Consider the following 57,671-nt stretch of genomic DNA (forward strand, 5'->3'; position numbering starts at 1 on the left):
CGCCCGGGGGGTATAGCTCAGCTGGGAGAGCGCTTGCATGGCATGCAAGAGGTCAGCGGTTCGATCCCGCTTACCTCCACCAACAGCGCAGAGGTCGGTAGTCAAGCAGTTCCATGGTCCCCATCGTCTAGAGGCCTAGGACATCACCCTTTCACGGTGAGTGCAGGGGTTCGAATCCCCTTGGGGACGCCAGTGTTATCTGGTTACAAGTAATTCGACAGATAAAGCCGCCTTGAGCGGTTTTTTTGTTTTTGTCGAATGCAATTGCATTGCCGCGTAAATCGGATGAGTGGAATGCCCGCCTCATCCGACCCGTTCAGGTGCGCTGCCTAATTAACTTATCGATTGCCGATAATCCTGTGTTTATTAGCAATCAGGAATTCGGCCAAGCCGCAGGCTTTTTCCCCCGTCAGCTTTTCAAAATCGTCATTCGCCGCATCCATTGCGCCTTGCGATATCGCCCGGTCGATATGCGTTACTATATTTGCCATCTGTGCCGGCTGGCCTGCATCGAGCAGGCGTTGCCGCATCTCTTCCGGTGTCAGCGCCACATAAGCGATGCTGGTGCCCAATATCTGATTCGCGGTCCGCACGATTTCCTCGGCGCCTATGGCGACCGGCGCCGTGATATTCAGCACGCGCCCGCCATGCCCGCCCTGATGCAAGGCCGCCACTGCCGCCCGCGCGCAGTCGGCCTGTGTGACATAGGCGATCTTGCCGTCGCCGGCGGCAGATGTCCACACACCGCTGGCAATGGCTTTTGGCAAGGTCGTCAAAAAACTATCCATGTAAAAACCGTTGCGCAAACTGGTGTAAGCAAGCCCGCCCGCGTGCAGCGCGGCTTCGGTCTGGGCATGGTCGTTGGCGACGGCGCCGAGGCCGGGCCGGTCGGCATTCAGCAGCGAGGTGTAGACGATGTGCCGCACTCCGGCCTGGCGCATCGCATCGATCGCTTGCCGTTGTTGCTGGATGCGCCGTTCGCCGATGTAGCAACCGGTGCTGATCAGCAACGTTCGTTGCGCGCCAGAAAAGGCGCCGGGCAGCGAGGCCGGGTTGTCGAAATCGGCGTAACGGGTGTCGACGCCGAGTTGTGCGAGTTCCAGCAAGCGTTGCCGGTCGCGGCTGGTAGCGGCAAGCGGGCCGTGCGGCTGGCTCAGCAGTTGAGCCATGGCCAAGCGGCCCAGGCGGCCGGACGCGCCGGTGATTAATACAGTTGGTGTGGACATGACAATTCTTCCATTGCAATAGAAAAGGTTGCCGCAGCGATGCCGCGGCGGTGTTGCCTTGGCGAAATGGGGCAGGAAGATCGTACCTGGCGGCGATGATGTTTTATTTTTGCAACTTAAGTTTTATTTTGGCAACCCGTTCCTGCTTTAAGAGATTTCGGTGCTACACTCAATCCCGGCCCAAACCAGTCGCCAAAACGTTCAACCTTCATTTTGTACCGGGAAGGTGCTTGCTGAACCGGTTGAGCATGATTGATCCCTATCCCCCGGATTACATCGTTGTCCTGACGCCCCTATTCGCCGTCATTTATTCCTATCAACGCAGGTTGCGGACGGGCTGCGTCGGCATGCATGCGCCTGGCTGTTTTTTTATCGTGAATCTGCAGCGCTGTATTTTGAAAAATAAATAATGCAATTGGGGATTAAATGAATACGTCAACTATGAAAATCGGGACGAGACTCGGCCTCGGCTTCGGCATCGTGGTGCTTTTACTGGTGATGGTGGCGGCGATTTCGACCGCTTATATCAAGCGTATGAATAGCGCCACCGAGGCGATATTGAACGACCGCTACGTCAAGGTCATGACGGCCAAGTCGATACAGCAGCAAGTCGATTCGCAAGCGCGGTACTTGCGTAACGCCGTCATTGGCGGAAACGACGCTGCGGAGGTGGCTGCCGCGCTGGCGCAAGTCGAGGATTCGGTCAAGAAAAATAATGAACTCATGGCGCAGCTCAAGGCCATGATCAACACCGCCAAGGGGCAGGAATTATTTGGCGTCATGGCGGACGGCAGGGAAGCTTATGGCCAGGCCCGTGGCAGGGTGGTCAAGCTGATTCAGGACGGCAAGATTGAACAGGCCGGCCACTTCTTGCTCAAGGACTTGCTGCCGTCGCAGGCCGCTTTTTTTGGCGCGCTCAATGCCATGGTGAGTTTTCAGCACGGCGTGATGAAAACGGATGGCGATCAAGCCCTCGGCGACGGTGCTTTTGCCGTGACGATGACGTTGGCCTTGTCGGCCGCCGCGGCGCTTGCCGCGATCCTCATCGCTTATTTGATGACGCGCTCGATCACGGTGCCGATTGGCCAGGCCGTCAAGGTGGCGCAGACGGTCGCGTCCGGTGATTTGAGCAGTAATATCGATGTCCAGGCGAAAGATGAGACGGGCCAGCTCTTGTCGGCATTAAAAGAGATGAATGGGAAGTTGAAGCATATCGTGGGCCAGGTGCGCAATGGCACCGACGAAATCGCGACCGCCACCGGCCAGATCGCCAGCGGTAATCTCGACCTTTCATCGCGCACCGAACAGCAAGCAAGTTCTCTTGAAGAAACCGCCTCGGCGATGGAAGAGTTGACATCGACGGTGAAGCAAAATGGCGACAATGCACGGCAGGCGAATCAGTTGGCGATATCCGCTTCCAGTGTCGCCGTCGAGGGCGGGCAACTGGTGTCGCAAGTCGTCGAGACGATGGGCGCCATCAATGTGTCGGCCAATAAAATCGTCGACATTATTGGCGTGATCGACGGGATTGCTTTTCAAACCAATATCCTGGCGTTGAACGCGGCGGTGGAAGCGGCCAGGGCGGGAGAGCAGGGGCGCGGCTTTGCGGTGGTCGCCACCGAAGTGCGCAATCTGGCCCATCGTTCGGCCGGTGCCGCCAAAGAAGTCAAGACATTGATTAACAACTCGCTGGACAGCGTCAATGCGGGCAGCAGGCTGGTGGATCAGACCGGCGCCACGATGGAAAAAATCGTCGCCAGCGTGCAGCGGGTCACGGATATCATGGCGGAAATCAGCGCCGCCAGCCGGGAGCAAGAGGCGGGTATCGAACAGATCAATATCGCGATTACCGAGATGGACGCCGTCACGCAGCAAAATGCGGCGCTGGTGGAAGAAGCCGCGGCCGCGGCCGAGTCGCTGCAGGGCCAGGCGGGCAGTCTTTCCCAGATGGTCAGCATCTTCAAGCTTGACGGCGGCAGTCGGGCATTGGCGGTGCGCCCAGAGGGGCTGCGCCATACTGAAAAAACGCTGCCGCAGGGAGAGACAGGTTGATTTTGCGTGTATCTTCATGTTAGAATTCGCGCACGCTTTTTTGAGGGAATAAAAAACTCTCGAATCAGAGTCCGCTGAGCAGCAAAAAAACAGCACAGGTCCCCATCGTCTAGAGGCCTAGGACATCACCCTTTCACGGTGAGTACAGGGGTTCGAATCCCCTTGGGGACGCCACGCGGGATGCTGCTGCGATGGCAAGTGGCAAAAAAGTAGTGCACAGGTCAGGATGCGCAGTTCGGCATTCAGGACAGATTTCTGTCCCCATCGTCTAGAGGCCTAGGACATCACCCTTTCACGGTGAGTACAGGGGTTCGAATCCCCTTGGGGACGCCAGTTCGGCTTCGTTGAAAGCCTGTAAAAAAGCCGCCTCGAGCGGCTTTTTTGTGTTTGGCAGAATTGTTTATGGTACTTTCCCGTCATTCCCCCTCACCCATCATTCCAGTGCAACATGACCGTCCATCAAGACCGCGCAAGCTCCCTCGCCATCTTTTGCAAAGTAGTCGATAACTATGGCGACATCGGCATTTGCTGGCGCCTGGCAAGACAATTGCAGCAGGAGCATGGCATCGCCGTGACGCTGTGGGTCGACGATCTGGCCAGTTTCCGGCGCATTTGCCCGGACGTGGCGCCCGATGCCGACGTGCAGCAAGTGGCCGGTATCACGGTGCGCCACTGGGCCAGCCAGGATGGTCTGTTTGCGGCGGACGATGTCGCCGATATCGTCATCGAATTTTTCGCCTGCGATATCCCGCCCGGCTATATCGCGGCGATGGCGCAATGCGAGCCGCGCCCGGTGTGGCTGAACCTGGAAGGCTTGACGGCGGAAGAGTGGGTCGAGGGTTGCCACGCCTTGTCGTCGCCGCATCCGCGTTTGCCGCTGACCAAGTACTTTTTCTTCCCCGGCTTTACCAGTAAAACCGGCGGCTTGCTGCGCGAAGCGCCGCTCGAAGCGCAGCGCTTGTTGTTTCAAGCGGACCCGGCGGCCATGGCGGCTTTCCTTGCGCAATTCGGCGTGAGCCAGGCGGAAATGGCGTCAACCAAGGTATCGCTGTTTTGTTATCCGCACGCGCCGGTGCCGGCCTTGTTCGAGGTCTGGCAAAACGGCGCCCGGCCGATGACTTGCCTGGTGCCGGAAGGGGTCGCGACCGATGCGGTGCAGGAGTTTCTCGGGGGCGAAGCCAAGGCTGGCGCGGCGGCCAGCCGCGGCGCGCTGACGGTGCGCGTGATGCCGTTTGTCGCGCAGCCCGATTACGACAAGCTGTTATGGGCTTGCGACTTGAATTTTGTGCGCGGCGAGGATTCCTTCGTGCGTGCGCAATGGGCCGGCAAGCCCTTCATCTGGCATATCTATCCGCAAGATGAAAACCTGCACCATGTGAAATTGCGCGCGTTCTTGCAGCGTTATGCGGCCGACCTTGCCAGCCTCGGCGACGTGTCCTTGCGCTGGAATGGCGCGACCGATGAAACGCAGCAGGGGCAGGCCGGCTGGCCCGTGCTGTGGCCGGCATTGCTGGCCGCGATGCCGCAAATGCGCCGCCGCTCTGCTGACTGGCAGCGGCAAATGTTGGATAATGGTGATCTGACAAGCAACCTGCTACAGTTCGCCCGCGCGCTTTGATAGGCGGGGCAAGAAAAATCAGGTAAAATGCGCGGTTAATCCTAACGTATTTTTAATTCGATCAAACTTAAGCTTTTGGCTCCTGGAGCCGAGCGACAGATGATTTTTACGCAACCCACTTTTTACGTACACTCCCTATGAAACCCGCAAAAGAAATTCGTGTTGGCAACATCATTATGGTCGACAGCAAGCCTATGATCGTGTTGCGTTCTGATGTCAACGGTTCGAGCCGCACGGGCTTCACATACAAATGGAAGATGAAAAATCTTCTGACCAACAGCCCGCAGGAAAACGTGTTCCGCGGCGACGACAAGTTCGACGTGGTTGTCCTGGACAAAAAGCCAGTGACCTACTCGTATTTCGCCGATCCATTGTTCGTGTTCATGGACGCTGAATACAACCAGTACGAAATCGAAGAAGAAAACTTGGGCGATGCACTGCATTACCTGAAAGACGGCATGGAATGCGAAGCTGTTTTCTACGACGGCAAGGCGATCTCGGTTGAATTGCCAACCACCATTGCTCGTAAAGTGTTTTACTCGGAGCCTGCAGTCAAGGGCAACACTTCCGGTAACGTCTTGAAAGAAGCCCAGATCGAGAACGCGGTTGACGCGCATCGCCACACCGTTCAAGTTCCGCTGTTCGTCAGCCAGGACGACGTGATCGAGATCGACACCCGTACCAATGAATACAAACGCGTAGTCCGCAACTAAGACTGCTCGCTACGGTTTTGTCAGGGCACTGACGGACACGTAAACTAAAAAGCGCGACAGGTTCTGCCTGCCGCGCTTTTTTTTATTTAAAAGCATGATCAAGGTGATATTTTTCACGCTGGCGCTGCTATGCTACAAGATCTTGAAGACGGAGTGCGTCGCATGTCGATAGTCGCGGCGCATGGCCTTATTGATATGTAACTTCACCATGATCCATCGTTTATGTTACTGACACTCTTGCTGAGCGCGGCACTTGCCTCCGGCGCCTCTGCCGCCGCCGCGGAGGCTGCGCCATTTCCATTCGACCCGGCGCAGCTTGCCGGCAGCTGGATCGACAGCGTCAGCACCAGTCCCGCCTGCGAAGTCGACCGGGCGCGCTTCCGCATGCAGCTGTCCGACGATAACAAGCAATTGACGATGTTTTCCGACCGTACCTGGAACACCGCGCTGGGCGTGACCAACCGTTTCTCGGCTACGGTGGTCGCGGCGACCCGGAATACGCTGACCATCCGCTATCACAATGAAGCGCGCCGTACCAAGGATGGCAAGCTGGCAGAATGGGAATTGGCGATCGTGGCGCCGGGCGTGTTCCGCTGGCGCGAAGCCGACTGGATGCAAGGGAAGGTCAACAGCGTAGTCGGCATCCGTTGCGCGCCCTGAGTACGGCACGCCCATGAATCCATAGTCATTCTGGTATCCTGAGCCAGGTCGACATTCAGACTCATCAGGAGAACTCATGCAATTTCAAGCCAAACTGCTTGTCATCGTGTCTGCTTGTGCGCTGTCGTTTGCGGCATTGCCGGCCTTTGCCAAAAAGTCGCCGATCGAGCAGGCGCTGGTGTGCAAGGACCAGACAGATTGTCCGTACTTTCCCGTGGTCTACAAAGGCGACCGGGCGTTCAAGACCGCATTCCTGACCGAATTGAAGAAATCCGGCATCAAGGCGCCGCACTGGGTGCCGAACGGCGTGTCGTCGCCGGTGGTTCCGGTGGTGTTCGACGGCGTCACCCGCTTGCTGACCAGCGTGTGCCAACCGCATAACTGCGGCGAGCATCGCTTCGTCATGCTGTATGACGCGCAAAACAAGAGCATCAGCGGCCTGTACATCCACGGTGCGGAAAATGGGGTTCCCGTCAAAACCTACTTCGGCAATCCCAGCATCGCCGAGCAGGAAATCCTCAACAAAGACTGATTGCCGCGATGCCGGGCCAGCCTTCAACGACGGGCTGGCCAAAGTCTTGCCATATGCTTGATGGGATCTTGTGATCTTGTCGGGGACGGCGATCCATGCTCAGCGCCATTCGCTCAGATAGTCTTGCGGCGTCTTGCCCAGCAGGCGGCGGAACATCGCCGTAAAGGCGCTCGGGCTGGCATAGCCGAGCGCGCGGCCGATCTCGCCGACGCTGTCGCCGCGCGCCAGGCGGCAAAACGCGTCGGCCAGGTGCACTTGCTGTACCCATTGCCGGTAATGCAGGCCGGTTTCCTTGGGAAACAGCCGGATCAGCGTGCGCGCGCTGGCGCCGGCGTCCTCGGCCCATTCCTCGATGCTGCGCCGGCTGCCCGGCGCCGCCATGATGGCCGAACAGACCGCCACCAGGCGGCGGTCGCGCGGCCATGGGATCGCGATCGGCACGGTTTGCGCCGCGGCCAGTTCCGACAGGATCAGCATCGCCAGGTGTTCGCCACGGCCCGGCACCGGATATTCCGCCGGTTCGGCCACCAGCGCCAGGATCAGCTCGCGCAGCAGCGAGCTGACCTCGATCACCTTGCAGCCGCTGCCGAAGGAGGCGGCCGAGGCGGCGTCGATATACAGCGTGCGCATGCTGACCTTGCTCAGCATCACTTGCCCATGCTCGACGCCCGGCGCGATCAGCAAGGCGCGGCGCGGCGGCAAGATCCATACGCCCAGCTCGGTATTGACGCGCATCACGCCTTCTACCGCATACAGCAATTGCGCGCGTTCGTGGGTGTGCGGCGCGGTATGGTGCAGATAGTCGTATTCCCTGGGCATGGCGACCACCGCGCGCGGGATGCGCTGGTAATAGTGGGCGTCGGTGCTGCGTTCGTTTGTATCCATGCCGATCTCAGGATAAATTTGTCACTTGGGCGACGATAATTGGAAGATACATCCGGAGTGACGATAGTACACTGATTGCTGCCGAGCATGTGACTCGGCTTTTGATACTTCCGGACCAGACCATGACCACCACCACTTCCATTCCGCTCGGTAACGCCGCGCCGGCCAGCCGGCAATCCGGCGCCGTCATGCAAATGCTGGGCGCCGTCGCCTTCGTGCATTTGCTGAACGACTTGATCCAGGCCATGCTGCCATCGATTTACCCGATGCTGAAAGCCGGGTTTGCGCTCAGCTTTACCCAGGTCGGCTTGATTACGCTGACGTTCCAGTGCACCGCATCGCTGCTGCAACCGTGGATCGGCCTGTACACCGACCGCCGTCCCTTGCCATTCCTGCTGCCGGTCGGCATGTGTTTTACGCTGATCGGCGTGCTGATGCTGGCCATGGTCGGCAGCTTCCCGACGCTGCTGATCGCCGTCGGCCTGATCGGCGTCGGTTCGTCGACCTTCCATCCGGAAGCGTCGCGCGTGGCGCGCATGGCGTCCGGCGGGCGCTACGGTTTTGCGCAATCGTTGTTCCAGGTCGGCGGCAACGTCGGCTCGGCGCTGGGACCATTGCTGGCGGCCGCCGTCATCATCGGTCGCGGCCAGGGCAATATCGCCTGGTTCGCCTTGCTGGCGCTGCTGGCGATCGCCGTGCTGTTCGGCGTCAGCCGCTGGTACAGCAATCACCTGGCCAACTTCAAGCCGAAGGCGGGCGGCCACGGCGGCCCGAATTTGTCGCGCAACAAGGTGATGGGCGCGCTGGGCGTGCTGGCCTTGCTGGTGTTTTCGAAATACATCTACATGGCCAGCCTGAGCAGCTACTACACGTTTTACCTGATCGATAAATTCGCCTTGTCAGTCGGCTCGGCGCAAATGTATCTGTTCCTGTTCCTGGCCGCGGTCGCCGCCGGCACCTTCATGGGCGGTCCGATCGGCGACCGGGTCGGCCGCAAGCGGGTGATCTGGATCTCGATCCTCGGCGCCGCGCCATTCACCTTGCTGCTGCCGTACGTGAACCTGTTCTGGACCGGCGTGCTGACGGTGATCATCGGCTTCGTCATTTCATCGGCGTTCTCGGCCATCGTGGTATTTGCCCAGGAACTGGTGCCGGGCAAGGTCGGCATGATTGCCGGCATCTTCTTCGGCCTGATGTTCGGCGTCAGCGGCATCGGCGCGGCGGCCATGGGCCACCTGGCCGACGTGGCCGGCATCGGCTATGTGTACAAGCTGTGTTCCTTCCTGCCGTTGCTGGGCATCCTGACGGTGCTGCTGCCGCATATCGAGCAGCCGAAGAAGGGTTGACGCCGCTTGTTGGCGATGTGATCGTGGGCATGAAGCTGCCGCCATTCTCCCGGTCTTTTGCGCCGTGTCGGCGAGCGATGCCTCGGGAGTAGTCAGAAGTAGCGCGCGTCATGATGCCACTTGCGCAAAGGCGTGGCGGTAATGGCCGCCGCATCAGGGTGCAGCGGATTGATCAGGATATTCGATTCCTCCGGCACGATCACCGAAGGCACCACCAGCAGTGCAGAGGCTTTACCCTTTAGCCATGCCTCACCGGCCTGCACGCTGGTCATGCCCGCCGGATTCGCGTCCCAGCCGACCGGATTCCAGCGCCCGCCCGTATGTTTAGCGCCGGTACCTGACAGGTCGTTCGCCTCGTAAGTGGCGGTGGTGGCCGCGATACGCCACAGCGCCACCGTCATGCGTAGGCTCCGCTCTGGGTCATGGCCAGCAGTTTGCCGACGTACTTCTGGCCTTCAACGGTGCTTATATAGCTGCCAGGCGTGTTGCCGCCAAGTACCGGTAGCGGTTCGGCCAGCCACCGCGCCAGCCACCTGGCTGCGTCGAAGTCAGGGGCACTGTCCGCATCGATCATGGCCTGCACTTGGCCGATCAGCGACTGCATGCCCACCACGCGCTCGGATTCTTCGCGTGACAGCGGTTGTGCGCGCAGCACCTTGCGATTGATGGTCGCGCGCGACAGGCCCAACGAGTCCATTAGCGCTTCCTTTGGCATGTTCATGAACCAAGACAGTTCGCCCACCAATTGCGCCGGCACGCCGGACCGGATGGCACCGATCTTTTCCGTGATATCCATGTTGTGCCAGGTCGCGAACTGGCCGATTTTGGCATGCATCGCTTGTTTCCGGCCGCTGCGCAGGACAAGCACGTCGGATTCCGATTTCTTTGATGCGTGCTCTACCGCTGGTTTTGCTACTGCTGGCGGGGTAGGGCGTTTGCTTGCAGGCTTGGCATTTTGGCTTCGCGTGGCCATGGTTGGGTCCTTTGAGCCTTTAGAGTGGCTCAATTGAGTCGACTATGCAAATGCTCACCGGCCAAGTCGCCAGGTAAATGTCTATGCTGCGGCAGGCAACTTCGCGGGTGACAACATTGCCTCAAGTATTGCTCTAAGCTCGGATGCGACCTCCACTCCGTTTGAAATTTCAAACTTATCGAGCCGCTTCTCTTGTAGACCAGCTGCCTTCACCACGTTCTTCAATTGCTTGTGTAGTGATTTGCCGAGGATAGTAGTGGGGGTTCCCTGCCCTTGCTCCCACAGGTCGTTAGACGATGGGGAGCCGCCGTTCTCGTACAAAAGTCTAAGAATTACCTTTCTCTTTTCAAAAAATTTCGTCTTTGCATCGGTGCATAATTCGACGGCTCGCTGAACCATCGCTTGAGCGTCCCCTTCACTGATTTGATAAAGTGCGCTTAGGTAACTCGGTTCACAAAAATAGCCTTCAGCATCTGAATGCTCGGTTATCCACGCCTCGGCGCCATCAGCATCATAGCGCTGTGCCCACATCGTTCTCTCCGCGCGCGTCATAAAGTCGCCATCACGATGTATCAACACCTTTACACCGAAAGAATTATCAACCAGCAACCCTTTGAGTAACGCATTACGTGGGAGATTGTCTACGCCATAGCAACGACAGATTGCCAGTTGCCGCTGAAGATGTGGCCACTGGCGAAGGATTGCTCGGATTGGCTGGTCATTCTCATCTTCCACGAAAAACAACACTTTTTTGTCGAGACCACCCCAACCAAGCAAAGTTCGAATGGCAGCGCCGTCTTCGTCTATGGTCTTTCCATCCTTCACCCAAACAAGGTTAGCTGCCGGGGATGCCGCCCGAACAATATGAGGGCTGTGAGTTGTCAATATAATTTGTACGTTGAACTCGGATGCGGCCAGCTCTAATGCTTCGATCAGTCTCTCTTGCTTATCTGGATGCAAGTGTGCGTCCGGCTCGTCCACCAACAAGAGCTTCGGGCGGAAAAGTATGAGATACGCGAAAATCTGAGTGACCTGCAATACACCGGTTGCGGCAGCCTCCAGAGGACGCTTGACACCGGCAAGGCGCTCATCATCGAAAACCGCCTGAATATTAATGTCCTCCCGATCATTGAAGCTGACTTCGATCTGAACACCAGGATGAACACTTCCCACTAGTTCATTTAGGCGCCGAATACGAAGCATCGCTTCAACGTTTGTATCCTCGCCAGGCTGACGGCTCGCGATATTGAACAAAACGTTCCTCAACACACCACCTGCGTCGCCGCCAGCGGCTTGACGACGAAGCAGTGGTTGAACCAAAATTGTCTCCTTCTCGGAGAGCCCAGCTAGACCCGGAATATATGAAGTAATAACCTCTTCACGTTGTTTGAAGGGCGTTACCGCGCTTCCACCATCAATTTGAACAGATATGCCTCCTCGATTTCGGGCGGCCCAAATCCTTATCTGGGCAGCTTGTACAGTACCATTTTCGGTCTCTATATGATTTAGCACAACAGAAGTAGGTTCCGAGGATCGCTCCGTCGTTAGCTCCTTTTTATGCGCTGTTTTAAGCGGTTCACTGGATGGGGAGTAATCCAAGCGTTCGAACGCAACTACTTCGGATTGACTCTGAGGTGGAATGTAGCTCGCAGCACGAGCGGCCCAATGTATGGCCTGAAGAACCGAGGACTTTCCTGAGCCATTTGGACCGACCATAATGGTGACCTCGGCAAGAGAGAGTACTAATCTATCGATCGCCTTAAAATTTCCAATTTCGATAGAGGATAGTTTGCTCCAACGAATCGATTTCGACGTTTGAGAGTCGCTTCCAGGACTTATGCTCGCAATAGAAACGTCAGTGACTGTCGGAACAACCGGCTCGATCTTTGTGGGTTTATTCAGTTCGACGAAAACGCGTGGCTTTCGAACCTTAACTTCGATGGTACGGGACTTCTCATCTGGCTTAATGCTGTTTGTCTCGGCTGCATCTTTACGCGTTACAGTTATTTTTTTCTTCTCAGTGTCCGCTGCTGCTCCATGAGTCCTGCGCAGATGATTCAATAGTTGATCTTTGTCTTCCTGTGACAACGGATCAGCGGCAGCCGTTTTCGCAACCCCAGCGGCGCGCAGTTGCGTTATGAGCAAATCCGCTGGCATTCTCAGTTCCGACGCAAATTGTGCAACAGTATTACTAGCCATCAATCAATCCTAATTAGTGAAGCTAACGCTCGGGAAGAGTTAAAGTTATTTTAAGTTTTCGAATGGTAACATGGCTTTATCATGAAGTGAGCGGCCAAAGGCAGCAGCGTCAGGATCAGCCCGGCTTGCAGCTTGCAGCTTGCAGCTTGCGGTTGCGGAGCTGTTTGCCGAACTGGCACACGGTCGCCGGATTGGCAACGGGCAGCGCGGCAATGACCGCAAGATGCTAGGCCAGCACCAGGCAGCTAAACAGCGCCATGATGCCGAAGGCCCAGCGCCATCCTGCCAAGTCGCCGATCAGTGCTCCGAGCGGAACACCTAGCACGTAGGCGGCCATCCCACCGAAGATGATGAGGGTTGCCAGCCCGATAGCGTAAGCAGGAACAAATCGGGAAGCCAGGCTACCGGCAATGGCCTAGATGCCGCCCATACCAAAGCCGACCAAGATACGGGCCGCCAGCATTCAGGTCATGCCCGGCAAGCCATACAGAATTCTGCGGCTATTCAGGCTGCCGGATACGATCACTAAAAGTGGTGCGAACAAGGCCGCCAGTAGTGCCGACAGCGAGGTCATCAGACTTGTGTTCCCGGTAGACGCAGCCAGGGTGTCGGCAATCAGCGTCAGCAGGCCGATCGGGCGCACTTCCGTCGTCACCATCGAAAAGGTTGCTAGGCCTACGGCCATCACAGTCATCTATGGATGGCGGACAGGTGCTTCTGCAGCAGTTGATGATGTGCTCATGGCGAAGCCGCGTTCTGGGTCGCGGACGGCAGTAGGCTGATTGGCGCAAGGTGTCGCCGCGCTGGCTGCTGGACTAGGCGTCATCGTGTCAGGGCTTGGGCTGGTTTGGTTATTACGGCATATGGACGCTTTCTAGACAAATTGTCTTCGATTGACAATGTATCGATATCGCCGTATAGTTCGACCCAATGACTTATGGCAAGCAGCCAGAATTAGGGATCCGAATGTTTTTTGTCAGTGAGGAAACTGCCGCCCGTGTCGTCGGCATCGGCGATGCGATAGCGGTGGTTGAAGATACCTTTCGCCAGCTTTTTCGTGGCAAGGCGCGGGCTTACCCTGCGGTGATGGCCAAGGGGCCGGGCGAGGCTACCCTGTTCGGCGTGAAATGCGGTGCGCTGGACAATCAGGCCATCTATGGCGCGAAGCTTGGCAGTTACTGGCCAGATAATCGTGATGCGGGACTTCCTGCGCATGCGTTGTCAACGCTGCTGCTCGATGCGCAAACCGGGTTTCCCAAGGCCCTCATCGCCGCCACTTATTTGACTTCCCTGCGCACGGCTGCCGCCAACGGCGTCGCCATGCGTCATCTGTCGCGGGCCGATAGCCGTAGCGTGGCGATGGTGGGCGCCGGTCACCAGTCCTGGTTCGAACTTCAAGCCGCGATCGCGGTGCGGCCGATCGACCGGGTGCGCATATGGAATCGCGATATTGCCAAGGCTGAACAATTTGCCGAACGCGTCCGGCGCGAACTTGGCATTCAGGATGTTGCCGCCTGCGGGCTGGAGCGTGCCGTCAGCGAGGCTGACATCGTGATTACCGTAACGGCGGCGAGACAAGCCCTGGTGTCGCGTGAGTGGGTGCGGCCCGGCACGCATATCAGTGCGATGGGCGCCGACGCGCTTGGCAAGCAGGAACTCGATGTGGCGCTGGTGGCCTCGGCAAGGCTGTTCACGGATCTGCTTGAGCAATCCGTGACGCTGGGCGAATTCGAGGCGGCCATCATGGGTAACCATATCAGGCGGCAGGATATTGTCGCGCTGGGAGCCGTGATCGATGGCGCCGAAAAAGGCCGCGTCGCACCCGATGACATTACGATCTTCGACAGTTCGGGGATCGGTTTGCAAGACCTCGCCATCGGCGCGCTGGCACTGCGGCGCGCTGTGGAACTGAAGTTGGTGGCGCCCATCAATTTTTGACATACATCCGAATAAACATCCAGCCCTGGAGGTAGTTACATGAGAATTCCCACGTTTTCCGACGTCGAAGCCGCGGCATCCAGGCTGCGCCCGCACATCGCCCGTACGCCGTTGCTGCGCAGCCCCGCGCTTGATGCGCGGCTGGGCGCCCGCCTGTTAATCAAGGCGGAATGCCTCCAGCTGACTGGTTCATTCAAACTCAGGGGCGCCTTTAACCGGCTGTTGATGATGACGGACAGCGAACGCAAGGCCGGTGTCGTCGCCTGGTCGGCCGGCAATCACGGCCAGGCGCTGGCGTTCGCGGGAAAAATTCTCGGGATCGCCGTGACGATCGCGATGCCTGCGGATGCGCCGCGCGCAAAGATTGCGGGCACTGAGCAGTGGGGCGCGACAGTCGTGCTGTACGACCGCCGCACCGAAAGCCGGGAAGACATCGGCCGGGAGATCGCCCGAAAAAACGGCGCCCTGATCGTGCCGCCTTTCGACGATCCCGACGTCATCGCCGGCCAGGGGACGGCGTTTCTCGAGGCCCTGCAAGACGCCGGCATCGCCGGCGAAGTGCCGACGATGCTGCTGTGCTGCGCCGGCGGCGGGGGGCTGATCGCAGGCTGCGCGCTGGTTGCCGAGGGCTTGCGGACGGACATGCGCTTGCACCCGGTGGAGCCGGTCGGTTATGACGATACGGGCCGTTCGGTGGCTGAAGGCCGCTTGGTGTCCAATAGTCCGGCAGCGCCGTCGATATGCGACGCGCTGATGACGGTCACGCCTGGAGAAATCCCCTTTGCAATCAACAAGCGTCGCCTGGGCCGAGGTTATGCGGTGAACGACGACGAGATCCGCGCAGCGATGCGCGTCGCGCTGCAGGAACTGAAGATCGTCGTCGAGCCGGGCGGCGCCGCGGCGTTGGCGGCGGCATTGGCGCGGCCGGAACTGGTGCGGGGGCATACTGTGATTGTCATGGTGACGGGCGGGAATCTGGACCTGCCGTCGCTGGCCTCCATTATTACGGCAGGGGCCACGGATACGGTCGAGGCGGCGCGATGAGCGGCATCGATGACGACGTGGACGCCCGCTTGCGATGCTATTACCCGATCGCCAGCGCGATCTCGGTATTGTTTCACCCGCAAGTGGAAGTCTTGATTCATGATCTCAAGACCGAAAAGATCGCATTCATCGCCAACCCGATCTCAAAGCGCAAGATCGGCGACTCCTCGCTTGGCGATCAATTCCCCGACACGGCGCTGGAGGAAGACGTTATCGGCCCGTACCGCAAGGTGAACCGGGATGGCCGAAACCTGCGCAGCATCACGGCGGTCTTGCGCGATGCGAATCAGGCGCCGATTGCCGTCATGTGCATTAACTTCGACGTTTCCCGGTTCGAGGATATCGCGGAGCAGATCAAGGCGTTTGCGTTCCTGCCTCACTCGCTCGAGCCGCATGCGCCATTTTTCCACGACAACTGGCGCCAGGCTATGGAAAGGGCGGTGCAAGAACAGGAGTCCAGCGCCGGCGCCCCGATTAAAGCCATGAATGCGGGACAAAGGCTGCAGTTGATCCGCCGCCTGGAGGCCGATGGCTTGTTCAACGTGCGCAACGCACCGCCCGTTATCGCGGAAAGAATGGGCATTTCACGAGCGGCGCTGTATAAGCATTTGAAGACCATCCGGGGCGGCGCTGCCGAGCCTTCCGAGGCGAACGCGACGAGCAAGGCAGTGCGAACGGAGCGCTAAGCCAGCGCATCACGGGCGGTCGCATTATTCCAGACTGCCAAAGGCTGCGGGCCGGTCTGGCGCACAGCGCGCTAATCTGGCCTGCCCGGGAATGAGCGCGCCAAAGATCAAGCCTCGATAAAGCGCATCTTGAAGCTGCGGCCCTTGATGTTGCCAAAGTCGCGGCCCAGCGGGTTGCCGCCGTTGAGGCGCTTGAACGCGCTTTCCGCCACCGTGCGGTCGAGCGCGACGTAGGTCATGAATTCGAAGACGTTGATCTTGCCGACCTGTTCCTTGGTCAGGCCCGCGTCGCCGGTCAGCGCGCCCAGCAAGTCGCCGGGACGCAGCTTGTCCTTCTTGCCGCCCATGATGCACAGCGTGACCATCGGTGCCGGCGCCGCCGCATCGTATTCGCTGTCGTCCAGTTCCTTCAGGTCGTGCCATTGCACGCTGCTGTCCTGGTATTGCTCGATCAGCTTGACCCATTTTTTCTCGTTCGGCGCGCACAGCGACAGCGCCAGTCCCTTTTCGCCGCCACGGCCGGTACGGCCGATGCGGTGGATGTGGACTTCGGTATCTTTCGAGACATCGACGTTGATCACCGCGCCCAGGCTCTGGATATCCAGGCCGCGCGCGGCGACGTCGGTGGCCACCAGCACCGAGCAGCTGCGGTTGGCGAACAGCACCAGGATTTCATCGCGCTCGCGCTGTTCCAGCTCGCCGTAAAGGGCCAGCGCCGAAAAGCCTTGCTGGCGCAATTCGTCGGCCAGTTCGCGGCAATGGATCTTGGTATTGCAAAACGCCAGCGTCGACACCGGCTTGAAGTGCTTCAGCAGTTTGCCGACGGCGGCATTGCGGTCGTCGAAGCCGACTTCGTAAAAACGCTGTTCGATCTGGTCGTTATCGTGCTGCGCCTCGACCGTCACTTCGATCGGATCGACCAGGAACGAGGCGGTGGCGCGGCGGATGTCGTCCGGGTAGGTGGCCGAAAACAGCAGCGTCTGGCGGCGCGCCGGGCAGGCGCTGACGATGCCGGCGATTTCCTCGTAAAAGCCCATGTCCGTCATGCGGTCGGCTTCATCGAGCACCAGCGTCTGCACATTGTTCAATTTGATGGTGCCGCGTCCGATATGGTCGCGCAAGCGGCCCGGCGTGCCGACCACGATGTGGGCGCCATGTTCCAGCGAGGCGATTTGCGGGCGCATCGGCGCGCCGCCGGTCAGCGTCAGGATCTTGATGTTGCCGGCGCTGCGCGCCAGGCGGCGCAGCTCATTGGCGACCTGGTCGGCCAGTTCGCGGGTCGGGCACAGCACCAGTCCCTGCACCGCGAACCAGGCCGGATTGAGCTTGTGCAAAATGCCGATGCCGAAGGCGGCGGTCTTGCCGCTGCCGGTCTTGGCCTGGGCGATCAAGTCGCGCCCGTCCAGCACCGCCGGCAGGCTTTGCGCCTGGATCGTCGTCATTTCGTGGTAGCCGAGCAGGTCCAGGTTGGTCAGGAAGGCGGGCGTCAGCGGCAGGCTGGAAAATGCGGTCGGGGATGTCGGAGTCATAGGGCGGACCAGGTAAAGGCAAGCATGGGGAGGGTGGACACAGTCTACAGGCGAACCGTGCGGCTGTGCAAATGGACGGGCCGCGTCTGCTGGCGGGACCGCTGCGCTACTGTCAGTTCGGCGCCCAGACCGGCAAGCCGGTCACATCGAGGCCTTCGTCGCGCTGCCATACCGGCAAGCCGCTGGTATCGGTCGCTTCCAGCAATTCGAGCTGCACCTGTTTCAGCGCGGTCTTCTTGCTGCGCAAGCGGCGCTTCGGCTCAGGCTCGGGCTGCGGCGCCGCCGTCACGGGCGGCGCCGGCGCAAAGCCCGGCAAGTCGATGGTGGCGTTATCTTTTTTATCTCTCATTTCTGAATCTCATGCCCTTGCAGGCGACGGACCGGCCGTACTTGCAAGGAGCGGGCAGCGGACTGCCCGCTGGAATAAGTGCTGTGGCGGCGCACCCGGCGCCGAAAAACGCGGCGCACAAAACAAAAGCCCGGCTACAGGAGTCGGGCTCAAAGTTGATAATTCAAGTGCGGCACGCAGTGTATCACAATCCGATTTCACCGTGGGAGGGCTTTTGGCCGCCGCCACGGTGGATTCAGGTGCGATGGCGGATCAGCGGAAGCTCAGCGCGCCGGTCAGGTCGCCCGGCGGCAGCGCGCCGCGCGCGGCGAATGCCTCGTTACGGAACTTCAAGCCTTCCAGCAGCGGCAAGTCGTGCAGGCGGGTGATCAGGCGCATGATCGAGGTGGTGTCGTAGAAGCTGTGATCGACCGCGCCTTTTTTCGCGTACGGCGACACGATAATGGCCGGAATGCGCGAACCCGGACCCCAGCGGTCGCCTTTCGGCGGCGCGACGTGATCCCACCAGCCGCCGTTTTCGTCGAAGGTGATCACCACGATCATGTCTTTCCACTGCGGCGATTTCTTCAAGTGCTCGATCACGTTGGCCACGTGCTGGTCGCCCGATTCGATGTCCGAATACCCGGCGTGCAGGTTCAAATTGCCTTGCGGTTTGTAGAAGGCCACCGCCGGCAGCTTGCCGGCCACCACGTCGGCCAGGAACTTGTTGGAAATCGGGCTGTCGCCCAGGCCGCCGTCGCGCAAGTGCTCGGCGCGCGCCGCGGTGCCGGGAGCGAACTGCTTGAAGTAGTTCAGCGGCTGGTGGTGATACTGGAAGTTCGGCTTGGCGCCGCCGCCCTTGTGGTCCAGCGCCGCTTGCCAGCTGCCGCCGTACCAGGCCCAGCTGACGCCTTTGCGCGACAGCAGGTCGCCGATGGTGTCGTAGGTCTGCGGCGGCAGCGTGTTGGCGTCTTCCGGATCGGCCAGCAGCGGATCGCCGCCGGCGGCAGGGCGAATGTAGCTGGGCTGGAATGGCGGGGCCATGGTGTTGACCGCGTAGCCGTCCGGCGTCAGCGCGCCGTCGTTGACGTATTTGGGCTTGCCGTCCAGCGCCGACGCCGGGCATTCCGGCGAGATCGCCAGGCGCACGCCGGTCGGGCCGTCGGACAAGACCGCGATTTTCTTTTTCGCGGCCGTTTCGGCGGCGTTGAAGTATTCGTTCGGACGGCCGGTGACCAGGAACTGGTGGTTCATGTACGAACCGCCGAACGCCGCCATGAAGAAATTGTCGCACAGCGTGAATTGCTGGGCGATTTGCCACATGTTCAGGTTCTTCGAGGTTGCGCCGTAATGGCCCATCACCAGGCCGCCGCTGTCGGCCCACGCGGCAAAGCCGTCGTTCTTGCCGCCGTTGATCTGCATCTGGTTGTTATAGAAGCGGTGCACCAGGTCGCGCGTGACCAGGCCTTCCGGCAGCGGCTTGCCTTCGGCGTCGCTCAAGGCGAACGGAGCGTTGGCCAGGCCCTGGATCTGGTTTTCCTTGATGATGTAATCCTTGCCGCCGATGTTTTGCTGGTCCGGCACCAGGCCGCCCCAGATCTTCGGCAGCGTCGCCATCGGCTTGCCGTCGCGGTCCAGTTGCTGCGCCTGCGCGGCGCTCACTTCCGACAAGGGCGAAGCGGTGCCGGGAAAGTTCGCGAACAGATTATTGAAGCTGCGGTTTTCCAGGTAAATCACGACCACGTTCTTGACGTTGGCCTTCAGCTTGGCGTCGAGCGAACCCTTGCTCGCTTTGGCGGCCGGCTTGGCTTCGGCCATCAGCGGCAGGGTGCTGGCCAGGCCAACCGCGGAGGCGGCCTGGAAAATGCGGCGACGCGACGGGTTGGCTGGAAGATCGGCCGAATCGCTCGGCGGTACTTTGGCTTGGTCCTTCACTCACTTCTCCTTGGGGTGGTTGCTGCTGTTTTTTGCTGCCGGCGAATTCGACAATCAAGCGACAAGCCGCCAGACGGGCTGCGGCTTGTAGTGGGGGAAAATTGTATCACTCTGAAAAGGGCAGTGTGGGAATTCCTGCGTGGATGTTGATGAGTGTTAAAAGTGGCTCATTCGGACTTCGCCCAGATGCCTTCGCCCATGATCGCAGCATAGATCAACCGGCCGTGCTCAAATCGATAGATGTCGCTGTGGCTGCCGCCGCCCGTCTCATAGGCGTTTTCTGAAATTAACTCAGACGCATCGACGTAGTAGATATTCTTGGAAGTTCCGAGAAATTTCGGGGCAACCTCTCCGTTGTGATCGGCGACAGCACAATGAGCCAAACGTGGGCCATCGTGATCGGCTGCACAGAACTTCCTGTAGCTCTTCTCCTCACCCAGGTATGTACCCCAGAACGGCAGTGGCACAGCCCTGTCGCTGGCTGAGGCTGTGATCACGAAACGTTGTGCCCGAGGACATCCTTTCGGATAATAAACGACATTGTGTAGCCAGCTAGTACGCCCAAAGATTCGTTCAGAAAGATACGCCGGTTCCAGGTTTACAAGGACGTCGATATCGGCAAGCGGTGTGGTTGTCGTCTTTTCCGGACGAACGACGGCCGGACCGGCGCAAGCTGCCACAGAGCTCGCCTTGGCGCCGAAGCTGTGGCCCAGCACGACAACCGGCAAGTCCTTCTTATAACCCTCCCGAGTCTTCACAGCCTCCCGCACGGCTGGCAACGTGTCGTGCAGAAGTACTCCAAGCCAGGACATGCCGACCTCGTCGGCATCACCCGCCTTCGTAGGAAAACTGACGATCTTGATCGCAGGATCAAGCCAGTTGCTGCTCCACTGGCTGGGCCAGGTGACGCCAATCACTAGCGGATTGAAGGGCAGCCCAGGCATTGCCTTAAGTTTATCGGGGCGACGCTTATGCGCCTTCTCGATATTCCACATCAGCGAGTTGAAATTGCGTACGGCCTCTTCTTGGACTGTGTTCCAGCCCATAACCAAGACGATGATATGAGTGTAGGCAGCGCCGGTGCCAAAAACGGCCGCTGCTTTGTCGGCCGCATCGCCTTGAGCCTTGGTCAGACGGGAAGCGATGCGGTGCCCGATGTCGTCACGCAGTTCATCAAGGGCCTTCCAGCTATTGGGGAATGCATCGTTCGGGTGCCGAATTATCATTTCCTGCGCCAGGTCACATGCTCGGACAAGTTGCCGGTTGACTGAATCAGATGACTGTATGTAAGCATTGAAGAGCGTGCAGTTGTTGAATTGTCGCGCGTCCGCGAAATGCCGAATGACATGGGTTACGGCCATCACCTTACTATCATCGAACTTTGCTTGCAGTGCGCCATTCTCCAGTCCATACTCTTTTCGGTTCCGGACGTCTATGCCGCCTGGAGGGCGGCGCACCTTCTCGATGCCGACCAAATAACCATCGAACCGTGGTGTGATTTCGAACGGATAATAGAGTGCACTGTGAAACAACCGGGTGATGGAGCCGTTGGTATGCAGAGCTTCCTCCTCCGTTTGCAGGCGTCGCGGGGTCTCGGCACAACCCAGCAGTGCCGCAGCGATGAGAATTAGGGCGAGAAAGTTTGGCTTCATAAAAGCTCCTTGAGTGGATTTTTACAACGCATAAATCTAGCTGCCTAACATGTCATGTTCAATCTCGACGAAGGACTGCTGTAAGAGCTGGGAGCACAATGCCAGTTCTGGCCGATCACTACCATTGCGTTCAGGATAGCAGATTACAAAAAAAGAAAATAACGCACATTGTTACAGTTTCATATCGCACGCCGGACGTGTAAGAAATTCTGCGTGTGCGTGGGCGGGCTTTAGTGAATCGCGTTGGTGAAGCGCTCGCCGAACATGATGGCAAACTGCTTGGCCGCCTCGTCGCTGGGGAAGTGGCCGCGATTCTTGACGATCTTCCGAAGGCGCATATGCAGGCTCTCAATGGCCTCCGGGAAGCCGCGCAGGCCATCAACGACGGCGATCAGGATGTCTTCCAGCCCGCGATTCTTCAGCTCGTTAAACACCTTCAGCCAGAATTTGGCGCCCTCGGTCTGTTCGATCCACAGGCCCGGCACTTCCTTGCGGCCGTCGGCACGGATGCACAGCGCCAGATAGACGGCCTTGTTCTTGACGGTACCCTCGTCGCGGATCTTTAGGCGCAGCGCGTCAAAGTAGACGATGGGATACATCGCTTCCAGCGGGCGCTGCTGCCATTGCGGTGGTTCTTGCTGGACGCCTCTTCGTTGGCCAGATGGCGGGTCAATTCGGCCGCCAGCATGCGCTCGGCCAGCATCTTCTTGAACTGGCCGGCAAGGCCCGACTCGCCGAGAGTCGACTCGGCATTCTTATTCTGGACTTGGGCCAGCAACTGGTCGATCAGCTCAACCGGGAACGCTCTTTCTTTTTTCTAGGCTTCTTGGTGGTCATTGCATCGCTCATGGAATATCCTTTTCGGTATTATTTCATGACCCCGCTTCACACAAAAATGCTTACAGGCTCCCGAAAAACCAAAAGCCGCTGATTCTCGAAGAAAATCAACGGCTTGCTGTATTCTGGTTGCGGGGACAGGATTTGAACCTGTGACCTTCGGGTTATGAGCCCGACGAGCTGCCAGACTGCTCCACCCCGCGTCTGTGAAACGAATTATATAGCAGTTTGTTACGCCGCGCAATGGCTGGGCCGATGACGCCGTGTGCGCTTCCCATGAGAAATGCTGGCGGCCGCGCTGCTACAATCAAATGCGTTACATCCGGCCGCGACGGCCGCTAAATCATCCTGGAGGGAATGTTCGTGTTTTCAACATGTGTCTGGCTTAATCCGCCGCAACAATCGTCCATCGATGCGCAGGGTTTGCGGGTGGTTACCGACGCCGATACCGATTTCTGGCGCAAGACCCAATATGGATTCATCCGCGACAGCGGGCATTTTTTCGGCGCGGCGGTCGCGGGCGACTTCACGGCGCAAGTCCATGTGCGCGGCAGTTTCAAGGAGCTGTACGACCAGGCCGGCCTGATGGTGCGTATCGACGAGCGGCACTGGATCAAGGCCGGCATCGAGTTTTCGGATGGCCAGATGCTGCTGAGTTCGGTGTTGACCGATGAGGTTTCCGATTGGGCGATGGGTGTCGCGCCGGCCATGCCGGACGGTTTCTGGCTGCGCATGACGGTCGCCGGCGGCGCGATGCGGGTACAGTTTTCAGCCGATGGCAAGGTCTGGCCGCTGCTCCGGCTGGCGCCGTTTCCATCGGCCCGCTCGTATCAGGTCGGGCCGATGTGCTGCACGCCGCAGCGCGGCGGGCTGGAGGTGCTGTTTTCGCAGTTCAGCGTCGGCCCGGCGCTGGGCAAGGATTTGCACGACTTGAGCTGAACCCGCCGTTAGTCCCGTTTTTTCAGATGGCGGCGAGGCGCCACAGCGACGTCACTTCGGCGGCGCGCGCCGCGTGCAGCGCATCGCTCGCATCGGTGGCGCGCGGGTGGGTCGGCTTGACGTCGATCCGCTCCAGCACTTTCAATCCGGCGTCTGCTATCCACGCCAGCAATTGCGCGCGCGGACGCAGGCCCAGGTGTTCCGCCAGGTCGGACAGGATCAGCCAGCCTTCGCCGCCCGGTTCCAGGTGCTGCGCCAGTCCGCCGAGGAAACCGCGCAGCATGCGGCTGTCCGGATCGTAGACGGCGTATTCGATCGGCGAGCTGGGGCGTGCCGGCAGCCATGGCGGGTTACAGACGATCAGCGGCGCGCGGCCGGCCGGGAACAGGTCGGCTTGCAGCACCTCGACTGTCTCGCCCAGGTCGAGGCGGGCCAGGTTTTCGCGCGCGCAGCTCAGGGCGCGCTGATCCTGGTCGGTGGCGACGATGCGTTCGATGCCGCGCTGCGCCAGCACCGCCGCCAGCACGCCGGTGCCGGTGCCGATGTCGAACGCCAGTTTGGCGCGCGCCGGGACCGGCGCTTGCGCCACCAGCCCGACGTATTCGCTGCGGATCGGCGCGAACACGCCGTAATGCGGGTGGATGCGCTGGCCCAGCGCTTCCAGTTCGACGCCGGTGCGGCGCCATTCGTGCGCGCCGATCAGGCCGAGCAATTCGCGCAGCGAGGCGACGAACGCTTCCTGGCCGCGGCCGTACGCTTCATTGCATGCCAGTTTGACGTCCGGCGCGCGGCGCAGCGGGATGCCGTAGTCGGCGTCGAACGGCACCAGCAGCATCGCCAGCGTGCGCGCGCGCTGCGACTGGGCCTGGCGGTGCAGATGGAATGCTTCGGTCGGCGTCGGTTCGGGCCTGGCCAGTTTGGCGGCCTTGGCCTTCTTGCTCGGCTTGTCGTTTTTATGGTCGGCGCGGCGCGCCAGCGCCTGCAGCAGCTGGCGCGCATTCTGGAAGTCGCCGCGCCACAGCAGCGCGGTGCCTTCGCACGCCAGCCGGTAGGCGACGTCGGCATTGGTGCGGTCGTCGGCGATGACGACTTTTTTCGGCGCCGGCATGCCGCTTTCGGAGCGCCAGCGGGCCGAGTGTTCGACGCCGTCCTCGGTCCAGCGGATGACAGGGTGCGCGGCTGCCGTGGTGATGGTGTTCATGCGGCCACCTGCGGGCGGACGTGGGCGAAGGCGGGCGCGGTAAAACGGAAATTCAAGGGCATGGTCGGGCAATCGAAAGGAAGAAGGGCGCGCGGCGGCGTCGCATGCGCTGGCCCGTGGTCGCCTATTATACGTGGCCCGGGATGGCAGGCCCAAGCGCTTGCCCGATGCCCCGGCTTTAGGCGGCAGGCGGTTTGAGCGTGCCCTTGTCCTCTGTCGCCGGTGCCTTCAGCGGGGAACCGTAAGCATCGGCCAGCGCCTTGGCGCGTGCTTGCGCGTCGGGCGCCTCGGTGGACGGGAGGTCCAGTGGGCTGGCATTGTTGATCAGCTTGAGCAGCCGCAAATTCAGCGTGCCGGCCGTTGCCGGTTGCTGTGTATCGCTGCCGGATGCCTGGGTCGATACGTCGCCTTGCACATGCTTGCCCAGTAATGCGAACAAGTCGTTCAAGCTGCCGGGGAAGGCGATATCCGGCAATTGCGTGGTCGGCAAGCCGCCGCTGGCGGCATGGCCGGCCTTGTCGCCATCAGGGCTGGCGCTGCTGCCTTGCGCGCTGGCCGCGCTGATGCGCGATTGGTACTGCACTTCGACTTCGAATTCGAAAGTCTGGCCATCGGCGGTGGTGATTTTACCCTTGCCGATGAAGTGCGAACTTTCGTCCAGGCTGAATGCGGCGCTGTCGCTGCCGCCATCCGGTCCGCTGCCGTGCTGCACCTGTGCCGAAAAACCGGCCTGGGCCGAGACGCTGGCCGAATCGAAGGTCAGCGTGGCGCCCTTGGCGGCGTCGCCCAGCAGGCTTTGCGCGAAACTGGTCATGAAGTTTTGCGCCAGGTCGATGGTGGCGCCGCCCAGCGCGTCGCTGCGGTTTTTCAAGCCCTGGGCCGACAGGTCGAGCCCGTTTTTTGACAGCGCTACCGCGTCGCTCGCGGCGCGTCCCATCAGCGGCGAGGCGAGATCGCCCGGCGATGATTTGCCGCCCGTCTTGCCATCTTGCTGGGCAGGCGTGTTCAAGCCGGGAGTCTGGTAGGGGCGCGAGCCGAGGGCGGGAAGCTGGGACATGGCGGTCTTTGCAAGGATGGTTACCTGTCCTTTATCGGCCTCCGTGCCGATTCCTTGAGGAGAAAATCAATGGTGGTGCGACCAGCTGCCGTCGGCCGACTCCAGGTAAGACTTGACGGCGTCGGCCTGGCCGGTGGCGTGGCGTTTCAGTTCGCCGCATTGGCACAGTCCCTGGTAAGGCTGGATGTGCGAGCAGGCGGATACTTTTTGCAAGAAGACTTGCACCGATTTAGAGCATTTGACACATTTGAAGGTGAGGGTGCGTGCGGCTTTCATGAGTTCCTTTACTGCGGTCAGAATGAAATGTAGCCGCGAATGATAGCATGGCGCTGTTTTGGCCCGTTTCGAATATCCGGTGCACCTATGCGCGGCGGCAGGTCCACCGGCCTGCTGCTGCGGGATGAATTTGCGCCGGCCGAGTGCCATCTGGTCTCAGACGAATTACGCGCTTGTTTATATGATTGATGGCGTCAGGCAGCAGGGGATGCGGCTGGAAAATGTGCAAGCGTCATGAATGTGGCGTAAACATGTTATTGATCAGTTGTTTATTTGCGACTGAGCAAAATTTAGTCAACTAAAAGTTGATCGCAACGTTGATGGGATAGGTACTATTTATGCTTGTGGGTGCTGCTTGAAAACGGTATGAAAATCGCTGCGATTTTTGGCCGTTTTTGAGGCGGGTACCGCTGATGAAGAGGCAAGAAAATGGAACAACCCAAACAACCGAGCAAGGAAATCGTGCGCCGCTGGCTGCAGTCCGAACTGGAACAGCGCCGCCCGCCGCCATCGCCTGACCAGATCCGCCGCGAATTGGGCTGGGATCTGGTCAAGCTGGAGCGCGGACCGTATAAAAGATGACCACTCACTGAACGGTGACGCGGCTTTTGCCGCCGGCTGAAGGTTGTACCAGAATTTTTGTCGAAATTCGCTCCGTCATTTCTTGCACGTGCGAGATGACGCCGACCTTGCGTCCCATCGATTGCAAGCCGTCGAGCGCATCCATCGCCACGCGCAGCGTTTCCGAATCGAGGCTGCCGAAACCTTCGTCGATGAACAGCGATTCGACCCGCACCCGGTTCGACGACAGCGACGCCAATCCCAGCGCCAGCGCCAGCGAGACCAGGAACGATTCACCGCCCGACAGCGAGTGCACCGAGCGCAGTTCGCCGCCCATGTCCTGGTCGCGCACCATCAAGCCCAGCGACGGCGAAGCCGGATTGGCGATGCGTTCCAGCTGGTAGCGCCGCGCCAGCTGGTTCAGGTGCGCGTTGGCGTAGCCGAGCAAGACGTCGAGCGTGAATTGTTGCGCGTAATTGCGGAACTTCTTGCCGTCCGCCGAGCCGATCAGCTCGTTCAGCCGGGCCCAGCGCCGTTCGATGTCTTCCTGCGCGCCGATGTCGGCCAGCATCGCCTGCGCGCCGCGGCGCCGCGCGTCGTCCTGCGCGATGGCCAGCCGCAGCGCGGTGGCGGCATCGTACGCGGTCTTGCGCTCGCCGGCCAGCGCGCCCAATGCTTCGCTCAGGGCGTCGGCCGACTGTGCCATGTCATGGGGCGGATGCTGCTGGTGCTGGCGGCGCTGTTCCTGGCGCTCTGCCAGCACCGTGGCCGCGCTGGCCGCCTGCGTATCTATCGATTGCAAAGCCTGCCGTTCGGCGTGGATGGTTGCCGGCGCCACGGCCAGCAATGCCGTCAGTTGACTGGTGTTGTGCAATTCACACCCTGGCTGCTGCTGGCGGAATTGCTCCAGCCAGCCGTCCAGCCGGATCACCGCCGCCAGTGCCGATTCCTGCAAGCCGGCCAGCCTTTGCGCCGCCTGTGCCTGGGCTTCATCGAGGCGCACGCGCCGTTCGCCGGCCAGCCGGTGCGCTTGCTGCTGCGCCTCGTGGGCCGATCTGGCGTGCGCGATCGCCTCCTGCAAGTCCCGTTCGACATCGCCCGTTGGCCGGCCCTGCCACAATGCGCCGCGCTCGCTGCGCATCTGTTTGAGCGCCGCATCGCTGGCCGCGAATGTCGCATGCGCCAGCAGCGCATCCTGTTCCGCCTTGGCGGCATTGTCTTGCGCGGCCCTGACTTCGGCGGCGATAGTGAGCAGCGCGGCGGCCCGTTCATCGTGCGCGCCTTGCTGGGCCAGCCATTGTTTGCTGTCGGCCTGGCGCGCCGCATGGAAGCGGGCCGGCGCGCCATGCCAATTGTCCTTCCAGTCTGCTTCGGCACAATCCGGGTGATCGAAGGCGCCGTCGAGTTCACCGAGCAGGGCCGCCAATTGCCGGGTCAGCGTGGCGCGCCGTTGCTCCAGCGTGCCGGCCTCCGACGTCAATTGGGTCAAGCGGTTGTGCGCGGCGGCGGCAGCGGCGGTCAGGCGGATCTGCTCGGCGGCCGCCTGGTCATAGGCGGCTTGCAGCCGGTCGCGCGCGGCGATCGCGCTCCGCTGCGCCTGCTCTTGCCGTTCCAATACGCTCCAGGCGGCCTGGCTTGCCTCGATTTCCCGATGCAGCCAGGCGCCGGCTTCGCTTGCCGCCGGCAGCGCCAGGCTTGCCGATTGTCCGTTCCAGCGCTCCGTCAGCGTATCGATGGCCGAAGCCAGCGTGTGCGCTTCCTGGCTGAGTGCCGCCAATTGGACGGTGCAGCTGGTTTGCACGGCATGGTGGGTGGCGAGCTGGCCGATATGCCGGTCGGACTGCAGCCGGCAGCGCTGTACTTCCTCCTGCAGGCTGGCCAGCATCGCGTGCAGCGCGTCGTTCTTCTTGCTGTACGGGTGCTGTTCGGCGCCGCAGACGGGGCAGGGCGTGCCGTCTTCCAGCGTGCTGCGCAGCGTTTCGACGCTGTCGGCGCACGCCGCTTCGGCGCTTTTTAACGAGCGTTCGGCTTGCGTCAGCGCGGCGGCGATGGCATCCGCCTGGGTTTGTTCCACATTCAAGGCTGTTTCGGCGTTGCTGCGCGCTTGTTCCAGTTGCCCGATATCGGCTTGCACCGCATCGTGCCGCGCCTGTTTCGTGGCCAGTTCGTGCCAGGTTTTTTCCGCGCCGCTCAAGGCCGTGCGCCGCTGTTCCAGTTGCTGGCGCTGCCGTTGCAGCGCATCGCCGTCGAAGGCCGCCAGGTCGGCGCCGGCTTGCCGCTTCTGGGCGTCCAGCGTGGCCAGCGCGCTGGCCGCCGCCTCGGCCTGTTCGGCCGCGCTGCTTACCGCATCCTGTCCGGCGGCGGCGTTTTGCTGCGCGGCGGCGAGCGCTTCGGCTACATGATCGGCCTGCGCGGCAGCCTGGCCGGCCTGGCTGAACAAGACATCCCAGCGCGGCCACGACAGGGCCAGTTGTTGCCATTGCCGGTGCCCTGCCAGCCACGCGACGCCGCTTTCCTGCGCAGTGTTCAATTGGGTCTGGCGCATTGTTTGCGCGTGCAGCGCGGCGCGCGCCGCGTCGTTGCCGCTGTCAGCCTTGGCCGCGGCTTCTTGCGCTTGAGCATGCGCCGGCAGCGCCGCCGCGATGCGCGCATCGAGCGCCTTGGCCTGGTCCAGTCGCGGCGTGGCCGCCTGGCGCGCGGTTTCCGCTTTCTGCAGCGCCGTGGCGCTGAGTCGCAGGCTGGCGTCCAGCGTTTGCAGGGCCAGCGTCGCTTGCGCCGCCTCGGCCTGGCTGGCCGTCAGCGTGGTGCGGGCGCGGGTAATGTCGCCGTCCAGCCGCGCGATGTCGCCGGCCAGCGGCCGGGCCGGCTGCACCAGTTCGATCCGGGCCAGCGCCGCCTTGCGTTCTTGCGCCGCGTCGACGGCGAGCAGGCTGGTTTGCCAGGCTTGCTGCGCCAATTGTTCGTTATGCAGCAGCTTGCCGGTTTCCTGGTGCCAGCGCAATTGCTGTTCCAGCACCGTCTTGCGCAAGTCGAGCACGGTCACCGCTTCATCGGCCGCCACGCTTTGGCTGTCGACCAGCGTACGTTCCTCGGCGGCCAGCGGCTTCTGGTCGGCCAGCTTGTCGATCAGGCGTTCCAGCGCCGCTTTTTCCTGCTTGGCGCGCTCGTAGGCGCGTATCGAAATGTCGCTGTAGATGGTGCTGCCGGTCAGGGTTTCCAGCAATTCGCCGCGTTCGTTATCCTCGGTTTTCAGGAAGGTCGAAAACTCGTTTTGCGCCAGCAGCACGGCGCGCGTGAACTGGTCGAACGACAGGCCGATGCGCTGTTCGATCTCGCTCTTGACTTCGGTCTTGGTGCCGCCGATTGCTTGCAGCGCCGGCAATTGGTGCAAGCTCATCGCCGTCGCCTGCAAGATGCCTTCGGCCTTGCTGCGCGAGCGGCGCACGCTCCAGCGCGCGCGGTAGGGGAAACCGTCGTTGCCGACAAAATCGACTTCCGCATACCCGTCGGCGGCGCCGCGCCGCAGCAGCGTGCGGGTATCTTGCGCCGACACGGTTTCCTTGCCGACGTCGGGCAAGGCACTGCCGCGGCCGGCCACTTTCAACAGCCGCGGCGTGGCGTCGTACAGGGCCAGGCACAGCGCGTCGAGCAGCGTGCTCTTGCCGGCGCCGGTCGGGCCGCTGATGGCGAACAGGCCGCTCGACACCAGCGGTTCCCGTTCGAAGTCGACCACGAATTCGCCCGCCAGCGAGGCCAGGTTTTTACCGCCGATTCGTAATATTTTCATTGTGATACCGTCATTTTAATATCGTCATTTCAGCATCAGTTCCGCGAATGCGCTCAGTTGTTCGGCCGGCGCGTCATTGCCGAATTTTTGCAGGTACAGCTTGCGGAAGATATCGTCCGGCTGCAGCTGGTCGAGCTGGTCCAGCGTCATCGCTTGCGGTTGATCGCTGCGTGCCGCGCTCGATGTTTCGATCTTCGCCAGCCGCACCGGCTTGCCGTCCAGCGCCGCTTCTATGCGGGCGCGCAAGCCCGGTTCCGGCGCATCCAGCCGCACCCGCACTTCCAGCAGCGGCAGCGCTTCCGGCACGGCTTCCGGCAAATCCAGCGCGAGCAACCGGGCCAGTACCTCGTCGACAGGCGCCGGCTGGGCCGGTATGCGCAGCAATGGCACCGCGCGCGGCACCGGCAGCGGCGTCACCGAGGTCACGGCCGCGCCGTCGAGGTCGATGCGCAGGACCTGGTGCTGGTAGCCGACTTCGGCGAACGACAGCGGTATCGGGCTGCCGCAATAGCGGATGTGCTCCTGTCTGGCAACCATTTGCGCCTTGTGCAAGTGGCCCAGCGCGGCATAGGCGATGGCTGGACCGAATACCCCGGACGGCAGCATTTCGGTGCCGCCGATGACGATGCGGCGTTCCGAATCGTTGGACATGTCGCCGCCGATCATATGGCAATGGCCCATCGCGACGATGGCCTGGCCCGGCTGGCGCCTGGCTTGCGCCGCTTCCAGCGCCTGGCTGTACAGCAGCGCGATGCCGGCCAGGTAGGGATCGGCGCCATTGTCGGGGGCCACGCGCGGCACGTCGCCGGGCCGCAGGAAGGGGACCGCGATGCACCACGCCTCGACCGCGCCGGTCTTGCCGGTCAGCGGCAGCACCATGCGTTCGACATCGATCTTCCCATCGGTATCGCGCTGCACCTGGCCGATGACATGGGTGCCGTGCGCCGCCAGCAGCGGGCCGGGCGCTTCCAGCCGGCCGGGCGAATCGTGGTTGCCGGCGATGACGATCAGGTTCAAATGCGGCGCGCGGGCCCGCGCTTGCTGCAAGAAGGTATACAGCTGCTTTTGCGAAGCCGATGACGGATTGGCGTTATCGAACACGTCGCCGGCCACCAGCAACGCATCGGCCTGTTCGGCCACGATGGTGTCGAGCAGCCAGTCGAGAAAGCACTGGTGTTCGTGGCCGCGCTCGAAATTGTGCAGCGTCTGGCCAAGATGCCAGTCGGAAGTGTGCAGCAGGCGCATAGAGTCGTGTCAGTCGCGGGAAGTAGCAGGAATCAGGTATTGTAGGTTGGATTAGCGCAGCGCCATCCAACAATTTCGCTGAAAACCTTGGAGTGGCTGACAAAGTGTTCAGGGCAAGGCGCATTGCAGCAGGCAGTATGAATCTACGACAAGGCAATGCAACGCCGCCATGGACATTTTGTGAGCCACTTCTAAAGCGCGATTTCGCTTGATCTATATGTGTTGCGCCCGGCCTGCTTGGCCTGGTACAGCAGCACGTCGGCCTGTTTCAGCAAGGCGGCCGGGCTGATCGCCTCATCGCGGTAAAACGCCAGGCCGATGCTGGCCGAGATGTCGACGCTGACGCCGTCCAGCTCGAACGGCGCCTGCATCGCCGAGACGATTTTCGCGGCCAGCACCGCCGCATCCTCGGGCTTGCCGATTTTTTCCATGATGATGGTGAATTCGTCGCCGCCGAGGCGGGCGATGGTGTCGCTGGCGCGCATGGCCTGCGTCAGCCGGTTCGAAAAGGCGCGCAGCAGCGCGTCGCCGACGCCGTGGCCGTACGTGTCGTTGACCGGCTTGAAGCGGTCGATATCCATGTACATCACCGCCATCAGGCCGCGCGTTTCCTGGCAGGCCAGCATCGCGTCGCTGAGTTTTTGCAGGAAGCCGGCGCGGTTGGTCAGTCCGGTCAGCGCATCGACCTGGGTCAGTTTCAGCAAGCGCTGTTTTTCGCGTTTTTGCGCGGTGATATCCTGGCGCATCGCGTGGAAACCGACCACGCTGCGGCCATCCTCGCCGGTTTGCGGGATGTAGATCACTTCCATGCAGCGTTCGATGCCGTCTTTTTGATCCTCTTCCTCGAAACTCAGGGTTTCGCCCTTGAGCACGCGCAGTATGTACTGTTCCAGCACCGGGTAGCGAATGTCGCCGACGATTTCGCGCACCGTCCTGCCCAGCACATGTATCCCGGTCAGGCTGAATTCGCGCTCGTAGGCCAGGTTCTGGAAACGATAGATCTGGTCGGCGTCGACGTAGGCGACCATGGTCGGCAGGGTGTTGGCGATGGTGCGCAGGCGCGCCTCGCTTTCCAGCAGCGCCACTTCGGATTCGCGCAGCGTGGTAATGTCGTCCAGGCTGCCGACATAGCCTTCGATCCTGCCGTCGATCAGGATCGCGGCGATCTTCAGCGACACCCACACCACCTTGGCGTCGCGGTGCAGGCAGCGCAGCGTGACCTGGAACGGCTGGCGCGTGCGGCCCAGTTGCTCCAGCGCCGCCATCAGGATGCAGTCGTCGTCCGGATGCACCGGGCTCATCCAGCCGGCGCCCAGCGCGTCGGCGCGCGGCAGGCCGGTGATCAGTTCAAAGGTGCGGTTGACGTAGGTGCACTCGCACTCCTGGTCGAGGCGCACCAGGCCCAGCGGCGAGGCGTCGTTGACGGCCGCCAGTTCGGCCTGGTTCTGGCGCAGCGCCAGTTCCTGCAGGCGGCGCTGCGAGACGTCTTCGGCGATGCACAGGATGTATTCGGTTTGCTGCTCGTCGTCCAGCACCGGCACCGATACCGTATGCAGGTGGCGCAAGGTGCCGTCCGGGCGCATGAACGGTTTTTCGGGCGAGTCGATGACGCGCTGTTCGGCCAGCAGGCGGCGGTCGTCGTCGCTGTCATCGAGCGAAAACGCGCCGGCGAAGGCCAGGTCGTCGTGCTTGCCGATGACATCGCCGGCGTTGTAACCGGTGACCCGTTCGGCGGCCTTGTTCCACACCACCATCCGGCCGAAATCCTCGGGCCGCGCGCTTTTGACGTAGACCAGCACCGGCAAATGGTCGATCAGCGATTGCAGGAAGCTGTGGTTGTGGCGCACCTCCTGCCCGGCCTGCCTTACCTCGCGCATGCTGTCCTGCAGGCGCCGGCTCTGGCGCATCAGCAAGGCGATAAAGCCGATAATCAGCGCGGTAAACACCAGCAGCGCGATGAAATAGGCGTAGCGCCGCTGTTCGAACTTGGCCAGCGCCACCTGGCGCGTCACGCCGACCACCGCCAGCAAGGGATAGCGCGGCAGGTCGCGGTAGCTGTAGATGCGCTCGATCTGGCGCAGCGGGTCGGACCGATCGGGCGGCTGCGTGATCAGCACCTGGTCGGCCGGATATTGCGGCTCGCCCGGCACGAAAAAATCGATCTTGTCGCTGACGATCAGTTTTTCGCCGATGCGCCCGACCGCCAGGCCGCTGTCGCGCGCGATCAGCATCAGCGCGCCATCCTCGTCGACGTTGAGACGGTCGTAATCGTCGACGAAATAAGTCGGATCGAGCATGATCACGATGGCGCCGGCGAACTGGCCCCGGGCGTCGTTGAGGCGGCGCGAAATGCGGATCAGCCATTTTTTGCTGTCCGCCTCCATCACCGGGGTGTCGAACAGCGGCCCCTCGGCCTGGCCGGAGCGCAGCGTCTTGAAGAAGGTTTCATGCGCCAGGCCTGCCGGCATGTAGGCGTTGGCGCTGTCGATGACGCTGCCGTCGGTGCCGATCAGCGCAATCGGCAGGTTCAGCCGGGACGGCAGCACGCTGTCGAGCAAGCCGCCGCGGCGGGTGAATTCATCCAGCCGCAGCGCGCCGCCGGTTTCCTCGTATTTGAGCTTGAACAGCTGGGTCGCATGGTCGGTCTGGCGCAGGATGTAGCTGATGTGATCGGACAGCGTGCGCGCCAGCGACTGGCTGTTGAACACCGCGTCCTTGACGGCCGTCTGGCGCTCCTGGTCGATGTGATAAAACACCGCGCTCCACAAGGCCAGCAGCAATACCAGCGCGAAGGCCGGCAACAGCGTGACCGGGTACAGTCGGTGCAGCAGGTGGCGGGTTGTTCTGAGCTTGGAGATCAATTGGGCGCTTGCGTACAAGAGTCATTGAAGGGGATATAAGGCTGCGCATAATAGCCGAAGATTGGTATTATTTTGCGCCAAATAACGTTCTTTGTGGCCAGCCAGCGGAAATATATAGCGGATTGCCAATCCGCGGCGCGCGGCGTGGCGGAAAATCTGCACACTGGCCGGCTTCCTTATAAAATGGACGCCGGTGGCTGCAGCCACATTCCTTGACCGACTCACCCGCTACCTGATTGAAAGCCGCCATGCAGATTAAAAAGCCCGATCCGGAAAAACTGGACAAGATCGTCGCCGACGCGCGCCGCGCCGCCGACCTGCGCGAAAGCGGTTACCGCGAACGCTCGCTGAAGATGTACCCATGGATTTGCGGACGCTGCATGCGCGAATTCACCCGCGCCAACGTGCAGCAACTGACGGTGCACCATCGCGACCATAACCACGACAACAACCCGCCGGACGGCAGCAACTGGGAGTTGCTGTGCCTGTATTGCCACGACAATGAACACTCGCGCTACCTGGAAGCGGATCGCGGCGCCGGACTGCAATCGGCGGCCATGCAGGCGGCCACCCACAATCCGTTCGCGGCGCTGGCCGGCCTGATGAAAAAGAAGGACTGAGCGATGGCTGGCACGGCGCCCGACATCAGGCTGTCGCTGGCGGCGGCGCGCGCGCTGCACCTGGCGGCCCAGGGGCTGCTGCAGCCGCGCCGCCGGAAGGCCGTCAAGGCCGATGTGCTGGACGCCATACGCCGCATGGGCGTGCTGCAGATCGACACCATCCACGTGGTGGCGCGCAGTCCGTACCTGGTGCTGTGGAGCCGGCTGGCCGATTATCCGCAAGCGTGGCTGGAAGAATTGCTGGCCGAAGGCGCGCTGTTCGAATACTGGGCCCACGAAGCGAGCTTCGTGCCGATCGAGGATTACGGCTTGTACCGGCAGCGCATGCTCGATCCCGGCGCGATGGGCTGGAAGTATTCCGAGACCTGGATGCGCGAACAGCGTCCGGCGGTCGACGCGGTGCTGGAGCATATCCGGGCCAACGGCGCGGTGCGCTCCGCCGACTTCGAGCGCACCGACGGCAAGGGCGGCGGCTGGTGGAGCTGGAAGCCGGAAAAAAAGTCGCTCGAAGTGCTGTTTACGGCTGGCGTGCTGATGATCGCCAGGCGCCACAATTTCCAGCGCTTCTATGACCTGGCCGAGCGCGTGCTGCCCGGCTGGAGCGATGACCAGCTGGCGCCGCGCGAACAGGTTCACCGCGCGCTGCTGCTGAAAAGCGTCAAGGCGCTGGGGCTGGCCAAGGCGTCGTGGATAGCCGACTATTTCCGCACCAGGCAGCCGCGGCCGGACCTGGAAGCGCTGGTCGCCGAGGGCGCGCTGCTGAAGGCGCGCGTGGCCGGCTGGAGCGAAGCCGTGTATATCCATCCCGACCACCTGGCGCTGGCGCGCGGCGCCGCCGACGGCAAGCTGGCGGCGACCCTGACGAGCGTGCTGTCGCCTTTCGATCCGGTAGTGTGGGACCGCCGCCGCGCGCTGGAATTGTTCGGTTTCGACTATCGGCTTGAATGCTACACCCCGGCCGACAAGCGCCGCTATGGTTATTTCACGCTGCCGATCCTGCGCCGCGGCGCGCTGGTCGGGCGGGTCGACGCCAAGGCGCACCGCGGCAGCGGCGTGTTCGAGCTGAAGTCGCTGGTGCTGGAACCGGGCGTGCGCATCAGCGAACGTTTTACTGGCGACGTGGCCGGCGCGCTGCGACGCCTGGCCAACTGGCATGGCTGCCCGGCGGTGCGGGTGACGCATGCCATCCCTGATGGTTTTGCGGCGCAATTGCAGGCCGCGTTACCCTTGTTTTAACTTGTCATCCAAATGTCATTTTTGCGTCATCCGTCTGTGCGGATCGGTTCGTAGAATGATCACATCGCTTTGACAAAAAGCTGTGATCAACCCTGACAAAAGGACCGATATATGAAAACCGTCAAGACCCGCATGATCGCCATTCTGGCCGTAACTTTGTTGAGCCCGCTGGCTTCCTTCGCCGCCGATGCCGCCAGCCCGGCCCTTGGCCATGCCGTGCCGGCATCGGCCGCGACGCGCACCGTGACGATTTCCAGCGCCACCGAGCATGTCAATGTGAACCAGGAAGATGTCGTCAAGTTCGAAGCCGACGGCAAGTCCTTCACCTGGCAATTCGACACCCTGCGTTCGGACGAGCGCTTCGACCTGGCCGCGATCGCGCCGGCCGACGTGCATGTCAAGAACGTGCGCGTGTACGTCGCGCCGAATCCGATCTACAGCAATTAATTAGTGAACATCATCGTGGGTGGCCAGGCGAGGTTCTGGCCACCACGGCTTGGCTGGTCTGTATCGCCGGTATCAAGCCGCTGCAGTTGGCGATGAGCTTTGTAAAAGTATCGATGCCGCTATTCCGGCCCGGGCCGGCGTGGCAAAAAAAGCATCCGCATCAAGTTTTTTACCGACCCTTTGAATTACACTGGCTGCCTGTTGCCGTCACCGCCATCCAATCCAAAGGCCAGCCATGAGTATCCGCAATTTCGACAGCCTGTTCAAACCGAAGTCGGTGGCGGTGATCGGCGCGTCGTCCAGGCCGGGCGGCATCGGCGCCACCGTGTTCAATAATATGCTGGCCGGCGGCTTCGATGGCCCGGTCTGGCCGGTCAATCCGAAATACCAGCACATCCACGGCCAGCGCTGCTACGCCAAGGTTTCCGCCTTGCCGGGCGTGCCGGAACTGGCGGTGATTTGCACGCCGCCGGCCACGCTGCCCGGCCTGATCCGAGAACTGGGCGGACGCGGCACCCGCGCCGCCATCGTCATGACGGCCGGCTTCGACGATGCCGCCGCACAACATGGAGCAAGCGGCGGCAGGCGGCTGCGCCAGGCCATGCTGAAGGCGGCCCAGCCGCATTTGCTGCGCATCCTCGGCCCGGACAGCGTCGGCTTGCTGGTGCCCGGCATCGGCCTGAACGCCAGCGTCGCCCACATTCCCGCCTTGCCGGGCCAGATCGCGCTGGTGTCGCAATCGGTGGCGCTGGCCAGCGGCGTGCTCGATTGGGCCGTCACGCGCGGCCTGGGGTTTTCCAAATTCATTTCGCTGGGCGGCGGCGCCGATATCGATTTCGGCGACTTGCTCGATTACCTGGCCGGCGACGCCGATAGCGCCGCCATTTTGCTGTACCTGGAAAATTTGCACGCGGCCCGCAAATTCATGTCGGCGGCACGGGTAGCGGCGCGCAGCAAGCCGGTGATCGTGCTGAAAGCCGGCCACGCGGCCAATGGCGCGGCTGACACCGCCTGGCACGCCGGCGCGCTGGCCGGTTCGGATGCGGTCTACGATGCGGCGATCCGCCGCTCCGGCATGTTGCGGGTCTATTCGGCCGACGAATTGTTCGACGCGGTGGAAACCCTGGCCCATGTGCGCGAACAGCGCGGTGAACGCCTGACCATCCTGGGCAATGGCGGCGGCATGGCCGTGATGGCGAGCGATGCACTGGCCGGCGCCGGCGGCCAGCTGGCCAGCTTGTCGCCGGCCAGCGTGGCGGTGCTTGACAAGGTATTGCCGCCGGGCTGGTCGCGGCGCAATCCGGTCGGCATCGCCGGCGCCGCGCCGGTGCAGCGTTATGTCGATAGCGTCAAGCCGCTGCTGAACCAGGCCGGCTCGGATGCGCTGCTGTTCCTGCATGCGCCGACCGCGCTGGTGTCCAGCAAGGACATTGCCGACGCGCTGGCGCCGCTGATGCGCGCCAGTGCGCGCACGGTGCTGGCGTGCTGGCTGGGCGGCGCCTCGGTGGCGCCGGCGCGGCAAGTGTTTACCCGGGCCGGAATCCCGACCTACGACACGCCCGAGAAAGCCGTGCACGGTTTCATGCAGATCGTGCAATACCGGCGCAACCAGGAGTTGCTGATGGAAGTGCCGGGCCAGTTGCCGCAATCGGCGCCGCGCCGCGCGCGGGTGCGCGACATCGTGGCCCAGGCGCTGGCGGCCGGCCAGACCGTGCTGGGCGAATGCCGGGCCAAGGAAATCCTGGCCGCCTACGGCATACCGGTGGCCGTCACGCGCATGGCGGCCGACGTCGAAGAGGCGCTGGCGGTGGCGGCGCAGATCGGCTATCCGGTGGCGCTGAAGATCCATTCGGCCGACCTGGCCCACAAATCGGACGTCGGCGGCGTGGCGCTGGATCTGGACACGCCGGATATCCTGCGCACTGCCGCCGCCGCGATGCTGAAACGGGTGCGCCGCATGCGGCCTGATGCGCGGCTGGACGGTTTTACCGTGCAGCAAATGGCGCGCCGCCCGCATGCGCATGAATTGATCGTCGGCGTGACCACCGACCCGGTGTTCGGGCCGGTGATCCTGGTGGGGCAGGGCGGCCTGGCGGTGGAAGTGACGGCCGACCATGCGATCGGCTTGCCGCCACTCAATACCGTGCTGGCGCGCGACATGATCAGCCGCACCCGCGTGTCGAAATTGCTGGCCGGCTACCGCAGTTCGCCGCCGGCCGATATCGACGCCGTCTGCCGCACGCTGATCCAGGTGGCGCAACTGGTGGCCGACGTCGGCGAACTGGCCGAGCTGGACATCAACCCGCTGCTGGTCGACCCCGGCGGCGTGATCGCGCTCGATGCGCGCATCCGGCTGCAGCCGGGCAATGCCAACGACCGGCTGGCGATCCGCCCCTATCCGCAAGAACTGGAGCAGCAAGTCGAATGGCAGGGGCAACAGATCACGCTGCGGCCGATCCGTCCGGAAGATGCGCCGCAACACATGGAGCTGTTCCGCGCGCTGGATCCGGAAGACATCCGCGCGCGGTTTTTCACGACCATGCGCGAATTGTCGCCGTCGCAACTGGCACGGCTGACCCACATCGATTACGACCGCGCGATGGCGTTCATCGCGACCCGTGCGAATGCGCTGGGCCAGCCGGAAACGCTGGGCGTGGTGCGGGCGGTGGCCGATCCGGACAATATCAGCGCCGAATTCGCCATCGCGGTGCGTTCGCGGCTGAAAGGGCAGGGACTGGGACCGATTTTGTTCGCCAAGCTGATCGCCTATTTCCGCAGCCGCGGCACGCAACAATTGACCGGTGAAACCTTATCGCAAAACAAGGGCATGCAACGGCTGGTCAAGCGGGCCGGCGGCGCGGTATTCCCGTCGGAAGATTCGGGCACGCTGAGTTTGCGTATCCAGTTACAGGGCGAGCCGGCCTGAGCGTGCCTGGCAAAGCGTCCATCGCGGGCTTGCCTTGCCGTGGACGCTGTGCCAGTCGCTCTTATTGTTTAGCTTGCTTGCGTAAGCCTGATCTTACACAGGTTTGTCGAAGATCAAACCCATGGTTGTTAGCAGTCTTTACACTTTCAGTTCCAGGTTTGGAATACGCACGGTATGCACCAGTCAGTAGCGTTACTCCAGGCCATGAACCATGCTACCGCCGGGGCGGTGGCGCCGCTTGGGAGTGGGAATGTTAACGGCTACATATACTTTGGTTGCGCTATCAGTTGAACAAGCCAGTGTGCGGGTCAGCCTGCTGTCGTTTCAAAAATATGTACAAGCGACGTTAAGGCAGCAAAACAGCATCACCTTGGCGCAATTGCAATACGCTTGCGACCACCTCGACCGTTTGTACCAGACTTGTCATTGGCGCAAGATCGAAATGTATCTGATTCCGGCGATCCGCCAGGCGACCGAGCGGGCCGACCGCCTGCTCGATGAATTAAGCACCCTGAACCGGGCCGCGCTGGACAATGTCAATGCGATCCAGCAGCGCGCCGGCAGCGTCGCCGCGCACACTGAAGAACAGGTGGAGCATATTTGCGCCAATATCGACGCTTTTTGCACGGTGTTGCTGCAGCGGCTGGAAAAAGAAGAACGGGAACTGTTTGCCATTGCGCGCAGTGTCATTTGCGGCGAAGCATGGTTTTCGATCGCCAACCAGTTTCTCGCGCATGATGCGCGGGCCGAGGAGCGGCGCCGCAGCCGCAATACCGCTCTGGCGGTGACGCCTGTGGCGCCGCAGATACAGGTGGTGGCGCCGTCCGGCGGGCCTGACGCGGCCGCCGCGATCCAGCTGGCGCAGCCGCCAGCCGCACAGTTATCTGAGTTGCCAGTGGCAGCGGAAGTTTCCGATGTTTCCGATGTGCCGCCATCGACGACGAACCGGCCGCCGGGCAAGCAAGCCTTGCGGGTTATCGCAACGGATACGAGCGCTTAAAAAAGTGTCCATGGTAAAGTAATGGATATTTTAATAAGGGCTCCAGGCTGTTTTTCAAGGTCTTTGCGATAAACTGCAACCTTGCCCCATCCTTTGCGCCTGGCTTTGTTATGATTGCGGTTTTGATCCATTCAAAGCACGCCATGTTCGATTTCCTTTTTAAACGTTCCGCCAGCAAACCTACTGAAACGAACGTCGTCGTGGCTGAGCAAGCTGCGGCAGCGGTCGCTAGTGCGCAGGCCGCATCGCGCCGCGCCGAACAGGCTGCTCAGGCGCAAGCCGTGGCCGGCAATGAAACCGCGGCCGTTGAATTTATCCTGCGCAGCGAGTTCGCCGATGCGCGCCTGATCGCCGCCGGCCATGTGCATAGCCAGGCATTGCTGGAGCAAGTGCACCAGGCGATGCGCAATACCGACCGCCGGGTCGCCAAATTGATGCAAGGCCGGCTGGACTTGATACGCCATCAGCAAGCCGAAGAACAAAAAGCCCAAGCGGGCATCGATACCGCCCAGCGTTTGCTGCGCGATGAAAAACTGAGCCCGAATCAGGTTGCCGAACTGGATCGCGCATGGCTGGTGATCAAGGCGACAGCGCCACTGACCGAACAATTTACCACCGCCCGCGCCGCGCTGGCGCTGCGCCTGGAAGCGCAAGTGGCCTTGCAGCGCGCCGTGATCGACGCGGTGGCCGAATTGCGCCGCCTGCCGGCCAGCGGCTTGTCGGCCGAACAGATGACGCAGGCGCTGGAGCGCCTGAATAACGCCCATGCGGTCCATGCGGCCTCGCTCGAATTCGCATCGTTGCCGAAGCATTTGGCGGCTGATTTTGCTGATGCTCAAGCGCAAGTGCAAGCCGGTTTGCTGGCGCTGGCCCAGCATCAGGCGGCCTTCGACAGCCGCCAGGCGACGCTGGCCGAATGGCAGGCGCAAGAGCTGACCACCCTGAATGCCGACACGCTGAAGCGGGCATGGAAAAACCTGCCGCGCTTGCCGGAAAACGATGTGTCGAATGGCTTGCAACAGCAATTCGACACGCTGCTGGCCAGTATTCCGGTACCGCTGCCGGTGGTGAAGGAAGAGCGCGCCGCGGTTCCGCAAAAAGAAAGCAAAGAACACAAGGAACACAAAACCGTTTCCAGCGCAGAATTCCTGAAGGCGCTGGACGGCATGGATGCCGCCTTGCAGGAAGGCCAGTTGCAACTGGCGTCCGAACACGATAAAACCCTGCGCGACAGCAAGCACGGCCGTTTGACGCCGGCCCAGTCCGACCGCCTGGCCCATGTGCGCGCCGAATTCAAGCGGCTGGCCGATTGGGCGCGCTGGGGCGGTAATGTGTCGCGCGAGGAATTGGTCAAGGCCGGCGAGGAATTGCCGGCGCTGGCCTTGCCGATGACGGAACTGGCCAAGAAGGTCGGCAGCCTGCGCGAACGCTGGAAATCGCTCGACACCTTGTCCGGCCCGGCGCCGAAATCGTTGTGGGAGCGTTTCGACGCCGCCTGCAGCGTGGCCTACGCGCCAGCCGCCTTGCACTTCAGGCAACTGGCCGATGAACGTCACGGCAATGCGGCCAAGGCCCAGGAATTGATTACCGAAACGGCCGCGCTGGCCGTGCAGGAAAGTAGCGACTGGAAACAGATTGCCGCCGCAACGCAGCGTTTGCGCCAGGCATGGAGCCGGCTCGGCACCATCGACCGCAAGGAAAAGAAACGCCTCGATGCGGAATTCTCGACAGCGCTGGCGGCATTGTCGGCGCCGCTGGAGACCCAGCGCCAGATCGAAACCGCGCGCCGCGAGCAATTGATTACCGAAGTCGGCTTGCTGAAGCCTAGCGAGCGCAACACGGTCGACATGTTGAAAGTATTGCAAGAAAAATGGCAGGAACTGGCCAAGGCCTTGCCGCTGGAACGCCGCGCCGAACAGGCTTTGTGGCAGCGTTTCCGCGCCGCATGTGATGAAGTCTTCGCCAAGCGCAAGGAAAGCGCCCACGCCGCCGACCACGAACGGCGCGAACATTTGCACGCCAAGGAAGCGGTCTGCGCCGACCTGGAAGCCGCCGTGATCCCGGAACAAGGCGACGACAAGAGCCGCATCGCCTTCATCGGCAACTTGCTGCGCGACGCGCGCCAGGCCTGGGGCGCGGTCGGTCCGGTGCCGCGCGCCAGCGAAGCCAAGATCGAACAGCGTTATCAGGCGGCAGTCGGCCATGTGCAGCAACAGGCCGACGCCATCGCCGAACGTGCCGGCGCGGCGCAAGCGAACGCCTTGCGCGACAAATTGCGTTTGTGCCAGTCGCTGGAAAGTGCGCTGGTCCAGCCGGATGCCGGTATCAGCAGTGATGAATGGCAAGCGCGCTGGAGCGGACTGCCGCCGCTGGATGCCCAATACGAGCGTGTATTGCACGGCCGTTTTCATGCTGCTTTGAATGCATTGCAACAAGGAGCAGCCGATTATGCGGCCTTGTTGCAAGTGAATAGCGCCAAATTGCTGGAAGAAGTATTGCGCCTGGAAATCGTCGCCGGCGTCGACAGCGGCGCCGAATTCGCCCGCGAGCGCTTGAAAATGCAGGTCGGGGTCTTGCAATCGTCGCTCAAGTCCGGCCAAAAGCCGCTGAGCCAGATCTCGCAACTGCAACAGCTGTGCGCGATGCCGGCCTTGGCCGACAGCCGCACCGCCAGCCGCATCGAAGTCTTGCTGCGCCGCATAGGCGGCGCAAAATGAGTGCGGTGCGTATCCAGACGGACGACTTCGACCTGAGTAGCGAAGTCGCCCGCCTGCGGGCCGGCCAGCCGCAAGTCGGCGCGGTGGTGACCTTTGTCGGCACCGTGCGCGACATGAACGACGGCGCGTCGGTGTCCGAGATGGAGCTGGAGCATTATCCCGGCATGACCGAACAAGCGATCACCGCCATCGTCGAGCAGGCGAAACAGCGCTGGCCCTTGTATGGCGCGCTGGTGATCCACCGCGTCGGCCCCTTAAAACCGCTGGAACAAATCGTACTGGTCGCCACCAGCGCCGCGCATCGCGGCGAGGCGTTTGCCGCCTGCGAATTCATCATCGACTACCTGAAGACCGAAGCGCCGTTCTGGAAAAAAGAACAGACCCCGCAAGGCGCGCGCTGGGTCGACGCGCGTGTCAGCGACGACATCGCCCTGTCCAAATGGCTGTAAACCCGGGACGGACCAGGATTATCCGGCAATATGTTACTTGGTAACTGTTGCTTCATAATCGAGGTCTGTCCCCGGTGCTTGAAATGCGCGGGGATATCCCAATTTGCTGTATAAGTAAATAATTAGGGAGCATTTCCATGCGGCAAGACAAACTCACGACAAAACTTCAAGAAGCCCTGGCCGATGCGCAAAGCTTGGCGGTGGGCAATGACAATCCCTATATCGAACCAGTCCACCTGCTCAGCGCCTTGCTGAACCAGGACGACGGCGGTGCGCGCTCGCTGTTGCAGCGCGCCGGCGTCAATGTATCCGGACTCGGCAATGCCTTGAAGGCGTCGCTGGAACGTTTGCCGAAAGTCTCCGGCACCGGCGGCGATGTCTTGCCGAGCCGTGAATTGATCGGCGTGCTGAATTTGTCCGACAAGGAAGCGCAAAAAGCCGGCGACCAGTTTATTTCCAGCGAAATGGCCTTGCTGGCGATGGCGGACGACAAGTCCGACGCCGGCAAGCTGGCGCGCGAAAGCGGGTTGTCGCGCAAGTCGCTGGAAGCGGCGATCCAGACTGTGCGCGGCGGTAACAAGGTCGATAACCAGGAATCCGAAGGCCAGCGCGAAGCGTTGAAGAAATACACGCTGGACCTGACCGAGCGCGCCCGCCAGGGCAAGCTGGACCCGGTGATCGGCCGCGACGATGAAATTCGCCGCGCGATCCAGGTCTTGCAGCGCCGCACCAAGAATAATCCCGTATTGATCGGCGAACCCGGCGTCGGCAAGACCGCCATCGTCGAGGGACTGGCGCAGCGCATCGTCAATGGCGAGGTGCCGGAATCGCTGAAGGGCAAGCGGGTCTTGTCGCTGGACATGGCGGCCCTGCTGGCCGGCGCGAAATATCGCGGCGAGTTCGAGGAACGCCTGAAAGCGGTGCTGAAGGAATTGGCGATGGACGAAGGCCAGACCATCGTCTTCATCGATGAAATGCATACGATGGTCGGGGCCGGCAAGGCGGAAGGCGCGATGGACGCCGGCAATATGCTGAAACCGGCATTGGCGCGCGGCGAGCTGCATTGCGTCGGCGCGACCACGCTCGATGAGTACCGCAAATACATCGAGAAAGACGCCGCGCTGGAACGGCGCTTCCAGAAAATCCTGGTCGATGAGCCGAGCGTCGAGGCGACCATCGCGATCTTGCGCGGCTTGCAGGATAAATACGAATTGCACCACAAGGTAGAAATCACCGATGCGGCGATTATCGCGGCGGCGGAATTGTCGCACCGTTATATTACCGACCGTTTCTTGCCCGACAAGGCCATCGATTTGATCGATGAAGCGGCGTCGAAGATCAAGATCGAAATCGATTCCAAGCCGGAAGTGATGGACAAGCTGGAACGCCGCCTGATCCAGTTGAAGATTGAAAAAGAAGCCGTCAAGAAGGAAAAGGACGAGGCGTCGTTGCGCCGGCTCGACTTGATCGATGAGGAAATCCTCAAGCTGCAACGCGAATACAACGATTTCGAAGAAATCCTGAAGGCCGAAAAAGCCGTGGTGCAAGGCTCGACCCATATCAAGGAAGCGATCGACAAGGTCAAGTTGCAGATGGAGCAGGCGCGCCGCGACAGTAATTGGCAGCGTGTCTCCGAGCTGCAATACGGCACGCTGCCTGAGCTGGAAGCGCAATTGAAGCATGCCGAAAGCGGCTTGCTGGCGGCCACCGACGACAAGGGCAAGCCGAAGTTGTTGCGCACCTATGTCGGCGCCGAAGAGATCGCCGAAGTGGTGTCGCGCGCGACCGGCATCCCGGTGGCGCGCATGATGCAGGGCGAACGCGACAAGCTGTTGCATATCGAACAGAAGCTGCACGAGCGGGTGGTGGGCCAGGATGAGGCGATCAACGCGGTGGCCGATGCGATCCGCCGTTCGCGCGCCGGGCTCGGCGATCCGAACCGTCCCTACGGTTCCTTCATGTTCCTGGGACCGACCGGGGTCGGCAAGACCGAGCTGAGCAAGGCGCTGGCGACCTTCCTGTTCGATACCGAGGATTCGATGATACGCATCGACATGAGCGAATTCATGGAGAAGCATTCGGTGGCGCGGCTGATCGGCGCGCCGCCCGGTTATGTCGGTTACGACGAGGGCGGTTACCTGACCGAGGCGGTGCGCCGCAAGCCGTACAGCGTGATCTTGCTGGACGAAGTCGAGAAGGCGCATCACGATGTGTTCAATGTCTTGCTGCAAGTGCTGGACGATGGACGCATGACGGACGGGCAGGGCCGCACCGTCGATTTCAAGAATACCGTGATCATCATGACGTCCAACCTCGGTTCGCAAAAGATTCAATCGATGGACAGCGACGATCCCGGCGTCGTGAAATTGTCGGTGATGGCCGAGGTGCGTTCGCATTTCCGGCCGGAATTCATCAACCGCATCGATGAGATCGTCGTGTTCCATGGCCTGGATGAGAAAAACATCGGCGCCATCGCCAAGATCCAGTTGCAGATCCTGGAACAGCGCCTGGGCCGCATGGACATGGGCTTGACTGTGTCGGAAGCGGCGTTGCAAAAGATCGCCGAAGCTGGCTACGATCCGGTGTATGGCGCGCGGCCGCTGAAACGGGCGATCCAGCAGCAAATCGAAAATCCGCTGTCGAAGCTGATTTTGGAAGGCAAGTTCGGGCCGAAAGATGTGGTCGCCATCGATGCGGACCATGGCGCGCTGGTGTTTGGCAAGGGCGAGGCGGCAGTCGACCTGAGCAAGCCGTAAGCGCAGAGCGCTGATTTGTTGCATTTTAGCAGCAGTTTGGCTGATATAGGCCGGGATCATGGCTAGACCTGATTCTGGCCTGTCGATATAATATGATCGTCATTTAACAATTGGAGACTGGAAATGTTGGCAAGAGCATGGCAAGCGCCTGTGGGGCGGAAATTGGGGATGGCAGTGGCGGCTGTGACTGCGGCCATGGCGCTGGCTTTGCCGGTTCATGTCGAGGCTGCGGAAGAAAAAGTCTTGAACATCTATAACTGGTCGGATTACATCAGTGACGATGCGGTCAAGAATTTTGAAAAGGAAACCGGCATCAAGGTGCGTTACGATGTGTTCGACAATAACGAAATCCTGAATGCCAAGCTGGTGGCCGGCAAGTCGGGCTACGATATCGTGGTGCCGACCGCGCAATGGGCGCGTTTGCAAATCGACGCCGGCCTGCTGCGCAAGCTCGATAAAAGCAAGCTGAGTAATATTGGCAATCTCGATCCGGCGATCCAGGCCAAGTTGTCCAAGATCGATCCGAGCAATGAATACCTGGTCGACTGGCTGTGGGGCTACACCACGGTCGGTATCAATGTGAACAAGGTCAAGGCCGCGCTCGGCAACTTGCCGATGCCCGACAATGCGTGGGATCTGATCTTCGATCCGAAATACGCGTCGAAGCTGAAATCGTGCGGCGTGTCTTTCCTCGACTCGCCGTCGGAAGTATTGCCGGCCGCATTGCAATACCTGAACAAGCCGGCGTACTCGAAGGTCGCCGCCGATTACCAGGAAGCGGCTAAAGTATTACAGGTAATTCGTCCGAATGTGACACTGTTCAGCTCGTCTGGCTACATCAATGACATGGCCAACGGCGCGATTTGCGTGGCGCTGGGCTGGTCGGGCGACATCAATATCGCGCGCCAGCGCGCCATCGACGCCAAGAACGGCAATGTAATCCAGGTGCTGATCCCGAAAACCGCGGCGCTGATGTTCGACACGATGGCGATCCCGGCCGATGCGCCGCATCCAGGCAATGCGCACTTGTTCATCAATTACATCTTGCGTCCGCAAGTGCATGCCAGCCTGAGCAACAAGGTGTTTTACGCCAATCCGAACACGGCCAGCGTCAAGTTCGTGCGCAAGGACATTGCCGACAATAAGGCGATCTTCCTGTCCGACCAGGACAAGCAGCGCATGGCGGCGCCGGAAGCGACCACGGCCGATATACGCCGTTTGATGACGCGCATTTATACCAAGTTCAAGACGGGAATGTAACAGGAAGGAAAAAGCGGAGGAAAATCGGAGAATGGCGTGAGTGGCTGCTGTGACCAGCGCCGCTGACGCCATTGCTACAAATGAGCAAGTTCCGTCACTCGTGATAACGGTCTTGCAGTTTCTGGGCGCTGCCGCGCATTTCATCGATTAGTTCATAAGCGATGAAACTGATCATGGCGCCGAAAATACCGGCAAAGAGCAATGCGAACATAATGTTTTCAACCGCTGTTGGGCGGCCGCTCCCTGGAGTTGATACGCTTAAACTCTAGCAGATGGGGACGGCAATTCAAGACGATTCGCACACGAAATTGTTTTAGCTCATTACTTTACAACGGTTACTTTACCACCAGGTCGTGCGACATCACGGCTTTCAAGTAAACGCTGGCCGGATCGCCCGGTTCGTGCTGTGAAAACCACCAGGCGCCAGCCTTGCGCATGTCCCAATCGAGCTCTTCGCCAGTCAGCAGCAGCGCCGCCACCTGGCCCAGCGTCGGCTGGTGGCCGACGATCAGCACCGACTCTTTGGCGGCAGGCCAGTTGGCCACCTTCAAGATATCTTCCGCTTCCGCACCGGGCGCCAGTTCATTATGCAGCTTGAACTTGCGGCCCAGCGCTTCGGCGGTTTGCAGCGTGCGGCGCGCCGGGCTGACCAGTATCTTGCAACTGTCGGGCAATTGCGAGGTCAGCCAGTCGGCCATGCGGCGCGCCTGCTTCTGTCCTTTCGGCGTCAGTGCGCGCTCCAGGTCCGGTGTGCCGGGCTCGGCTTCGGCATGGCGCCATAAAATCAGATCCATCTTGTTCTCCCTGTATGGTCAAGATACGATTGTGCCTGATGGTGCCCGCGCGTCTAGTCGTGCACCTCGGTACTTGGCGTGCCCAAGGTCTGCATCAAGTATTGCTGCGCACTGAAGGACACTTGCTTGCCGCGCGGCTTGCGGCGCTGGTAATGTCCGCTCGGCTCCAGTTCCCACGCATTGGTATTGTCTTTCAGGTAAGGGTTCAAGCCTTCGGCGATGACCCGCCGTTTCAGCGAGCGGTCCAGTATCGGGAACGCCACTTCGACGCGGCGGAACAGGTTGCGGCTCATCCAGTCGGCGCTGGCCAGGTAGACGTCGTGCGCCAAGTCGTTGCGGAAATAATAGATGCGGCTATGTTCCAGGAAACGGCCGATGATGGAACGCACCCGGATATTTTCGGACAAGCCCGGCACGCCCGGTTTCAGCGTGCAGGCGCCGCGCACGATCAGGTCGATCTTGACGCCGTCGTTCGACGCGGCGTACAGCGCGCGTATCACCGATTCATCGACCAGCGCATTGATCTTGACGATGATGCGGCCGGGGCGGCCGGCGCGGGCGATCTTGGCTTCGTTGCGGATCGCCTTGATGATCTCGCTTTGCAAGCCGAACGGCGCCAGCCATAAATGGTTCAGGTTGTGCGGCTTGGTCAGGCTGGTCAGGTGAATAAACACTTCGTTGACTTCGACCGCCAATTCCTGGCGCGAGGTCAGCAAGCCGAAGTCGGTGTACAGCTTGGTGGTGGTCGGGTGGTAATTGCCGGTGCCCAAATGGGCATAAAAGCGCAGCGCGCCTTCTTCGCGGCGTATCACCAGCGCTACCTTGGCATGGGTTTTCAAGCCGACCACGCCATATACCACTTGCGCGCCGGCCTGTTCCAGCTTGTCGGCCCAGTTGATATTGGCTTCCTCGTCGAAACGCGCCATCAATTCGACGATGACGGTGACTTCCTTGCCCATGCGCGCGGCCGCGATCAGCGATTCCATCAAGTCGGAATTCATGCCGGTGCGGTAAATCGTCTGCTTGATCGCCACCACGCTGCTGTCGTACGCGGCGCTGCGCACGAAGTCGATCACGGTCTGGAACGACTGGTAAGGGTGGTGCAGCAGGATGTCGTGTTTTTTCAGCGCGGCAAAGATGTCGGCGCCGGCCATTTTTTGCGGCAAGCCGGGGAAGAACGGCGGAAAGCGCAGCGCGGGCTGGTTGACATGCTCGATCAGCTCGGCCAGCCGCACCAGGTTGACCGGGCCGTTGACGCGGTACAGCCTGCTCTGGTCCAGGCTGAACTGGTCGAGCAGGAATTGCGACAGCTCCGGCGGGCAATTCATCGCCACCTCCAGCCGCACCGAGGTGCCGAACTGGCGCCCGACCAGCTCGCCTTTCAAGGCCTGGCGCAAATTCTTGACTTCATCTTCATCGACCCACAGGTCGCTGTCGCGAGTGACCCGGAATTGCGAGTAGGCGATCACTTCGCGGCCGGCGAACAAGTCCGAGATATGCGCGTGGATGATCGACGACAGCAGGCAGAACGAGACGCCGTTGGCCGACAGTTCGTCCGGCAGCCGTATCACGCGCGGCAATACCCGCGGCGCCTTGACGATGGCGATCGCGGTGCCGCGGCCGAATGCATCCTTGCCGCTCAGCGAGACGATGAAATTGAGACTCTTGTTAACTACCTGGGGGAAGGGGTGGGCCGGGTCGAGGCCGATCGGCGTCAGCAGCGGCCGCACTTCGCGGTCGAAATAATCCTTGACCCACGCGCGCTGGGCGTCGTTGCGGTCGTTGTGGCGCAGCAAGTGCACACCCTTGGCGCGCAAGGCCGGTAATACTTCGCTATTTAATATGTCATATTGTTGCTGGACCATCAGGTGGCATTCATTGCCGATCCGTTCCAGCGTCGCCATCAGGGCGGGGTGGCCCGCCAGCGAGCCGCCGATGCTGCCGGCCGCCAGCAGGCTGGCCACGCGCACTTCAAAGAATTCGTCGAGGTTGCTGCTGACAATACATAAATAACGCAGGCGTTCCAGCAAAGGGATGCTTTTATCTTCCGCTTGCGCCATCACGCGCCGGTTAAAAGTGAGCTGCGATAACTCACGATCAAGCAAGATGCCTGATTTTGTCACTTCCGTGTGTTGTTCAGGTTTCATGTTTTTTTGTCTTTGCGGATAGTTAATTCTAGCGTGTATTGCACTTTTGGAGTGTAATTGCGAAATGTGACACGCTAGTGACATTGCCCCCGTTTGCGTTACATCAATTATGACAACGCTTGTAATTTTTCACTGTTTCTCGGGGCGTAGAGGTTTTTTTCAGGTTTTTTGTCCATGTCATAAAGCTGTCATATTTGAGCGGTAGACTGCGCAGCATTGATCCGGGACTTTATTCCCTAACAACCCTGAGGACTTGATATGCAAATGAAGCAAATGTTCAAATTGATCGTCGTGGGTGCTTCGGCAGCGATGGCATTTTCTTCCGCTTCCGTCATGGCGGCAGATATGACAGGTGCTGGTGCAACATTCCCGTACCCAATCTACGCCAAATGGGCCGAGACTTACAAAGCCTCGACCGGCAATGGCCTGAACTACCAATCGGTTGGTTCCGGCGCCGGCATCAAGCAAATCAAGGCCAAGACCGTTGACTTCGGCGCGTCCGACATGCCATTGAAAGCGGAAGAGCTCGATGCTGAAGGCTTGACACAGTTCCCGGCCATCATGGGCGGCGTGGTCACCGTGGTCAACCTGGACGGTATCGCTCCTGGCCAATTGAAAATGACCGGCAAAGTGATCGGCGACATCTACCTGGGCAAGATCACCAAGTGGAATGCGCCTGAAATCGTCGCGCTGAACGGCGGGGTCAAGCTGCCGGACACCGAAATCACCGTGGTGCACCGCGCCGACGGTTCGGGCACCTCGTTCCTGTTCACCGACTTCTTGTCGAAAACCGATGCTGAATTCAAAACCAAGATCGGCGCCGGCACGGCGGTGAAATGGGCGGTTGGCGTCGGTGGCAAGGGTAACGAAGGCGTCGCCGCAAACGTGCAGCGCATCAAGGGTGCTATCGGTTACGTGGAGTGGGCTTACTCCAAGAAAAACAAGATGACCCATACCCAGTTGCAAAACAAGGAAGGCACCTATCTGCAGCCTAGCGACGACGCTTTCAAAGCGGCCGCCGCCAGCGCCGAGTGGAACAAAACCCCAGGTTTCGGCGTGGTGCTGACCGACCAGGCTGGTAAAAACAGCTGGCCTATCACCGGCGCATCGTTCATCCTGATGCACAAAACCCAGGCCGATGCCGCCAAAGCCAAGGAAGTCCTGAAATTCTTCGGCTGGGCCTATAAAAACGGCGGCGCCGCCGCTGCCGACCTGGACTACGTGCCACTGCCGGCATCGGTCGTCAAGCTGGTGGAAGATTCGTGGAAAGCCAATCTGAAAGACGCTTCTGGTAAAGCAATCTACTAATCCGGTTTTCCTTCTCTCCTCAGCAGCCGCGGCATGGCGACTTGCAAGGAGAGAGGGGGTTAGCCGGGAAAGCCTGGCCGCATGCTTGCGGTGCAGGCTTTCCCGGCTAGCACGGGCGACCCTGGCTACACATCTAATGGCACAATATGAGCGCAAATTTAACTTCCTCCCCGATCTCCATGCCCGATATTCATGCCGACGCCAGCAATCAGGCGCAAATGCATACCACCATGCGCAAGCAGCGCTTGCAGGATTTTATTTTTCACAAGGTGACGATGTTGTTCGCCTTATCGGTGTTGCTGGTGTTGGTCGGCATCATCATTTCGCTGATCATCGGCGCCTGGCCCGCGTTTAAAGAATTCGGCCCCGCTTTCATCACCACGGTCGAGTGGGACCCGGTCAACGATCAATACGGCGCGCTGATCGCCATCGTCGGCACGCTGTCGACCTCGTTCATCGCCTTGCTGATCGCCTTCCCGGTGAGTTTCGGCATTGCGCTGTTCCTGACTGAAATTTGCCCGGTCTGGCTGCGCCGCCCGCTGGGTACCGCGGTCGAATTGCTGGCCGGCGTGCCGAGCATCATCTACGGCATGTGGGGCCTGTTCGTGTTCGCGCCGCTGTTTGCCGATTACGCGCAACCGGTATTGAAAGCAACGCTGGGCAACTTGCCGGTGATCGGCCAGTTGTTCAACGGCCCGATGATGGGGATCGGCATCCTGACCGCCGGCCTGATCCTGGCCGTGATGATCATCCCGTTCATTTCGTCGGTGATGCGCGACGTGTTCGAAATCGTGCCTGCGGTACTGAAGGAATCCGCTTACGGCCTCGGCTGCACGCGCTGGGAAGTGGTGCGCAAGATCGTTTTGCCTTACACCAAGACCGGCGTGGTCGGCGGCGTGATGCTGGGCCTTGGCCGCGCGCTGGGCGAAACCATGGCGGTCACCTTTGTGATCGGTAACGCCAATAAACTGTCGTGGTCGCTGTTTGCCGCCGGTAACAGTATCGCTTCCACGCTGGCCAATGAATTCGCCGAAGCCGAAACCAAGCTGCATGTCGCGTCGCTGTTCGCACTGGCGCTGATCTTGTTCGCGATCACCTTTATCGTCCTGTCCGGCGCCAAGATCATGTTGGCAGGAATGTCCCGCAAGGAAGGCGCCAAATAATGAGCAATCCATCCAGCCTGAATCCTGAAATGAACCAAGAAGCCTCTCTGAAGCCGGCCATGAATCCGGTCTACCGCAAGCGCCTGCTGGTGCACCGCATCGGCATCGCCTTGTCGGTGGCGGCCATGTCGGTCGGCCTGATCTTCCTGATCTGGATCCTGGCCACGCTGCTGATCAAGGGCGTCGGCGGCCTGTCGCTGAACATGCTGACGCAAACCACGCCGGCGCCGGGCAGCGAGGGCGGCGGCTTGATGAACGCCATCGTCGGCAGCCTGATGATGGTCGGCTTGTCGACGCTGATCAGCACGCCGATCGGGATTTTCGCCGGCATTTACCTGGCCGAATACGGCGAAGAAAACTGGTTCGCGCAAATCACCCGTTTTGTCACCGACGTGATGCTGTCGGCGCCGTCGATCGTGATCGGCCTGTTCGTGTATGCACTGTATGTCGCCAACGTCAAGCATTTCTCCGGCTGGGCCGGTTCGCTGGCGCTGTCGCTGATCGCCGTGCCGGTGGTGGTGCGCACCACCGACAATATGCTGCGCCTGGTGCCGAACAGCTTGCTGGAGGCGGCTTTCGCACTGGGTGCGCCGCGCTGGAAAGTGGCGACGCTGGTACGCTTGCGCGCCGTCAAGGCGGGGGTCGTCACCGGCGTGCTGCTGGCGCTGGCGCGTATCGCCGGCGAAACCGCGCCGCTGCTGTTCACCGCCTTGAATAACCAATTCTTTAGCGCCGACATGAATGCGCCGCTGGCCAACTTGCCGGTGGTGATTTATCAATTCGCCATGAGCCCGTACGACAACTGGCGCGCACTGGCTTGGGGGGGCGCCTTGCTGGTCACCTTCAGCGTGCTGGCGCTGAACATCTTGTCGCGTACGCTGTTTAGCCAGAAAATCCCAAATTAATTGACTGAAGCGATCGATATGAATACGCAAATCATGAACCACGATACCGCCGCCGATGTGGCTCCGAAGAAAAAGACCATCGAAATTTCAGGCTTGAACTTTTTCTACGGTAAAACCCAGAGCTTGCATAACGTCAACCTGGACATCCACGAAAAGAAAGTCACCGCTTTCATCGGCCCGTCCGGCTGCGGCAAGTCGACGCTGTTGCGCACATTGAACCGCATGTACGACCTGTACCCGGGCCAGCGCGCGGAAGGGTCGATCATGTATCGCGGCCGCAATGTGCTGGACGCCGACCAGGACGTCAATATGCTGCGCGCCAAGGTCGGCATGGTGTTCCAGAAGCCGACGCCATTCCCGATGTCGGTGTACGACAATATCGCGTTCGGCGTGCGCCTGTACGAAGACTTGTCGAAAGGCGAAATGGACGAGCGCGTCGAATGGGCGCTGAAAAAAGCCGCACTGTGGGGCGAGGTCAAGGATAAGCTGAACAAGAGCGGCCTGTCGCTGTCGGGCGGCCAGCAGCAGCGGCTGTGCATCGCGCGCGGCGTGGCGGTCAAGCCGGACGTGTTGCTGCTCGATGAGCCGACCTCGGCGCTGGACCCGATCTCGACCTCGAAGGTGGAAGAGCTGATCAGCGAATTGAAACAGGATTACACCATCGCCATCGTGACGCACAATATGCAGCAGGCCGCGCGCTGCTCGGACTACACTGCCTATATGTACCTGGGCGAACTGGTCGAGTTCGGCGAAACCGACCAGATTTTCATGAATCCGGCCCGCAAGGAAACCCAGGATTACATTACCGGCCGTTTCGGCTGATCGGCCCGGCCCGGCAATCACATATAGACTGAATACGGAGAGACAGCATGTTAGGTGAGCATTCATCCAAGCAATACGACAACGAACTCGAAGCGATACGCTCGAAAGTGCTCTTGATGGGCGGCATCGTTGAAACCCAGTTCCTCGATGCGATGACCTGTTTCCGCATCGGCAACCCGGAACGCGCCGACCGCGTGATGCGCGAAGACGACGTCGTCAACCAGCTGGAAGTGTCGCTGGACGACGCGTGCAGCCACTTGATCGTGCGCCGCCAGCCGGCCGCCAACGACTTGCGCACCATCATGGCGACCATCAAGGTCATCACCGACCTGGAACGGGTTGGCGACGAAGCGACCAAGATCGCCCGCGTGGCAAAGAATCTGCACAAGCGTGGCAATGCCGTGGTGAACCATTACGAAATGGTGCGCGGCATCGCCAACACCGCCAGCGACATGCTGCACGACGCGCTGGACGCGTTCGCGCGCAACGATGGCAAGCAGGCTTTGCAACTGATTGCGCAAGACGCCATCATCGACCATGAATTCAGGTCCATCATGCGCAACCTGATCACTTTCATGATGGAAGATCCGCGCACCATTTCGGCCGCGCTCGATACGCTGTGGGTCGCCAAGGCGATCGAACGCATCGGCGACCATGCGAAAAACATCGCCGAATACGTCATTTATGTGGTCGAAGGCCGCGATATCCGCCATACCAAGACGGTATCGACGGATGACGCCGACGAACTTCCAGAGTAATAGTTGCAAGTAAGCGTTGTGAGTAACATCGACACGTAATATCTATAAGTAAAATATGGCATCCGATAAAACCACGGTATTGATTGTTGAAGATGAGCCGGCCATCGTTGAGCTGGTGACCTATTCGCTGCGCGAAGCCGGCTGGAACTGCTGTTCGGTACAAAATGTCGCGGATGCCTGGGATTTTATCCAGCACCGCACGCCGCACCTGATCTTGCTGGACTGGATGCTGCCGGACCAAACCGGTTTGCGCCTGCTGTCGCGCATCCGCGCCGACCGCAACTTCAATGAAATCCCGGTCATCATGCTGACCGCGAAAAGCATGGAAGAAGACAAGTTGGCCGGCCTCAACAGCGGCGCCGACGATTACGTCACCAAGCCGTTTTCGCCGCGCGAATTGCTGGCCCGCGCCAAGGCGCTGTTACGCCGCAAGAGCCCGGAACATGCGCAAGCGCCCATGCGCGCCGGCAATATCGCGCTCGACCCGATCAGTTGCACGGTGATGATGGACGAGCAAAAGATCGACATCGGCCACGCCGAGTATAAATTGCTGAAATTCTTGCTGGCCCATCCGGAGCGGGTATTTTCGCGCAGCCAGCTGCTCGACAAGGTATGGGGCGATCACGTGGTGATCGAAGAACGCACGGTGGACGTGCATGTGCTGCGCCTGCGCAAGGCATTGAAAGAAGCGGAAAGCCTGATCAAGACGGTACGCAGCGTCGGTTACATGCTGTCCGAGAAATAATTCATCGTCCGAGCCTACTATGAATCCCAAATTGCTGTTCTGGGTCCCCGCCGCGCTGCGCATGGCCATCGTGCTGGCCGGCGTGGGCCTGTTGTGGTTTTTGTTCGGCCTGGTGCCGGCGCTGGTGGCCGGTTTTGCGCTGGTGCTGGTGATGGTGTTTTTGCAATTGTCGTACCTGTTCCAGCTCAGTAACTGGCTGGACGATCCGCAAAGCTCCAAGCTGCCGGACGGCTGGGGCGCGTGGACCAATATCTTTTCCCGCTTGTACCGCTTGCGCCGCGACGATGAAAAGAACCAGGCCGAGCTGACCGAATGGCTGGCGCGTTTCCGCCAGGCGATGCATCTGTTGCCGGATGGCGTGGTCATCATGGACGATGTGCTGTTCCTCGAATGGTGCAACCCGGCCGCCGAGCAGCACCTGGGCCTGACCCAGGAACGCGACAAGGGCATGCGCGTCACCAACCTGATCCGCAGTCCCGAATTCATGGATTACATCATCCTCGGGCGCTACGAACAGCCGCTGACGCTGACCTTCCGCAACCGCAAGCTGATCGTCCAGATCATTCCATTTGAAAACCGACGCCAGATCCTGGTGACGCATGACGCGACTGAAACCGAGCGCATCGAAATGATGCGGCGCGATTTCATCGCCAACGCCTCGCATGAATTGCGCACGCCGCTGACGGTGATCGTCGGTTTCCTGGAAATCGCGTCGACCGACCCCGACCTCGATCCGCAGACGCGCGCGGCCCACATCAAGCTGATGATGGAGCAGGGCCACCGCATGCAGCATTTGATCGAAGACATGTTGACGTTGTCGCGGCTGGAATCGGTGGATTACCCGCTGCGCCCGGAAGCGGTGGATATCAAGAAATTGATGGGACAGGTCTTGCGCGACGCCAAGGCCTTGTCGGCCGGCCGGCACCAGATCACGATGGAATGCAGCGGCCCGGATGTGCTGGGCAGCTACGACGAGTTGTACAGCGCCTTCGGCAACCTGGCATCGAACGCGGTGCGCTACACGCCGGCCGGCGGCACGGTGCACCTGAGCTGGCTGGACGGCGTCAATGGGCCGCAATTCATTGCCCATGACACCGGCATCGGCATCAGTTCCGAACATATCTCGCGCCTGACCGAGCGTTTTTACCGGGTCGACAAGAGCCGTTCGCGCGAAACCCAGGGAACCGGCCTCGGCCTGGCGATCGTCAAGCACGTCCTGCTGCGCCATGGCGGCAGCCTGTCGATCAAGTCCGAAGCGGGCAAGGGCAGCAATTTCATCGTCAACATGCCGAAGTCGGTGACGACTCCGGTACAGGTTGAGATGTTGATGAGTAAGTAATTGAGTCAGTAATCGCTTAGGCGGCGACCTCGATGCGGGCTATTCCGTTGACCATGTCGCCGATCACCGCCGCGCCGGCAAAGCCTTCGCGTTCAAACAAGGCCAGCACGGCATCGACGCTGGCCGGGTCGCACGACACCAGCAAGCCGCCCGAGGTTTGCGGGTCGGTCAGCAAACGCTGCTGCGCCGGCGACACATC

Annotated in this window: 47 protein-coding genes, 5 tRNA genes and 1 pseudogene (1 of these 53 cut by a window edge); 31 read left to right on the plus strand and 22 right to left on the minus strand. The window is 60.8% G+C overall.

Annotated elements, in window-relative coordinates; genetic code table 11:
- The first annotated feature begins 6 nt into the window (after positions 1-6).
- Positions 7-82 (plus strand) — tRNA-Ala (locus GJA_RS07195).
- 34 nt (positions 83-116) lie between these two features.
- Positions 117-192: transfer RNA gene (locus GJA_RS07200), tRNA-Glu, on the plus strand.
- 146 nt (positions 193-338) lie between these two features.
- On the opposite strand, the gene GJA_RS07205 is transcribed toward GJA_RS07200, so the two are convergent.
- Positions 339-1,226: an SDR family oxidoreductase gene (locus GJA_RS07205; RefSeq protein WP_038490451.1), complete on the minus strand. Its 888-nt coding sequence runs from the start codon at positions 1,224-1,226 to the stop codon at positions 339-341.
- A gap of 426 nt (positions 1,227-1,652) precedes the next feature.
- On the opposite strand from GJA_RS07205, the gene GJA_RS07210 reads away from it, so the two are divergent.
- From GJA_RS07210 to GJA_RS26020, 7 genes are all read left to right on the plus strand, one after another.
- On the plus strand, positions 1,653-3,278 hold the full coding sequence (locus tag GJA_RS07210; protein ID WP_038490454.1) for a methyl-accepting chemotaxis protein: 1,626 nt from the start codon (positions 1,653-1,655) through the stop codon (positions 3,276-3,278).
- Positions 3,279-3,376: 98 nt separating this feature from the next.
- A tRNA-Glu gene (locus GJA_RS07215) sits at positions 3,377-3,452 on the plus strand.
- Positions 3,453-3,535: 83 nt separating this feature from the next.
- Positions 3,536-3,611, plus strand: a tRNA-Glu gene (locus GJA_RS07220).
- Positions 3,612-3,726: 115 nt separating this feature from the next.
- Positions 3,727-4,896, plus strand: a complete 1,170-nt coding sequence (gene earP / locus GJA_RS07225; RefSeq protein ID WP_038490457.1) for an elongation factor P maturation arginine rhamnosyltransferase EarP — start codon at positions 3,727-3,729, stop codon at positions 4,894-4,896.
- Positions 4,897-5,033: 137 nt separating this feature from the next.
- Positions 5,034-5,609 carry an elongation factor P gene (locus tag GJA_RS07230; protein WP_038490460.1) on the plus strand — a complete coding sequence of 192 codons (576 nt, stop codon included), beginning with the start codon at positions 5,034-5,036 and terminating at the stop codon, positions 5,607-5,609.
- Between the two features lie 222 nt (positions 5,610-5,831).
- Complete coding sequence (locus GJA_RS07235) at positions 5,832-6,269, plus strand: hypothetical protein (protein WP_061301549.1); 438 nt, start codon at positions 5,832-5,834, stop codon at positions 6,267-6,269.
- Positions 6,270-6,345: 76 nt separating this feature from the next.
- Positions 6,346-6,801: an Ivy family c-type lysozyme inhibitor gene (locus GJA_RS26020; RefSeq protein ID WP_051780403.1), complete on the plus strand. Its 456-nt coding sequence runs from the start codon at positions 6,346-6,348 to the stop codon at positions 6,799-6,801.
- 99 nt (positions 6,802-6,900) lie between these two features.
- Here GJA_RS26020 and GJA_RS07245 read toward each other — a convergent pair whose 3' ends face one another.
- Positions 6,901-7,686, minus strand: coding sequence for an AraC family transcriptional regulator (locus tag GJA_RS07245; RefSeq protein ID WP_038490466.1), 786 nt, complete (start codon positions 7,684-7,686; stop codon positions 6,901-6,903).
- 188 nt (positions 7,687-7,874) lie between these two features.
- On the opposite strand from GJA_RS07245, the gene GJA_RS07250 reads away from it, so the two are divergent.
- Positions 7,875-9,032, plus strand: a complete 1,158-nt coding sequence (locus GJA_RS07250; RefSeq protein WP_197539828.1) for an MFS transporter — start codon at positions 7,875-7,877, stop codon at positions 9,030-9,032.
- Positions 9,033-9,124: 92 nt separating this feature from the next.
- Here GJA_RS07250 and GJA_RS07255 read toward each other — a convergent pair whose 3' ends face one another.
- The 4 genes from GJA_RS07255 to GJA_RS27965 form a co-directional block, all read right to left on the minus strand.
- On the minus strand, positions 9,125-9,433 hold the full coding sequence (locus GJA_RS07255; protein WP_038490472.1) for an RES family NAD+ phosphorylase: 309 nt from the start codon (positions 9,431-9,433) through the stop codon (positions 9,125-9,127).
- The gene (locus tag GJA_RS28190; RefSeq protein ID WP_242404472.1) at positions 9,430-10,005 is read right to left on the minus strand and encodes an antitoxin Xre-like helix-turn-helix domain-containing protein; all 576 of its coding nucleotides are present in this window, start codon (positions 10,003-10,005) and stop codon (positions 9,430-9,432) included. Before GJA_RS28190 ends, GJA_RS07255 begins: the two co-directional genes overlap by 4 nt.
- Before the next feature lie 81 nt (positions 10,006-10,086).
- Complete coding sequence (locus tag GJA_RS07265; RefSeq protein WP_081905274.1) at positions 10,087-12,204, minus strand: translation initiation factor IF-2 N-terminal domain-containing protein; 2,118 nt, start codon at positions 12,202-12,204, stop codon at positions 10,087-10,089.
- Positions 12,205-12,667: 463 nt separating this feature from the next.
- The gene (locus GJA_RS27965; RefSeq protein WP_174525960.1) at positions 12,668-12,862 is read right to left on the minus strand and encodes a hypothetical protein; all 195 of its coding nucleotides are present in this window, start codon (positions 12,860-12,862) and stop codon (positions 12,668-12,670) included.
- Between the two features lie 308 nt (positions 12,863-13,170).
- Between GJA_RS27965 and GJA_RS07275 the strand changes: the two genes are divergently transcribed.
- The 3 genes from GJA_RS07275 to GJA_RS07285 are packed head-to-tail and all read left to right on the plus strand — an operon-like array spanning position 13,171 to position 15,872.
- Entirely contained in the window at positions 13,171-14,142 is a 972-nt protein-coding gene (locus GJA_RS07275; RefSeq protein WP_038490477.1) for an ornithine cyclodeaminase family protein, read from the plus strand.
- Between the two features lie 39 nt (positions 14,143-14,181).
- A complete protein-coding gene (locus GJA_RS07280; RefSeq protein ID WP_038490480.1) occupies positions 14,182-15,186 on the plus strand; it encodes a threonine ammonia-lyase in 1,005 nt (334 codons plus the stop codon).
- Positions 15,183-15,872: a helix-turn-helix transcriptional regulator gene (locus GJA_RS07285; RefSeq protein WP_051780407.1), complete on the plus strand. Its 690-nt coding sequence runs from the start codon at positions 15,183-15,185 to the stop codon at positions 15,870-15,872. Before GJA_RS07280 ends, GJA_RS07285 begins: the two co-directional genes overlap by 4 nt.
- 107 nt (positions 15,873-15,979) lie before the next feature.
- On the opposite strand, the gene dbpA is transcribed toward GJA_RS07285, so the two are convergent.
- The 7 genes and pseudogenes from dbpA to GJA_RS07315 all read right to left on the minus strand — a co-directional run bounded on the left by dbpA (position 15,980) and on the right by GJA_RS07315 (position 22,356).
- Positions 15,980-17,401, minus strand: coding sequence for an ATP-dependent RNA helicase DbpA (gene dbpA / locus GJA_RS07290; RefSeq protein ID WP_038490483.1), 1,422 nt, complete (start codon positions 17,399-17,401; stop codon positions 15,980-15,982).
- Positions 17,402-17,513: 112 nt separating this feature from the next.
- Positions 17,514-17,750 (minus strand): hypothetical protein, encoded by a 237-nt coding sequence (locus tag GJA_RS07295; RefSeq protein WP_038490485.1) that lies wholly within the window; start codon positions 17,748-17,750, stop codon positions 17,514-17,516.
- A gap of 252 nt (positions 17,751-18,002) precedes the next feature.
- Complete coding sequence (locus tag GJA_RS07300) at positions 18,003-19,664, minus strand: acid phosphatase (RefSeq protein WP_038490489.1); 1,662 nt, start codon at positions 19,662-19,664, stop codon at positions 18,003-18,005.
- Positions 19,665-19,831: 167 nt separating this feature from the next.
- On the minus strand, positions 19,832-21,316 hold the full coding sequence (locus tag GJA_RS07305; RefSeq protein ID WP_038490491.1) for a hypothetical protein: 1,485 nt from the start codon (positions 21,314-21,316) through the stop codon (positions 19,832-19,834).
- A gap of 341 nt (positions 21,317-21,657) precedes the next feature.
- Positions 21,658-21,945: pseudogene (locus tag GJA_RS28665) on the minus strand (transposase); the annotation flags it as partial.
- A complete protein-coding gene (locus GJA_RS28670; protein WP_422567905.1) occupies positions 21,879-22,094 on the minus strand; it encodes a hypothetical protein in 216 nt (71 codons plus the stop codon). The gene GJA_RS28670 and the pseudogene GJA_RS28665, both read right to left, overlap by 67 nt.
- Positions 22,095-22,279: 185 nt before the next feature.
- A tRNA-Met gene (locus GJA_RS07315) sits at positions 22,280-22,356 on the minus strand.
- Between the two features lie 154 nt (positions 22,357-22,510).
- On the opposite strand from GJA_RS07315, the gene GJA_RS07320 reads away from it, so the two are divergent.
- Complete coding sequence (locus GJA_RS07320) at positions 22,511-23,092, plus strand: DUF1349 domain-containing protein (protein WP_167541088.1); 582 nt, start codon at positions 22,511-22,513, stop codon at positions 23,090-23,092.
- 22 nt (positions 23,093-23,114) lie between these two features.
- Here GJA_RS07320 and GJA_RS07325 read toward each other — a convergent pair whose 3' ends face one another.
- The 3 genes from GJA_RS07325 to GJA_RS07335 form a co-directional block, all read right to left on the minus strand.
- Positions 23,115-24,293 (minus strand): methyltransferase, encoded by a 1,179-nt coding sequence (locus GJA_RS07325; RefSeq protein WP_038490494.1) that lies wholly within the window; start codon positions 24,291-24,293, stop codon positions 23,115-23,117.
- Between the two features lie 178 nt (positions 24,294-24,471).
- Positions 24,472-25,350, minus strand: a complete 879-nt coding sequence (locus GJA_RS07330; RefSeq protein ID WP_144241441.1) for a hypothetical protein — start codon at positions 25,348-25,350, stop codon at positions 24,472-24,474.
- A gap of 66 nt (positions 25,351-25,416) precedes the next feature.
- Positions 25,417-25,626, minus strand: a complete 210-nt coding sequence (locus GJA_RS07335; RefSeq protein WP_038490497.1) for a hypothetical protein — start codon at positions 25,624-25,626, stop codon at positions 25,417-25,419.
- A 429-nt stretch (positions 25,627-26,055) separates the two neighbouring features.
- On the opposite strand from GJA_RS07335, the gene GJA_RS27740 reads away from it, so the two are divergent.
- Positions 26,056-26,208 carry a hypothetical protein gene (locus tag GJA_RS27740; RefSeq protein ID WP_167541089.1) on the plus strand — a complete coding sequence of 51 codons (153 nt, stop codon included), beginning with the start codon at positions 26,056-26,058 and terminating at the stop codon, positions 26,206-26,208.
- A 4-nt stretch (positions 26,209-26,212) separates the two neighbouring features.
- Here GJA_RS27740 and GJA_RS07340 read toward each other — a convergent pair whose 3' ends face one another.
- From GJA_RS07340 to GJA_RS07350, 3 genes are all read right to left on the minus strand, one after another.
- Positions 26,213-29,974: an AAA family ATPase gene (locus GJA_RS07340; protein WP_038490501.1), complete on the minus strand. Its 3,762-nt coding sequence runs from the start codon at positions 29,972-29,974 to the stop codon at positions 26,213-26,215.
- Between the two features lie 24 nt (positions 29,975-29,998).
- Positions 29,999-31,219, minus strand: coding sequence for an exonuclease SbcCD subunit D C-terminal domain-containing protein (locus tag GJA_RS07345; RefSeq protein ID WP_038490504.1), 1,221 nt, complete (start codon positions 31,217-31,219; stop codon positions 29,999-30,001).
- A gap of 191 nt (positions 31,220-31,410) precedes the next feature.
- The gene (locus GJA_RS07350) at positions 31,411-34,080 is read right to left on the minus strand and encodes a sensor domain-containing diguanylate cyclase (protein ID WP_242404473.1); all 2,670 of its coding nucleotides are present in this window, start codon (positions 34,078-34,080) and stop codon (positions 31,411-31,413) included.
- Between the two features lie 248 nt (positions 34,081-34,328).
- Between GJA_RS07350 and GJA_RS07355 the strand changes: the two genes are divergently transcribed.
- From GJA_RS07355 to GJA_RS07395, 9 genes are all read left to right on the plus strand, one after another.
- Entirely contained in the window at positions 34,329-34,700 is a 372-nt protein-coding gene (locus tag GJA_RS07355; RefSeq protein WP_038490507.1) for a YajD family HNH nuclease, read from the plus strand.
- 3 nt (positions 34,701-34,703) lie between these two features.
- Positions 34,704-35,936, plus strand: a complete 1,233-nt coding sequence (locus GJA_RS07360; RefSeq protein ID WP_038490511.1) for a winged helix-turn-helix domain-containing protein — start codon at positions 34,704-34,706, stop codon at positions 35,934-35,936.
- Between the two features lie 111 nt (positions 35,937-36,047).
- Positions 36,048-36,383, plus strand: a complete 336-nt coding sequence (locus GJA_RS07365; RefSeq protein ID WP_051780414.1) for a CzcE family metal-binding protein — start codon at positions 36,048-36,050, stop codon at positions 36,381-36,383.
- A gap of 235 nt (positions 36,384-36,618) precedes the next feature.
- Entirely contained in the window at positions 36,619-39,309 is a 2,691-nt protein-coding gene (locus tag GJA_RS07370) for a bifunctional acetate--CoA ligase family protein/GNAT family N-acetyltransferase (protein WP_038490514.1), read from the plus strand.
- Between the two features lie 250 nt (positions 39,310-39,559).
- Positions 39,560-40,309, plus strand: a complete 750-nt coding sequence (locus GJA_RS07375; RefSeq protein ID WP_242404474.1) for a hemerythrin domain-containing protein — start codon at positions 39,560-39,562, stop codon at positions 40,307-40,309.
- 200 nt (positions 40,310-40,509) lie between these two features.
- Positions 40,510-43,026 carry a DUF349 domain-containing protein gene (locus tag GJA_RS07380; protein ID WP_242404475.1) on the plus strand — a complete coding sequence of 839 codons (2,517 nt, stop codon included), beginning with the start codon at positions 40,510-40,512 and terminating at the stop codon, positions 43,024-43,026.
- A complete protein-coding gene (locus tag GJA_RS07385; RefSeq protein ID WP_038490517.1) occupies positions 43,023-43,475 on the plus strand; it encodes a molybdenum cofactor biosynthesis protein MoaE in 453 nt (150 codons plus the stop codon). The genes GJA_RS07380 and GJA_RS07385 overlap by 4 nt, the downstream gene beginning before the upstream one ends.
- 137 nt (positions 43,476-43,612) lie before the next feature.
- Positions 43,613-46,231 (plus strand): ATP-dependent chaperone ClpB, encoded by a 2,619-nt coding sequence (gene clpB, locus GJA_RS07390; RefSeq protein WP_038490520.1) that lies wholly within the window; start codon positions 43,613-43,615, stop codon positions 46,229-46,231.
- Positions 46,232-46,399: 168 nt separating this feature from the next.
- Complete coding sequence (locus GJA_RS07395; protein ID WP_242404476.1) at positions 46,400-47,491, plus strand: polyamine ABC transporter substrate-binding protein; 1,092 nt, start codon at positions 46,400-46,402, stop codon at positions 47,489-47,491.
- 335 nt (positions 47,492-47,826) lie between these two features.
- Here the strand turns inward: GJA_RS07395 and sixA are convergent, their stop codons facing one another.
- Positions 47,827-48,285 carry a phosphohistidine phosphatase SixA gene (gene sixA, locus GJA_RS07400; RefSeq protein WP_038490526.1) on the minus strand — a complete coding sequence of 153 codons (459 nt, stop codon included), beginning with the start codon at positions 48,283-48,285 and terminating at the stop codon, positions 47,827-47,829.
- A gap of 53 nt (positions 48,286-48,338) precedes the next feature.
- Positions 48,339-50,432, minus strand: coding sequence for a polyphosphate kinase 1 (gene ppk1 / locus GJA_RS07405; RefSeq protein ID WP_038490529.1), 2,094 nt, complete (start codon positions 50,430-50,432; stop codon positions 48,339-48,341).
- Between the two features lie 258 nt (positions 50,433-50,690).
- On the opposite strand from ppk1, the gene pstS reads away from it, so the two are divergent.
- The 7 genes from pstS (at position 50,691) to phoR (ending at position 57,472) form a co-directional block, all read left to right on the plus strand.
- Positions 50,691-51,740 carry a phosphate ABC transporter substrate-binding protein PstS gene (pstS, locus tag GJA_RS07410; RefSeq protein ID WP_038490532.1) on the plus strand — a complete coding sequence of 350 codons (1,050 nt, stop codon included), beginning with the start codon at positions 50,691-50,693 and terminating at the stop codon, positions 51,738-51,740.
- Between the two features lie 179 nt (positions 51,741-51,919).
- On the plus strand, positions 51,920-52,903 hold the full coding sequence (pstC, locus tag GJA_RS07415; RefSeq protein WP_242404477.1) for a phosphate ABC transporter permease subunit PstC: 984 nt from the start codon (positions 51,920-51,922) through the stop codon (positions 52,901-52,903).
- A 29-nt stretch (positions 52,904-52,932) separates the two neighbouring features.
- Positions 52,933-53,808 (plus strand): phosphate ABC transporter permease PstA, encoded by an 876-nt coding sequence (gene pstA / locus GJA_RS07420; RefSeq protein WP_144241677.1) that lies wholly within the window; start codon positions 52,933-52,935, stop codon positions 53,806-53,808.
- A gap of 18 nt (positions 53,809-53,826) precedes the next feature.
- Positions 53,827-54,630 carry a phosphate ABC transporter ATP-binding protein PstB gene (gene pstB / locus GJA_RS07425; RefSeq protein WP_038499001.1) on the plus strand — a complete coding sequence of 268 codons (804 nt, stop codon included), beginning with the start codon at positions 53,827-53,829 and terminating at the stop codon, positions 54,628-54,630.
- A 47-nt stretch (positions 54,631-54,677) separates the two neighbouring features.
- Positions 54,678-55,388: a phosphate signaling complex protein PhoU gene (gene phoU / locus GJA_RS07430; RefSeq protein ID WP_038490540.1), complete on the plus strand. Its 711-nt coding sequence runs from the start codon at positions 54,678-54,680 to the stop codon at positions 55,386-55,388.
- A gap of 55 nt (positions 55,389-55,443) precedes the next feature.
- Positions 55,444-56,133 carry a response regulator gene (locus tag GJA_RS07435; protein WP_038490543.1) on the plus strand — a complete coding sequence of 230 codons (690 nt, stop codon included), beginning with the start codon at positions 55,444-55,446 and terminating at the stop codon, positions 56,131-56,133.
- 19 nt (positions 56,134-56,152) lie between these two features.
- Positions 56,153-57,472 (plus strand): phosphate regulon sensor histidine kinase PhoR, encoded by a 1,320-nt coding sequence (gene phoR, locus GJA_RS07440; RefSeq protein ID WP_038490547.1) that lies wholly within the window; start codon positions 56,153-56,155, stop codon positions 57,470-57,472.
- A 16-nt stretch (positions 57,473-57,488) separates the two neighbouring features.
- Here phoR and selD read toward each other — a convergent pair whose 3' ends face one another.
- On the minus strand, positions 57,489-57,671 hold the final stretch of the coding sequence (gene selD, locus GJA_RS07445; protein ID WP_038490550.1) for a selenide, water dikinase SelD. 876 nt of this gene lie beyond the right edge of the window; 183 of the gene's 1,059 nt are visible here — the last part of the coding sequence; the start codon falls outside the window, past its right edge; its stop codon occupies positions 57,489-57,491.

The organism is Janthinobacterium agaricidamnosum NBRC 102515 = DSM 9628 (assembly GCF_000723165.1).
GTDB classification, from domain to species: domain Bacteria; phylum Pseudomonadota; class Gammaproteobacteria; order Burkholderiales; family Burkholderiaceae_D; genus Janthinobacterium; species Janthinobacterium agaricidamnosum.

Coding starts and splice junctions, on each gene's coding strand:
- GJA_RS07205 (WP_038490451.1), bottom strand. CDS start 1,226: ATGTCCACACCAACTGTATTAATCACCGGCGCGTCCGGCCGCCTGGGC.
- GJA_RS07210 (WP_038490454.1), top strand. CDS start 1,653: ATGAATACGTCAACTATGAAAATCGGGACGAGACTCGGCCTCGGCTTC.
- earP (WP_038490457.1), top strand. CDS start 3,727: ATGACCGTCCATCAAGACCGCGCAAGCTCCCTCGCCATCTTTTGCAAA.
- GJA_RS07230 (WP_038490460.1), top strand. CDS start 5,034: ATGAAACCCGCAAAAGAAATTCGTGTTGGCAACATCATTATGGTCGAC.
- GJA_RS07235 (WP_061301549.1), top strand. CDS start 5,832: ATGTTACTGACACTCTTGCTGAGCGCGGCACTTGCCTCCGGCGCCTCT.
- GJA_RS26020 (WP_051780403.1), top strand. CDS start 6,346: ATGCAATTTCAAGCCAAACTGCTTGTCATCGTGTCTGCTTGTGCGCTG.
- GJA_RS07245 (WP_038490466.1), bottom strand. CDS start 7,686: ATGGATACAAACGAACGCAGCACCGACGCCCACTATTACCAGCGCATC.
- GJA_RS07250 (WP_197539828.1), top strand. CDS start 7,875: ATGCAAATGCTGGGCGCCGTCGCCTTCGTGCATTTGCTGAACGACTTG.
- GJA_RS07255 (WP_038490472.1), bottom strand. CDS start 9,433: ATGACGGTGGCGCTGTGGCGTATCGCGGCCACCACCGCCACTTACGAG.
- GJA_RS28190 (WP_242404472.1), bottom strand. CDS start 10,005: ATGGCCACGCGAAGCCAAAATGCCAAGCCTGCAAGCAAACGCCCTACC.
- GJA_RS07265 (WP_081905274.1), bottom strand. CDS start 12,204: ATGGCTAGTAATACTGTTGCACAATTTGCGTCGGAACTGAGAATGCCA.
- GJA_RS27965 (WP_174525960.1), bottom strand. CDS start 12,862: ATGGTGACGACGGAAGTGCGCCCGATCGGCCTGCTGACGCTGATTGCC.
- GJA_RS07275 (WP_038490477.1), top strand. CDS start 13,171: ATGTTTTTTGTCAGTGAGGAAACTGCCGCCCGTGTCGTCGGCATCGGC.
- GJA_RS07280 (WP_038490480.1), top strand. CDS start 14,182: ATGAGAATTCCCACGTTTTCCGACGTCGAAGCCGCGGCATCCAGGCTG.
- GJA_RS07285 (WP_051780407.1), top strand. CDS start 15,183: ATGAGCGGCATCGATGACGACGTGGACGCCCGCTTGCGATGCTATTAC.
- dbpA (WP_038490483.1), bottom strand. CDS start 17,401: ATGACTCCGACATCCCCGACCGCATTTTCCAGCCTGCCGCTGACGCCC.
- GJA_RS07295 (WP_038490485.1), bottom strand. CDS start 17,750: ATGAGAGATAAAAAAGATAACGCCACCATCGACTTGCCGGGCTTTGCG.
- GJA_RS07305 (WP_038490491.1), bottom strand. CDS start 21,316: ATGAAGCCAAACTTTCTCGCCCTAATTCTCATCGCTGCGGCACTGCTG.
- GJA_RS07320 (WP_167541088.1), top strand. CDS start 22,511: ATGTTCGTGTTTTCAACATGTGTCTGGCTTAATCCGCCGCAACAATCG.
- GJA_RS07325 (WP_038490494.1), bottom strand. CDS start 24,293: ATGAACACCATCACCACGGCAGCCGCGCACCCTGTCATCCGCTGGACC.
- GJA_RS07330 (WP_144241441.1), bottom strand. CDS start 25,350: ATGTCCCAGCTTCCCGCCCTCGGCTCGCGCCCCTACCAGACTCCCGGC.
- GJA_RS07335 (WP_038490497.1), bottom strand. CDS start 25,626: ATGAAAGCCGCACGCACCCTCACCTTCAAATGTGTCAAATGCTCTAAA.
- GJA_RS27740 (WP_167541089.1), top strand. CDS start 26,056: ATGGAACAACCCAAACAACCGAGCAAGGAAATCGTGCGCCGCTGGCTG.
- GJA_RS07340 (WP_038490501.1), bottom strand. CDS start 29,974: ATGAAAATATTACGAATCGGCGGTAAAAACCTGGCCTCGCTGGCGGGC.
- GJA_RS07345 (WP_038490504.1), bottom strand. CDS start 31,219: ATGCGCCTGCTGCACACTTCCGACTGGCATCTTGGCCAGACGCTGCAC.
- GJA_RS07355 (WP_038490507.1), top strand. CDS start 34,329: ATGCAGATTAAAAAGCCCGATCCGGAAAAACTGGACAAGATCGTCGCC.
- GJA_RS07360 (WP_038490511.1), top strand. CDS start 34,704: ATGGCTGGCACGGCGCCCGACATCAGGCTGTCGCTGGCGGCGGCGCGC.
- GJA_RS07365 (WP_051780414.1), top strand. CDS start 36,048: ATGAAAACCGTCAAGACCCGCATGATCGCCATTCTGGCCGTAACTTTG.
- GJA_RS07370 (WP_038490514.1), top strand. CDS start 36,619: ATGAGTATCCGCAATTTCGACAGCCTGTTCAAACCGAAGTCGGTGGCG.
- GJA_RS07375 (WP_242404474.1), top strand. CDS start 39,560: ATGTTAACGGCTACATATACTTTGGTTGCGCTATCAGTTGAACAAGCC.
- GJA_RS07385 (WP_038490517.1), top strand. CDS start 43,023: ATGAGTGCGGTGCGTATCCAGACGGACGACTTCGACCTGAGTAGCGAA.
- clpB (WP_038490520.1), top strand. CDS start 43,613: ATGCGGCAAGACAAACTCACGACAAAACTTCAAGAAGCCCTGGCCGAT.
- GJA_RS07395 (WP_242404476.1), top strand. CDS start 46,400: ATGGCAGTGGCGGCTGTGACTGCGGCCATGGCGCTGGCTTTGCCGGTT.
- sixA (WP_038490526.1), bottom strand. CDS start 48,285: ATGGATCTGATTTTATGGCGCCATGCCGAAGCCGAGCCCGGCACACCG.
- ppk1 (WP_038490529.1), bottom strand. CDS start 50,432: ATGAAACCTGAACAACACACGGAAGTGACAAAATCAGGCATCTTGCTT.
- pstS (WP_038490532.1), top strand. CDS start 50,691: ATGCAAATGAAGCAAATGTTCAAATTGATCGTCGTGGGTGCTTCGGCA.
- pstC (WP_242404477.1), top strand. CDS start 51,920: ATGCCCGATATTCATGCCGACGCCAGCAATCAGGCGCAAATGCATACC.
- pstA (WP_144241677.1), top strand. CDS start 52,933: ATGAACCAAGAAGCCTCTCTGAAGCCGGCCATGAATCCGGTCTACCGC.
- pstB (WP_038499001.1), top strand. CDS start 53,827: ATGAATACGCAAATCATGAACCACGATACCGCCGCCGATGTGGCTCCG.
- phoU (WP_038490540.1), top strand. CDS start 54,678: ATGTTAGGTGAGCATTCATCCAAGCAATACGACAACGAACTCGAAGCG.
- GJA_RS07435 (WP_038490543.1), top strand. CDS start 55,444: ATGGCATCCGATAAAACCACGGTATTGATTGTTGAAGATGAGCCGGCC.
- phoR (WP_038490547.1), top strand. CDS start 56,153: ATGAATCCCAAATTGCTGTTCTGGGTCCCCGCCGCGCTGCGCATGGCC.